At 70.1% G+C, this 55,695-nt stretch carries 53 protein-coding genes (1 of these 53 only partly in view); 20 read left to right on the forward strand and 33 right to left on the reverse strand.

Translation table 11 applies throughout. The annotated features are described in order from the left end of the window. Positions 1-321: 321 nt before the first annotated feature. Positions 322-1,701 (reverse strand): Nramp family divalent metal transporter, encoded by a 1,380-nt coding sequence (locus GGR04_RS06530; protein WP_183199052.1) that lies wholly within the window; start codon positions 1,699-1,701, stop codon positions 322-324. 280 nt (positions 1,702-1,981) lie between these two features. On the opposite strand from GGR04_RS06530, the gene GGR04_RS06535 reads away from it, so the two are divergent. After that, a complete protein-coding gene (locus GGR04_RS06535; protein WP_183199053.1) occupies positions 1,982-2,413 on the forward strand; it encodes a Fur family transcriptional regulator in 432 nt (143 codons plus the stop codon). A 98-nt stretch (positions 2,414-2,511) separates the two neighbouring features. On the opposite strand, the gene GGR04_RS06540 is transcribed toward GGR04_RS06535, so the two are convergent. Next, entirely contained in the window at positions 2,512-2,946 is a 435-nt protein-coding gene (locus GGR04_RS06540; protein ID WP_183199054.1) for an OsmC family protein, read from the reverse strand. Positions 2,947-3,166: 220 nt separating this feature from the next. Here GGR04_RS06540 and GGR04_RS06545 point away from each other — a divergent pair, with 220 nt between their 5' ends. Together GGR04_RS06545 and GGR04_RS06550 are read left to right on the forward strand one after the other, a co-directional pair. Continuing rightward, positions 3,167-4,114 carry a tyrosine recombinase XerC gene (locus GGR04_RS06545; RefSeq protein ID WP_183199055.1) on the forward strand — a complete coding sequence of 316 codons (948 nt, stop codon included), beginning with the start codon at positions 3,167-3,169 and terminating at the stop codon, positions 4,112-4,114. 99 nt (positions 4,115-4,213) lie between these two features. After that, the gene (locus tag GGR04_RS06550) at positions 4,214-5,305 is read left to right on the forward strand and encodes a TraB/GumN family protein (protein ID WP_246392872.1); all 1,092 of its coding nucleotides are present in this window, start codon (positions 4,214-4,216) and stop codon (positions 5,303-5,305) included. A gap of 8 nt (positions 5,306-5,313) precedes the next feature. Here the strand turns inward: GGR04_RS06550 and GGR04_RS24255 are convergent, their stop codons facing one another. The 4 genes from GGR04_RS24255 to GGR04_RS06570 all read right to left on the reverse strand — a co-directional run bounded on the left by GGR04_RS24255 (position 5,314) and on the right by GGR04_RS06570 (position 7,999). After that, positions 5,314-5,916, reverse strand: a complete 603-nt coding sequence (locus tag GGR04_RS24255) for a DUF1007 family protein (protein WP_183199056.1) — start codon at positions 5,914-5,916, stop codon at positions 5,314-5,316. Continuing rightward, a complete protein-coding gene (locus GGR04_RS24395; protein WP_183199057.1) occupies positions 5,906-6,634 on the reverse strand; it encodes a hypothetical protein in 729 nt (242 codons plus the stop codon). The genes GGR04_RS24255 and GGR04_RS24395 overlap by 11 nt, the downstream gene beginning before the upstream one ends. A 4-nt stretch (positions 6,635-6,638) precedes the next feature. After that, positions 6,639-7,253, reverse strand: a complete 615-nt coding sequence (locus GGR04_RS06565) for a HupE/UreJ family protein (RefSeq protein WP_183199058.1) — start codon at positions 7,251-7,253, stop codon at positions 6,639-6,641. Between the two features lie 176 nt (positions 7,254-7,429). Then, complete coding sequence (locus tag GGR04_RS06570; RefSeq protein ID WP_183199059.1) at positions 7,430-7,999, reverse strand: hypothetical protein; 570 nt, start codon at positions 7,997-7,999, stop codon at positions 7,430-7,432. A 492-nt stretch (positions 8,000-8,491) separates the two neighbouring features. Between GGR04_RS06570 and GGR04_RS06575 the strand changes: the two genes are divergently transcribed. Then, positions 8,492-8,773: a hypothetical protein gene (locus tag GGR04_RS06575; protein ID WP_183199060.1), complete on the forward strand. Its 282-nt coding sequence runs from the start codon at positions 8,492-8,494 to the stop codon at positions 8,771-8,773. 98 nt (positions 8,774-8,871) lie between these two features. After that, positions 8,872-9,102, forward strand: coding sequence for a hypothetical protein (locus tag GGR04_RS06580; protein ID WP_183199061.1), 231 nt, complete (start codon positions 8,872-8,874; stop codon positions 9,100-9,102). Between the two features lie 198 nt (positions 9,103-9,300). Here GGR04_RS06580 and lpdA read toward each other — a convergent pair whose 3' ends face one another. The 9 genes from lpdA to sucC all read right to left on the reverse strand — a co-directional run bounded on the left by lpdA (position 9,301) and on the right by sucC (position 19,737). Further along, a complete protein-coding gene (gene lpdA / locus GGR04_RS06585; protein ID WP_183199062.1) occupies positions 9,301-10,722 on the reverse strand; it encodes a dihydrolipoyl dehydrogenase in 1,422 nt (473 codons plus the stop codon). 31 nt (positions 10,723-10,753) lie between these two features. After that, positions 10,754-11,164, reverse strand: a complete 411-nt coding sequence (locus GGR04_RS06590) for an MAPEG family protein (protein ID WP_376769835.1) — start codon at positions 11,162-11,164, stop codon at positions 10,754-10,756. A 109-nt stretch (positions 11,165-11,273) separates the two neighbouring features. Then, the gene (locus tag GGR04_RS06595; RefSeq protein WP_183199064.1) at positions 11,274-12,035 is read right to left on the reverse strand and encodes an SDR family oxidoreductase; all 762 of its coding nucleotides are present in this window, start codon (positions 12,033-12,035) and stop codon (positions 11,274-11,276) included. Positions 12,036-12,182: 147 nt separating this feature from the next. Then, complete coding sequence (gene odhB, locus GGR04_RS06600) at positions 12,183-13,514, reverse strand: 2-oxoglutarate dehydrogenase complex dihydrolipoyllysine-residue succinyltransferase (RefSeq protein ID WP_183199065.1); 1,332 nt, start codon at positions 13,512-13,514, stop codon at positions 12,183-12,185. A 97-nt stretch (positions 13,515-13,611) separates the two neighbouring features. After that, positions 13,612-16,617 carry a 2-oxoglutarate dehydrogenase E1 component gene (locus GGR04_RS06605; RefSeq protein ID WP_183199379.1) on the reverse strand — a complete coding sequence of 1,002 codons (3,006 nt, stop codon included), beginning with the start codon at positions 16,615-16,617 and terminating at the stop codon, positions 13,612-13,614. 284 nt (positions 16,618-16,901) lie between these two features. Further along, complete coding sequence (sucD, locus tag GGR04_RS06610; protein WP_183199066.1) at positions 16,902-17,804, reverse strand: succinate--CoA ligase subunit alpha; 903 nt, start codon at positions 17,802-17,804, stop codon at positions 16,902-16,904. Further along, a complete protein-coding gene (locus tag GGR04_RS06615; protein ID WP_183199067.1) occupies positions 17,756-18,232 on the reverse strand; it encodes a PIN domain-containing protein in 477 nt (158 codons plus the stop codon). Before GGR04_RS06615 ends, sucD begins: the two co-directional genes overlap by 49 nt. Then, on the reverse strand, positions 18,186-18,485 hold the full coding sequence (locus tag GGR04_RS06620) for a hypothetical protein (RefSeq protein ID WP_183199068.1): 300 nt from the start codon (positions 18,483-18,485) through the stop codon (positions 18,186-18,188). Before GGR04_RS06620 ends, GGR04_RS06615 begins: the two co-directional genes overlap by 47 nt. Positions 18,486-18,546: 61 nt before the next feature. Continuing rightward, positions 18,547-19,737: an ADP-forming succinate--CoA ligase subunit beta gene (sucC, locus tag GGR04_RS06625; RefSeq protein ID WP_183199069.1), complete on the reverse strand. Its 1,191-nt coding sequence runs from the start codon at positions 19,735-19,737 to the stop codon at positions 18,547-18,549. Positions 19,738-20,199: 462 nt separating this feature from the next. Between sucC and GGR04_RS06630 the strand changes: the two genes are divergently transcribed. Next, on the forward strand, positions 20,200-21,375 hold the full coding sequence (locus GGR04_RS06630) for a GGDEF domain-containing protein (RefSeq protein WP_183199070.1): 1,176 nt from the start codon (positions 20,200-20,202) through the stop codon (positions 21,373-21,375). Here the strand turns inward: GGR04_RS06630 and zapE are convergent. From zapE to GGR04_RS06660, 6 genes are all read right to left on the reverse strand, one after another. Further along, positions 21,276-22,514: a cell division protein ZapE gene (gene zapE, locus GGR04_RS06635; protein WP_183199071.1), complete on the reverse strand. Its 1,239-nt coding sequence runs from the start codon at positions 22,512-22,514 to the stop codon at positions 21,276-21,278. The genes GGR04_RS06630 and zapE overlap by 100 nt on opposite strands. A 251-nt stretch (positions 22,515-22,765) precedes the next feature. Next, positions 22,766-23,353, reverse strand: coding sequence for a protease inhibitor Inh/omp19 family protein (locus GGR04_RS06640; protein ID WP_183199072.1), 588 nt, complete (start codon positions 23,351-23,353; stop codon positions 22,766-22,768). Positions 23,354-23,513: 160 nt separating this feature from the next. Beyond that, the gene (locus GGR04_RS06645; RefSeq protein WP_183199073.1) at positions 23,514-24,227 is read right to left on the reverse strand and encodes a carbonic anhydrase; all 714 of its coding nucleotides are present in this window, start codon (positions 24,225-24,227) and stop codon (positions 23,514-23,516) included. A 257-nt stretch (positions 24,228-24,484) separates the two neighbouring features. Continuing rightward, complete coding sequence (locus GGR04_RS06650; RefSeq protein ID WP_312857416.1) at positions 24,485-25,249, reverse strand: DUF429 domain-containing protein; 765 nt, start codon at positions 25,247-25,249, stop codon at positions 24,485-24,487. Then, complete coding sequence (gene pdxY, locus GGR04_RS06655) at positions 25,246-26,145, reverse strand: pyridoxal kinase PdxY (protein ID WP_376769829.1); 900 nt, start codon at positions 26,143-26,145, stop codon at positions 25,246-25,248. Before pdxY ends, GGR04_RS06650 begins: the two co-directional genes overlap by 4 nt. Before the next feature lie 57 nt (positions 26,146-26,202). Further along, a complete protein-coding gene (locus GGR04_RS06660; RefSeq protein ID WP_183199074.1) occupies positions 26,203-26,463 on the reverse strand; it encodes a hypothetical protein in 261 nt (86 codons plus the stop codon). 197 nt (positions 26,464-26,660) lie between these two features. On the opposite strand from GGR04_RS06660, the gene GGR04_RS06665 reads away from it, so the two are divergent. The 5 genes from GGR04_RS06665 to GGR04_RS06685 all read left to right on the forward strand — a co-directional run bounded on the left by GGR04_RS06665 (position 26,661) and on the right by GGR04_RS06685 (position 35,108). Next, entirely contained in the window at positions 26,661-27,290 is a 630-nt protein-coding gene (locus tag GGR04_RS06665) for a LemA family protein (RefSeq protein ID WP_183199075.1), read from the forward strand. Further along, entirely contained in the window at positions 27,287-28,171 is an 885-nt protein-coding gene (locus GGR04_RS06670) for a TPM domain-containing protein (protein ID WP_183199076.1), read from the forward strand. The genes GGR04_RS06665 and GGR04_RS06670 overlap by 4 nt, the downstream gene beginning before the upstream one ends. 10 nt (positions 28,172-28,181) lie before the next feature. Continuing rightward, positions 28,182-28,817, forward strand: a complete 636-nt coding sequence (locus GGR04_RS06675; RefSeq protein ID WP_183199077.1) for a TPM domain-containing protein — start codon at positions 28,182-28,184, stop codon at positions 28,815-28,817. A 113-nt stretch (positions 28,818-28,930) separates the two neighbouring features. Next, a complete protein-coding gene (locus GGR04_RS06680) occupies positions 28,931-33,790 on the forward strand; it encodes an NAD-glutamate dehydrogenase (protein ID WP_183199078.1) in 4,860 nt (1,619 codons plus the stop codon). A 73-nt stretch (positions 33,791-33,863) separates the two neighbouring features. Continuing rightward, the gene (locus GGR04_RS06685) at positions 33,864-35,108 is read left to right on the forward strand and encodes an aminotransferase-like domain-containing protein (protein WP_183199079.1); all 1,245 of its coding nucleotides are present in this window, start codon (positions 33,864-33,866) and stop codon (positions 35,106-35,108) included. A 160-nt stretch (positions 35,109-35,268) separates the two neighbouring features. Here GGR04_RS06685 and GGR04_RS24260 read toward each other — a convergent pair whose 3' ends face one another. Beyond that, positions 35,269-35,403, reverse strand: coding sequence for a hypothetical protein (locus GGR04_RS24260; protein WP_281383054.1), 135 nt, complete (start codon positions 35,401-35,403; stop codon positions 35,269-35,271). A gap of 222 nt (positions 35,404-35,625) precedes the next feature. On the opposite strand from GGR04_RS24260, the gene GGR04_RS06690 reads away from it, so the two are divergent. Together GGR04_RS06690 and GGR04_RS06695 are read left to right on the forward strand one after the other, a co-directional pair. Beyond that, on the forward strand, positions 35,626-35,871 hold the full coding sequence (locus GGR04_RS06690) for a type II toxin-antitoxin system Phd/YefM family antitoxin (RefSeq protein ID WP_183199080.1): 246 nt from the start codon (positions 35,626-35,628) through the stop codon (positions 35,869-35,871). Continuing rightward, on the forward strand, positions 35,861-36,142 hold the full coding sequence (locus GGR04_RS06695; RefSeq protein WP_183199081.1) for a type II toxin-antitoxin system RelE family toxin: 282 nt from the start codon (positions 35,861-35,863) through the stop codon (positions 36,140-36,142). Before GGR04_RS06690 ends, GGR04_RS06695 begins: the two co-directional genes overlap by 11 nt. Before the next feature lie 105 nt (positions 36,143-36,247). Here the strand turns inward: GGR04_RS06695 and purH are convergent, their stop codons facing one another. The 5 genes from purH to htpX form a co-directional block, all read right to left on the reverse strand. Further along, a complete protein-coding gene (purH, locus tag GGR04_RS06700; protein ID WP_183199082.1) occupies positions 36,248-37,861 on the reverse strand; it encodes a bifunctional phosphoribosylaminoimidazolecarboxamide formyltransferase/IMP cyclohydrolase in 1,614 nt (537 codons plus the stop codon). Positions 37,862-37,980: 119 nt separating this feature from the next. After that, positions 37,981-38,154: a hypothetical protein gene (locus GGR04_RS06705; protein WP_183199083.1), complete on the reverse strand. Its 174-nt coding sequence runs from the start codon at positions 38,152-38,154 to the stop codon at positions 37,981-37,983. Positions 38,155-38,484: 330 nt separating this feature from the next. Further along, entirely contained in the window at positions 38,485-40,179 is a 1,695-nt protein-coding gene (locus GGR04_RS06710; protein ID WP_183199084.1) for a heparinase II/III family protein, read from the reverse strand. A gap of 191 nt (positions 40,180-40,370) precedes the next feature. Continuing rightward, positions 40,371-41,768 (reverse strand): RsmB/NOP family class I SAM-dependent RNA methyltransferase, encoded by a 1,398-nt coding sequence (locus GGR04_RS06715; RefSeq protein ID WP_183199085.1) that lies wholly within the window; start codon positions 41,766-41,768, stop codon positions 40,371-40,373. Between the two features lie 219 nt (positions 41,769-41,987). Then, a complete protein-coding gene (htpX, locus tag GGR04_RS06720) occupies positions 41,988-42,890 on the reverse strand; it encodes a zinc metalloprotease HtpX (protein WP_183199086.1) in 903 nt (300 codons plus the stop codon). 179 nt (positions 42,891-43,069) lie between these two features. On the opposite strand from htpX, the gene GGR04_RS06725 reads away from it, so the two are divergent. The 5 genes from GGR04_RS06725 to GGR04_RS06745 all read left to right on the forward strand — a co-directional run bounded on the left by GGR04_RS06725 (position 43,070) and on the right by GGR04_RS06745 (position 46,530). Beyond that, positions 43,070-43,303, forward strand: a complete 234-nt coding sequence (locus GGR04_RS06725) for a DUF1674 domain-containing protein (protein ID WP_183199087.1) — start codon at positions 43,070-43,072, stop codon at positions 43,301-43,303. Positions 43,304-43,375: 72 nt separating this feature from the next. After that, on the forward strand, positions 43,376-43,834 hold the full coding sequence (locus tag GGR04_RS06730) for a hypothetical protein (protein WP_183199088.1): 459 nt from the start codon (positions 43,376-43,378) through the stop codon (positions 43,832-43,834). Between the two features lie 352 nt (positions 43,835-44,186). Next, positions 44,187-44,669: a thermonuclease family protein gene (locus GGR04_RS06735; RefSeq protein ID WP_183199089.1), complete on the forward strand. Its 483-nt coding sequence runs from the start codon at positions 44,187-44,189 to the stop codon at positions 44,667-44,669. A gap of 131 nt (positions 44,670-44,800) precedes the next feature. Beyond that, positions 44,801-45,115 carry a DMT family transporter gene (locus GGR04_RS06740; protein ID WP_183199090.1) on the forward strand — a complete coding sequence of 105 codons (315 nt, stop codon included), beginning with the start codon at positions 44,801-44,803 and terminating at the stop codon, positions 45,113-45,115. Positions 45,116-45,246: 131 nt separating this feature from the next. After that, the gene (locus GGR04_RS06745) at positions 45,247-46,530 is read left to right on the forward strand and encodes a class I SAM-dependent methyltransferase (protein WP_183199091.1); all 1,284 of its coding nucleotides are present in this window, start codon (positions 45,247-45,249) and stop codon (positions 46,528-46,530) included. Between the two features lie 73 nt (positions 46,531-46,603). Here GGR04_RS06745 and GGR04_RS06750 read toward each other — a convergent pair whose 3' ends face one another. From GGR04_RS06750 to GGR04_RS06770, 5 genes are all read right to left on the reverse strand, one after another. Then, the gene (locus GGR04_RS06750; RefSeq protein ID WP_183199092.1) at positions 46,604-47,407 is read right to left on the reverse strand and encodes a diguanylate cyclase domain-containing protein; all 804 of its coding nucleotides are present in this window, start codon (positions 47,405-47,407) and stop codon (positions 46,604-46,606) included. Between the two features lie 27 nt (positions 47,408-47,434). Next, entirely contained in the window at positions 47,435-47,821 is a 387-nt protein-coding gene (locus GGR04_RS06755) for a hypothetical protein (protein ID WP_183199093.1), read from the reverse strand. Between the two features lie 566 nt (positions 47,822-48,387). Then, positions 48,388-50,376, reverse strand: a complete 1,989-nt coding sequence (acs, locus tag GGR04_RS06760) for an acetate--CoA ligase (protein WP_183199094.1) — start codon at positions 50,374-50,376, stop codon at positions 48,388-48,390. A 123-nt stretch (positions 50,377-50,499) separates the two neighbouring features. After that, positions 50,500-51,579 carry an AI-2E family transporter gene (locus GGR04_RS06765; RefSeq protein WP_183199095.1) on the reverse strand — a complete coding sequence of 360 codons (1,080 nt, stop codon included), beginning with the start codon at positions 51,577-51,579 and terminating at the stop codon, positions 50,500-50,502. 143 nt (positions 51,580-51,722) lie between these two features. After that, positions 51,723-52,394, reverse strand: a complete 672-nt coding sequence (locus GGR04_RS06770) for a YggS family pyridoxal phosphate-dependent enzyme (RefSeq protein WP_183199096.1) — start codon at positions 52,392-52,394, stop codon at positions 51,723-51,725. Positions 52,395-52,576: 182 nt separating this feature from the next. On the opposite strand from GGR04_RS06770, the gene GGR04_RS06775 reads away from it, so the two are divergent. Continuing rightward, a complete protein-coding gene (locus tag GGR04_RS06775) occupies positions 52,577-53,557 on the forward strand; it encodes a Bug family tripartite tricarboxylate transporter substrate binding protein (protein WP_183199097.1) in 981 nt (326 codons plus the stop codon). An 85-nt stretch (positions 53,558-53,642) separates the two neighbouring features. On the opposite strand, the gene GGR04_RS06780 is transcribed toward GGR04_RS06775, so the two are convergent. Beyond that, a complete protein-coding gene (locus tag GGR04_RS06780) occupies positions 53,643-54,734 on the reverse strand; it encodes an HD-GYP domain-containing protein (RefSeq protein ID WP_183199098.1) in 1,092 nt (363 codons plus the stop codon). A 304-nt stretch (positions 54,735-55,038) separates the two neighbouring features. Here GGR04_RS06780 and leuS point away from each other — a divergent pair, with 304 nt between their 5' ends. Beyond that, positions 55,039-55,695, forward strand: partial view of a leucine--tRNA ligase gene (gene leuS / locus GGR04_RS06785; protein WP_183199099.1) — the 5' portion only. Its footprint extends 1,959 nt past the window's final position; 657 of the gene's 2,616 nt are visible here — the first part of the coding sequence; its start codon is at positions 55,039-55,041; its stop codon lies beyond the right edge, outside the window.

The raw sequence follows: 55,695 nt of genomic DNA on the forward strand, positions 1-55,695 counted from the left end.
ACACGGCAAAAACCCAAAAGCTCGCCGTTCGCCAAATCCCCCAAGGGAACCCAGCACAAAAGCATCTCGCGATACCCTCGTGAAATCTCGCCAACACCCGTTCGAAGCCGTACACTCTGGCTCCGACCCTTCGCGGGGCAACCGGTGGAACCGGCGGGCCGACGCCGTGTCGGTGGGCGGCTTATAGGCGGCGGCCTGCGACGACGTCAACGCCAAAAATTCATGCTCGCGTAAGTTTTCTCGTTTTCCGTTTCGTTGCAGTGGCTTGGCGGGTGCGCCGCCTGTCATGCTGAGGTCATGACAGGCGGTTCGGCACGTGTGTCAGAGGCCGCTACTGACGAAATCCACAACCAGTTTGACGTTGAGGACGACGATCAGCGTGGCGATGGCGACGGCGATCCCCATCAGCCAGCGCGGCGCCTTCAGCGCGCCCATGCGCGCGGCGTCACCCGACATCATCACCAGCGGCACCACGGCGAAGGGCAGCTGCAGCGAGAGGACGACCTGGCTGAACACCAGGAGGTCGTTGGCGCTGGACTCGCCGTAGAGGATGATGATGCCGGCCGCCGGCAGGATGGCGAGGCCGCGCGTCACCAGGCGTCGCACCACGAGCGAGAGCTTGAGGCGCAGGAACCCTTCCATCACGATCTGCCCGGCAAGCGTCGCGGTGACGGTGGAGGAGAGGCCGGAGGCGAGCAGCGCCACGGCGAAGAGGATGGGCGCCAGGGCCGAGCCGAGAAGCGGCGCGAGCAGGGAATGGGCCTCCTCGAGATCGCCCACCGTGCCGTGGCCGCTGGCGTGGAAGGCCGAAGCGGCGAGGATGAGGATGGAGGCGTTGACGAGGAGCGCCAGACCCAGCGCGATCGTCGAATCCATCGTCGCGAAGGTGGCGGCCTCGCGCTTCTCCGGGGCGCTCCGCCCGAAGGCGCGGGTGTGGACGATGCCGGTGTGGAGGTAGAGATTGTGCGGCATCACGGTGGCACCGAGGATGCCGAGCGCGAGATAGAGCTGACGCTCGTCCGTGACGATCGAAGAGGACGGCAGGAAGCCCGACATGACCGCGGCGACCGCGGGCTGGGCGAGGATCATCTGCGCCACGAAGCAGACGGCGATGACGAGGATCATCGTCGCGACGAAGGCCTCGACGCGCCGGAAGCCGCGCGACTGCAGCCAGAGGATCACGAAGACGTCGAGTGCGGTGACGACGACGCCGTATTCGAGCGGCAGGCCGAACAGGAGCTTCAAGGCGATGGCGGTGCCGATGACCTCGGCGAGGTCGGTGGCGACGATCGCGAGTTCGGCGAGGATCCAGAGGCCGAAGGAGACGGGGCGCGAATAGCTGTCGCGGCAGGCCTGCGCGAGGTCGCGGCCGGTGGCCACGGCAAAGCGCGCGCAGAGCGCCTGCAGCACGATCGCCATCACCGAGGAGAGCAGCACCGCGAAGAGCAGCGTGTAGCCGAACTCCGAACCGCCGGCGAGCGAGGTCGCCCAGTTGCCGGGATCCATGTAGCCGACGGCGACGAGATAGCCGGGGCCGAGAAAGGCCAGGAAGCGGCGCCAGAACGTGCCGTCGACGCGTGTCGCGACCGAGCCGAAGGACGCGCCGAGCGACCCCTCGCCGCGGGCCGTGCGAAACCCGTCTTCTGTGCCGGGCAGTGCGCCCGTTCCCGCGCCGCCGTCTTCGCCGAACTGCCGTGCCATGCCCCAAGTCCCCGCTCGCTGCCGGCCGTGCCGACGTCCGAGGCAAGCTAGGCGGCGGCCGAGAGATCGTCAATGCAATTGCGAACGATTTGCATTTGAGATCGGAGGGCGAGTATGAACGATGCCGGTGGAGCGAGGCGGTCCTTCGCTCCGCTTGCCCTCTCCCACGCGGCGCGACCCTCGTCACGCCCTGGCGACCGCCCTGTCCCGATGCATTTTGGTTCGAACGTCCTGCGCGGGTCCGTCGCATCCGGCCGCGAATTTCGCTAGAGGAGGAGGGATGACGATCCCGGACAGCCCCCTTCCCGACTACGAGACGCTGCTGCGCGCGAGCGGCGTGCGCATCACGCGGCCGCGGCGCACCATCCTGAAGATCCTCGGTGAGCACGGCGACCATCCGGACGCGCTGGAGATCTTCCGCCGCGCCTCCGCGATCGATCCCTCGATCTCGCTCTCCACCGTCTACCGGACGATGCGGCTGCTCGAGGAGAAGGGCGCGATCCATCGCCATGCGTTCGGCGGCGGCCCCTCGCGTTTCGAGCAGGCCGACAGCGGGCATCACGACCATCTGATCGACATGGACACGGGCGCGGTGGTGGAGTTCCGGTCGGAGGCGATCGAGGCGCTGCAGGACGAGATCGCCCGCGAGCTCGGCTACGAGATCGTCTTCCACCGGCTCGAACTCTACGCCCGCCAGCGACGCGAGGGCTGAAGGACATTCCGCCGGCAGGGTGCCCGGCGAGCCTGGTGTCGGCGAGGGCCGGAGCCGCGCCCGTCGCGCGGCCCCGGTGAGCGTCGAGAAGCCCCGCGTCAGACCAGCTTGGCGTCGAGCGACACCTCGATGGCGCCGAGCGCCTTCGAGATCGGGCAGCCTTCCTTGGCCTTCGTCGCCAGTTCCTGGAACTTGGCGTCGTCGATGCCGGGCACCTTGCCCTCCAGCGTGATGGCACTCGACTTCACCTCGAAGCCGCCGGCGGCCTGCTCGACGGAGACGACGGCGCGGGCCTTCAACTCGTGCGCCGGCGTGCCGTTCTCGGCCAGGAAATGCGAGAGCTGCATGGCGAAGCAGCCGGCATGGGCGGCGCCGAGAAGCTCTTCCGGGTTGGTGCCGGACTTGCCGCTCTCGTCCTCGAAGCGGGCCTTGAAGGAATAGCCGTGCTGGTCGAGGGCGCCCGACTGCGTGGTGATGGTGCCCTTGCCGTCGGCGAGCGCTCCGTTCCAGATGGCGGTGGCATGACGTTTCATCGGGTCTCTCCTGGATGGCGGCCCTCGCCTGGACGGCAGGGGCGGTTCGATCGAAGGGGCGCGCGGCGACCGCTTGTGTCGTCGAGCGCGTTCGTGCGGAAGCTAGGGCGGCGTGGGCCGCGCGCAACGGTTCGTTTACCGCTCGCGGCGCCAAGCTTTGGGGACGCAGCTTTCGGGGACGCCAACGCTGGGGCGCGCCCCGCGAACCGGAGGATCGCTCGTGAACACGCCCATCCTTCTCAGCGCCACGCGCCCGCTGCTCGACGCCAAGCGGGCCTGGCTGGAGCGGCTGGAAACCGAGCGCGGCGTCTCGGCCGAGACCCTGGAGGCCTACGAGCGCGACCTCCGGCAGTTCCTGGCCTTCCTCGCCGGCCACCATGCGCGCCCTGCTGGCATCGCCGACTGCGCGGACCTCAAACCCGCGGATCTGCGCGCCTTTCTCGCCGAGCGCCGGCGCGAGGGCCTCGGCGCGCGTTCGCTCGGGCGGGTGCTCTCGGGCGTGCGCTCCTTCGTGCGCCATCTCGAGCGCGAGGGGCTGGCCTCGGCGGCGGGCGTCGGGGCGATGCGCGCGCCGAAGGTGCCGAAGACCCTGCCGCGGCCCTTGAGCGTCGTCGACGCCCGGGCCGTGACAGAAGAGGGCGGCGCGATGGCGGCCGAGCCTTGGATCGCGGCGCGCAACGTCGCGGTGCTGACGCTGCTCTACGGCTGCGGCCTGCGCATTTCGGAGGCGCTCGGCCTGCCCGGCGACGCGCTCGCCGACGTCTCGGCCCGCTCCATGCGCATCCGCGGCAAGGGCGACAAGGAGCGCCTCGTGCCGCTGCTGCCGGCGGTGCTGGCGGCGGCCGCGCATTATCGGCGCCTCGTGCCCTACGCGCTCTCGCCCGACGCGCCGCTATTTCGCGGCGCGCGGGGCGGACCGCTGCGCCCGCAGATCATCCAGGGCGAGATGGCGCGGCTGCGCGGGCTGCTCGGCCTGCCCGAGACGGCGACGCCGCATGCGCTGCGCCATTCCTTCGCGACGCATCTCCTCGCCGGCGGCGGCGATCTGCGCACCATTCAGGACCTTCTCGGCCACGCCTCGCTCTCGACGACGCAAGGCTACACCGCGGTGGACGGATCGCGGCTGATGCAGGTCTACGAGAACGCCCATCCTCGCGCCCGGCGCTGAGCGTCGACCCTTTAAGCTTTCGTCCGCCTTCCCGCGCTAGGGTCGCGCCCGATCCGCCGACCGCCCCGGCGACGCCGCCCGCCGCCCGGAGACCCCGCCATGATCCGACGCCCCACGCTGCCCCGACTCCTCGCCTGTGCGATGGCGATGGCGGCGCATCTCTTCCCGCTGCTGCTCTGCGCACTGCTTCTCGCGGTCGCCGCGATCGGCACGGCGGATGCGCAGGAGCGGCCGGAGACGCCCGCCGCCGCGCCCGCCTGCGAGACCGGCACGAACGCGCTTCCCGCGCTGGAGCGCGACGGGCGGCTGGAGGCACTGCGGCATGAGGCCGCCGCGACGCCGAACGGCACGGGCCGGCTCTGGCGGGTTGAGCGCGCGGGCGTCGCGCCCTCCTTCCTCTTCGGCACGATGCATCTCTCCGACCCGCGCATCCTCGCCCTGCCCGCCCCGGCCGAAGCGGCGCTGGCGAGCGCGCGCCGGGTGGTGATCGAGACCACCGACGTGCTCGACCCCGCCGCGATGGCCGCCGCGCTCCTGTCGCGGCCGGACCTCACGACCCTGAAGCCCGGCGAGACGCTGGAGACGCTGCTCGGCTCGGACGAGCTGGCGCGCCTCGCGCCGCTGCTGGCAGAACGCTCGCTGCCGCTCGCGGCGATCCGCACGCTGCAGCCCTGGTTCGTGACGATGAGCCTGACCGTGCCGCCCTGCGAGGCCGCGCGCGTCGCCTCCGGCGCGGCGGTGCTCGACGTGGCGCTGGCGGCGCGCGCGAAGGCGGCGGGCCAGCCGGTGGCGGGCCTCGAGAGCGCGGTGGAGCAGATCACGGCGCTCGCCTCGCTGCCGCTCGACATGCAGGCCGACAATCTCGTTGCGAGCGCGGAGATGGCCGACCGGCTGCCCGATCTCTTCGAGACGATGATCGCGCTCTATCTTCGCGACGAGATCGCTCTCATCGAGCCCGCGACCACGGCAATGGAGCCCGCCGGCACCGACGACGCCGCCTCGATCGCCATCACCCAGCGCTTCGAGGAGACCGTGGTGCGCCAGCGCAACGGCGTGATGACGGAGCGCCTCGGGCCGCTGCTGACAGATGGCGGCCAGTTCGTCGCGGTCGGCGCGCTGCACCTGCCCGGCGAGACCGGCCTCGTGGAGGCGCTGCGCCGCGCGGGGTGGCAGGTGACGCGGGCCGACTGAGCAACCCCCTAGCTGCAGACGAGGCGGATCTCCTGCGGGATCACCGTGCCGTCGAAATAGGGGTTCTCGCGATCGTCGCGGATCGCCGCGCGGCAGTGCCCGCCCGCATCGCCGCGCAGGAGCGCCGGCTGGTCGCCGCTGAGCACCGCGTAGACCGCGAATTCCGGGTCCTTCAGCTCCACTCGCACGGGATAGAGCGCGGGGTCGAGCGGCTCGGGCAGCTTGATGCCGAAGGCGAAGGTGACGAGGCCGCCCTCCTGCCGGGCGCGGAAGCCGAAGGGCTTGAGGTCGGCCTGCTCGCGGTCGGCGATCGTCAGGAACGTGTAGTAGTGGATCCCCGCGAGATTGCCGAAGACCTCGCGCTCCATGGCGCCGGATTCGACGTCGTCGAACGTGCCGTCGTGATCCTCGTCGTAGTCGGCGACGAGCTGCTCGGAAAAGGCGGCGTCGAAGGTCCAGGCCTCGCCGAGCCCGGTGAGCTTGCCCGACTCGAAGTTGAAGAGGACGCGGCATTCCATCGTGATGTCGGGATGCGCCGCGGCCGGGCCGCTCGCGAGCACGAGCGCAAGCCCCGAGGCGAACACCCGGCGGAGTTTCACGTCAGGGCGCACGGCCGAACTCCGGAAACAGCGTCTCGTCGAACCGCGCGCCCGGCAGGCTGGGCGGCGGCGGCGGGAGGGCAGCGCCGCGGGTCGCCAGCGTCGCGCCGCCGGTGAGGCAGGCGATCGCCAGCACCCAGGAGCCGAGGATGCGCAGCGCCACGTCGCGCGCGCGGTGGCGCACGGCGCCGACGAGGCAGGCGGCGGCGAGCATGGAGGAAAGACCGGCGAGCCCTGCGATCCACGGCACATGGGGATCGCGCAGGCTGGGATCGGCGAGCTTCACCGCCACCGCCAGCATGGCCCCCACGGCCAGCGCCGCCGGCCCGAGCAGGAGCGGGCGCAGCGCACGCGGCGCGAGCAGCAGGAGGCCCGCCGCGACGCCCGCGATGGGGCCGACGAGAAAGGCGTGCGAGGCGACGTTCGGCAGGCTCGCCATCGCTTCGAGAAAGGCATGACGCCAGGCCAGACCCGCCGCCGCGCCGGCGGCGAGCGCGGCCAGGCCGAGCGCGAAGCCCCCCTCCCCCATCGCGCCGAGCGCCGCGCCGAAGCCGGCGAGCGGCAGCAGCATGTCGGTGGCGAGGCGCGCCAGCAGCCGGCCCCAGGGCACGCCGTGCCCGCCGCCGAGCGCGTCCACCCCGACCGTGACGGCCAGCGCGGCGAGCGCCAGCCCGAGCATCGCCGGGCGAAGGCCGGGCCGGTGCCGGGCGGGAAGCGGGATGGCGCTCACCCGCTCACGCCACGAGATAGGCGACGCCCGCCGCCGCGATCGCGGCGCCGAGCCCCTGCGCCAGACGCCCGCGCATGGGGCGCAGCAGAACGAGGCCGACGCCGATGCCGAGCACGTGAATGCAGCCGGTGGCGACGACGAAGCCCACCGCATAGGCGGCCGGGTCGGTCGCCAGCGGCAGTTCCACGCCGTGCGCATAGCCGTGGAACACAGCGAAGACCGAGATCGCGAGGAGCGCGAGGGCCTCGGGCACCCGCAGCCGCAGCGCGATGGCAAGGCCGAGCGCCAGGATCGACAGCGCGATGCCGGTCTCGACATGGGTGAGCACCAGCCCGCTCATGCCCGCGAGGCCCGCCGCGGCCATGATCAGCGGGAAGGTCACCGGCAGGGTCCAGACCGAGCGCCCGCCCATCTGCGCGCCCCAGATGCCCACCGCGAACATCGCGAGGAAATGGTCGGCGCCGGTCATCGGATGCGCGAAGCCGCTGGCGAACCCGCCGGCCGAGGAGAGGATGTGCGCCGAGGCCGGCCCGGCACCGGCGACCAGCGCGGTGGTGAGCGTGGCAGGTCCGGCCCAACGGGCGAGCCGGACAGGCGGGAGGCGGACGAGGGCCGGCATGGCGATGTTCCTTCCTGGCGGGCACGGAAAAGGCCCGAAGGCGGCGCGGGGATACGCTGTCGTGTTCGCCAGCAGCGTCTACTGCTTCGTAAAAGGTGACCGGCGTAAGACCAATTCCCGCAGGATGTGAGCGACCTTACGGCCGCATCGTCAGGGCGTGAAGATCGACCCAGCTTTTATGGGAAACGCTCTAAATGGTGAGTGGGGCTGCACGTCGCCTTTTCCTCCGACGCGCTACGATCGATCCTTCGAGCCAACGCATCGAATTCGGGCAACACCCCTTCTCTAACCGCACTGTTGATACAGTGGTGACGATTTTCGGAATCTCTCATGCATTCAAGCGTCGGTTTGTAGTGATGAAGCTCTCTGCCCGGCAATGCCGTCGTGTCGAGAAAGGGCCGGAAATACCACAGATCATGGACCATTCCATACATCAGTATATCGATCATTGATTTCCTGTAAGAGGTTTCGTTCATGCGAGACAAGGGCGGAATCAAACCGTTGTAGGTCACGGATAGCGCAAGATCGTGACGTGCGGTCCAATTGCCCGTCTTCGACCACGTCCACAGCAACTCCCATAGATCAGCACATTTGCTTGCTTTACTGAGAGCTACGGCTTTCTCCCTATCATAAGTCCAGGACGATCGAGCAGTGGCCGGGCCAGTGGAAAACACTGCAGGTAGCATGACAAGCAGGCAAAGCACCGGAACGACTGCGCATGTGCGCAGGCACTTTTTCATCGACATGCCCGTTCTCGATTGGCCCCTCTATCGAGCGGTGATGATACCGGATACCCGAGGATCCGGCATCTGCCGATCTCATCTCTGATGACGACCGTCATGCCAAGGAGTCTGGCAGGCAACGCCATTGCAAACAGATGATCTGATCTCGATGCCCCACGGAGGCACGATGGTCCGCCACATCCGCGGGAAGCTGAACCTTCGCGGCCTCGATGTCTCGCCGATCTCATCCTGGCATTCACCGATACGGTGCCGGACGGGACGGCCGTGACAGCGCCGCGTGGCTGAAGAACGGCGGGCGCGGGGTCGCTACTCGACCGCGCCAGTTCATCGCAAGGTCGGGCGAGCGACAAGACCTTCGCCCTCGGCCTCGCCATCCCGCCTCCGCCGCGCGGTAACCAATTTCCACCGCCGGCGTTGAAGAGACATCGGTGCGAGATGAGCGGCGCGTCGACCGGCTTGCCTTGCGCACCCCTTCCCGCCTCGGAGCTTCTCTCGATGCGCTTGCCCTCCCTGTCCCTCGCCCTTCTCGCCGCCGCGACCCTCACGGGTTGCGCCGCGGGCGACGCCCGTCCGCCGACGCTCGGCCTCGCACCCGATTCCTACCGTCCGCCGGTGACGCGGTCCTGCGACAACTATGCCGACCAAACGGCGCGCAACACCTACGAGAACCTCTCCGACGCCGAAGACTCCTTCGGCGCCTCCGCTTTCAACCGGCAGCGCGCCGAACGTGACGGCCGCGACGCCTACCAGCGCTGCCGCGCCGGCCGCCTGAACTGACCCACCCCCGCCGGATGACGCGCAATTCACGAAGAGGCCTCGTGACAAGGCGATGACATCGGTCCACTCTCCCCCGGGTCAGTTTGGGAGAAATGACGATGTCACGATATCGGATCGAAACCGGCACGGTCAGGGGCGAGGACTGGGTGCCCGGCGCCTTCCACGACGCGATCAACGCGCCGTCGGATCGCGAGGCCGTGGGCGCGGTGCGCCAGACCCTTGCCGAGTCCGGCTTCGCGGAAGGCTGGGGCGACTATGCGCGCGTGCTCGACGCCGAGCGCCGCGAGATCGCCCGCCTCGCGCTCGACCGGCACTTCTGGGAGCACTAGGTCCCGCGCGACTTCAGAGCTCGTGCACGCCAGTGATCCGGCGTGCACGAGGCCGGCCGGCCCCGCACCGCCAAGTTCGACAGGCCCGCCGCCGGGCAGGATCCCAGCACCCGCCTAAAGGCCAAGCTTCTGCCGGAGCACCAGTCCCGTGCTGGTAGGCGAAAAGGCCGGCGCCATGAGCGCCGACCTCCCATGTCGTCAGATGTGGATGGGCTTGGCGAAGGCCGCGAAGGCGGCCTCGCGCACGGCTTCCGACATGGTCGGATGGGCGTGCGAGGTGCGGGCGAGATCCTCCGACGAGCCGCCGAACTCCATGAGCACGCCCGCTTCCGCGATCATGTCGCCGGCGCCGAAGCCGAGAATGTGGACCCCGAGCACGCGGTCGGTCTTGGCGTCGGCCAGCACCTTCACGAAGCCGTCGGTGTGCAGCATGGCGCGGCCGCGCCCGTTCGCCATGAAGGGGAACTTGCCGACCTTGTAGGCGACGCCGTCCTTCTTCAGCTCGTCCTCGGTGTGGCCGATCGAGGCGATCTCGGGCGAGGTGTAGACCACCGAAGGGATCACGCCGTAGTTCACGTGGCCGGCCTGACCGGCGAGGATCTCGGCGAGCGCGATGCCCTCGTCCTCGGCCTTGTGCGCGAGCATCGGGCCCTTCACCACGTCGCCGATGGCGTAGATGCCCTCGACATTGGTGCGGTAATGCGCGTCGATCTCGACCCGGCCGGCCTTGTCCATCGCGACGCCCGCCTCGGCCAAGCCCAGCCCCTCGGTGAAGGGCTTGCGGCCGGTCGCCACCAGCACGACCTCCGCCTCCAGCGTCTCGGCCGCGCCGCCCGCCACCGGCTCGAAGGTGACGCTTGCCCCGGTCTCGGTCTTCGTGACCGCCGTCACCTTGGCGCCGAGCTTGAAGTGGAAGCCCTCCTTCACCAGCAGCTTCTGGAAGGCGACGGAGACCTCGGTGTCCATCGGCCCGAGGATCTTGTCGAGATATTCGACCACGGTGACGCGCGCGCCGAGCCGCGACCAGACCGAGCCGAGCTCCAGCCCGATGACGCCGCCGCCGACCACCACCATCGTCGCCGGCACCTTCTGGAGCGCGATCGCATCGTCCGACGAGACGATCGTGTCGCGGTCGAAGGCGACGTCGAGGCCGGGAATGCCGGCCACGGCCGATCCGGTGGCGATGCAGATCGCCTTGGTCTTCAGCGTGCGCGCCGCGCCGTCCTCTCCGGTCACCTCGACCTCGCCGACGGCCTTGACGCGGCCGGTGCCGGTGACGCCCTCGATCTTGTTCTTCTTGAACAGGAAGGCGACGCCGTCGACATTGGCCTTCACCGTCTTGTCCTTGTGGCCGAGCATGGTCGGCAGGTCGAGCTCGGGCGTCACCTTGACGCCGAGATCGGCGAAGGAGTGCGAGGCTTCGGCGAACATCTCGGAGGCGTGCAGCAGGGCCTTCGACGGGATGCAGCCGACGTTGAGGCAGGTGCCGCCATAGGTGCGGCGCTTCTCGACCACGGCGACCTTGAGGCCGAGCTGCGCGGCCTTGATCGCGCAGACGTAGCCGCCGGGGCCGGAGCCGATGACGACGAGGTCGAAGACGAGGTCGGAAGTGTCAGCCATGGGTCTACTTTTTTCTCAAAGGGTGGAGGGATCAGAGGAAGCGCACGAGCATCATCACCAGCCCGGCCGCCGAGGCGAGCCAGACGAGCGAGCGCAGGTAGGGCACGCCGAAGAGGTAGAGCGGCACGTAGGCGACGCGCGCGGCGAGCCACAGCGCGGCGCCAGCCGCGCCGATGCCGCCGGTGCGATCCGCCACGGCGAGGCCCAGCGCCAGCGCCGCGAAGGCCGGAAAGGTCTCCTGATAGTTCTTCAACGCGCGCTCGGCGCGGCCGGCGAACTTGCCGAGCGGCTGCGCCGCGCCGTCGCGCGGGCCGGCGTTCCAGCCGGTGCCGCGCTCGCGCGTCGCGAGCTGGCCCTGCAGGGCGATGTGGACGAAGAGCAGCACCACGGACCAGCCGAGCACCACGAGTTCGAGGGGAAGCGAGGTTTCCATGGGGGTCAGGTCTCCGCGGCGGCGCGCCGTGCGCCGCCCTTTGGCGGAAAGATAGGCTTGCGCCGGCGCATCACCATGGCGGGTGTCGGCGTCGGCCGGCGAGGGCGCGCGCCGGCGATCATGGCAGGATCGCCCGCGCGCCGGAGACGTCGAGGATCGCGCCGGTGGAGTAGCCGGCCTCATCCGACAGGAGCCAGAGGATCGCCTGCGCCACCTCCTCGGCCGTGCCGGCGCGACCCATCGGCAGGGAGGCGCCGACCTCGGCGACGCGCGTCGCCCAACCGCCGGCCGCATGGATCTCGGTGTCGATGATGCCGGGGCGCACCGCACAGACGCGAATGCCGGCGGGGGCGAGTTCCCGGGCGAGCCCCACCGTCATCGTGTCGATCCCGCCCTTGGCGGCGGCATAGTCGACATAGGTGCCGGCGCCGCCGAGCTTGGCGGCGGCGGAGGAGACGTTGACGATCGCCCCGCCCGCGCCGCCGCGCTCTCGCGACAGGCGGCGGATGACCTCTCGGGCGCAGAGGAACGGCCCCGTCAGGTTGATGCGGAACATGCGCTCCAGCCGCTCGAGGCTCATGTCCTCGACGCGAGCGGCAGTGTCGACCACGCCGGCATTGTTGACGAGCCCGGCGAGCCGCCCGAGCCGGTCGGCGGCCTCGAACAGCGCGAGAACGTCCGGCTCCCGTCCGACATCGGCGCGAACGGCCAGGGCCCGCCCGCCCGCGGCCTCGATCTCTTCGACGAGCGCCTCGGCGGCCGCTTCGCTGGCGGCGTAGTTGACGACCACCGCATAGCCGCGCGCGGCGGCGAGACGACAGGTCGCCGCGCCGATGCCACGCGAGCCGCCGGTGACGACGAGAACGCCGCGCTCGCTCATCGAAGCTGCGTTCCGCTTGCCGCCGCCGTTCGCATCGGACGTGAGATCATCTGTGTCCCGTTCGTGTTTCGGGGCCGGGGCCCTGCCTGCGCCGCCGCACGCGATGGACGGGGCCGCGATCGCGTGCCGCCCCGTCCCGCCACGAGGTCAGAGGTCGAGCACGAGGCGCTCGGGATCCTCCAGGCTGTCCTTCACGCGCACGAGGAAGGTCACGGCTTCCTTGCCGTCGACGATCCGGTGATCGTAGGAGAGCGCCAGATACATCATCGGCCGGATCTCGACCTTGCCGGCGATCGCCACCGGACGCTCCTGGATCTTGTGCATGCCGAGGATGCCCGACTGCGGCGCGTTGAGGATCGGCGTCGACATCAGCGAGCCGTAGACGCCGCCGTTCGAGATCGTGAACGTGCCGCCCTGCATGTCGGAGACGCCGAGCTTGCCGTCACGGGCGAGGAGGCCGAGACGCCCGATCTCCTTCTCGATCTCGGCGATGGTCATCTGGTCGGCATCGCGCACCACCGGCACCACGAGGCCCTTCTCGGTGCCCACGGCCACGCCGATATGGGCGTAGTTCTTGTAGATGAGGTCGGTGCCGTCGATCTCGGCGTTGACCGCCGGGATCTCCTTCAGCGCGTGGCAGACCGCCTTGGTGAAGAAGCCCATGAAGCCGAGCTTCACCTTGTGCTTCTTCTCGAAGAGATCCTTGTAGCGCGTGCGCAGCGCCATCACCGCCGACATGTCCACCTCGTTGAAGGTGGTCAGCATGGCCGCGGTGTCCTGCGCGTCCTTCAGGCGCCGCGCGATGGTCTGGCGCAGGCGCGTCATCTTCACGCGCTCTTCGCGCACCTCGTCGGCCTGGCCGGAGGCGACGCGGGGCGCCGCGGGCGCCTTCGCCGCGGGGGCGGGGGCGCCGGAGGGCGCACCGCGCGCGATCGCCTCGAGCACGTCGCCCTTCAGCACCTGGCCGCGCTTGCCCGAGCCCTCGACGTCGGAGGCGCCGAGACCCTTCTCGGTCATCAGCTTCTGGGCAGACGGGGCGGCCGGCATGTCGTTGGAGCCGGTGCCCGACGGGCTCGGCAGCGAGGTGTCGGAGCCCGACCCCACGCTGTCGGGACCGGTGGAGGCCGGTGCAGTCGAGGCGTTGCCATAGCCCTCGGTCGCGCCGGATGCGGCCTGTTTCTCGCCGCCGCCGTCGGCAACCGGCTTCTCGGTCGCCGCCTTGGGGGCGGCAGCCTTCCCGTCGCCTGCGCCGATCATGGCGATGAGCGCGCCGACGCCGACCGTCTCGCCTTCTTGGGCGACGATCTCCTCGAGGATGCCGGCGGCGGGCGAGGGCACCTCCACCGTCACCTTGTCGGTCTCGAGCTCGGCGATCGTCTCGTCCTGCTCGACGCGGTCGCCCGCCTTCTTGAACCACTGGCCGATCGTGGCCTCGGTGACGGATTCTCCCAGCGTCGGGACTTTGACTTCGGTGCTCATCGCTTGGCTCGTTCTCGAAAGGTCAGGGAAATGGGGTGGGGACGGCGAAGGGGGACGAGGACCGGCCGGCACGAAGCCCGCCGGTCCGCGGCTTCGGTCAGGCCGCCGTGTCGCCGAGCGCGTCCTCGAGGAACGCCGCCAGCTGCGAGAGGTGCTTCGACATGGTGCCCACCGCCGGCGAGGCCGCGGCCTGGCGCCCCGTGTAGCGCACGCGCCGCTTCTCGGTGCCGATGCGGTCGAGCACCCATTCCAGGTAGGGCTCGATGAAGCTCCAGGCGCCCATGTTCTTGGGCTCCTCCTGGCACCACACCATCTCGGCCTGCCGGAAGCGCGACAGCTCGTTGATCAGCGCCTTGGCCGGAAACGGATAGAGCTGCTCGACGCGCAGGAGATAGACGTCGTCGATGCCCCGCTTCTCGCGCTCCTCCAGAAGGTCGTAATAGACCTTACCGGTGCACAGCACGACGCGGCGGATGTCCTTGTCCTTCACCAGCTTGATGGTGGTCGCGTCCTTCTTCATCTCCGCGTCGTCCCAGAGGAGGCGGTGGAAGGACGTGTCACCGGCCAGCTCCGAGAGGTCGGAGACGGCCCGCTTGTGGCGCAGCAGCGACTTCGGCGTCATCAGGATCAGCGGCTTGCGGAAGTCGCGCTTCATCTGCCGGCGCAGGATGTGGAAGTAGTTCGCCGGCGTCGTGACGTTGGCGACCTGCATGTTGTCCTGCGCGCACTGCTGCAGGAAGCGCTCGAGGCGCGCCGAGGAGTGCTCGGGGCCCTGTCCCTCGTAGCCGTGCGGCAGCAGCATCACGAGGCCGGACATGCGCAGCCACTTGGCCTCGCCCGACGAGATGAACTGGTCGATCACGACCTGCGCGCCGTTCACGAAGTCGCCGAACTGCGCTTCCCAGAGGGTGAGGGCGTTCGGCTCGGCGAGGCTGTAGCCGTACTCGAAGCCGAGCACCGCCTCCTCCGAGAGCATCGAGTTGATGACCTCGTAGGCCGCCTGACCCTTGGCGAGGTTCTGCAGCGGGATGTAGCGATCCTCGCTGCGCTGGTCGTAGAGCACGGAGTGGCGTTGGCTGAAGGTGCCGCGCTCGGAATCCTGGCCGGACAGGCGCACCGGCGAGCCGTCGGCGAGCAGCGTCGCGAAGGCCAGCGCCTCGCCCGTCGCCCAGTCCAGCGCCTCGCCGGTCTCGATCGCCTTGGCGCGGTTGTCGAGGAAGCGCTGGATGGTCTTGTGGACCTCGAAGTCGCCGGGGATCTCGGTGAGCTTGCGGCCGAGATCCTTCAGCGTCTTGATCGGCACCCCGGTGATGCCGCGACGCGACTCGTCCTCGTCGTCGGCGCGGCGCATGCCCGACCAGGCGCCGTCCAGCCAGTCGGCCTTATTGGGCTGGTAGGCCTGCCCCGCCTCGTGCTCGGCCTCCAGCTCGGAGCGCCATTCGGCCTTGCGGGCGTCGACGTCCTCCTGCGTGAGGATGCCCTCGCCGACGAGCTTCTTGGCATAGATCTCCAGCGTCGAGGCGTGGTCGCGGATGGTGCGGTACATGATGGGCTGCGTGAAGCCCGGCTCGTCGCCCTCGTTGTGGCCGAAGCGGCGGTAGCAGAACATGTCGATCACCACCGGCTTGTGGAAGGTCTGCCGGAACTCGGTGGCGATCTTGGCGGCGAAGACCACGGCCTCCGGGTCGTCGCCGTTGACGTGGAAGATCGGCGCCTCGACGATCTTGGCGACGTCGGAGGGATAGGGCGAGGAGCGCGAGAAGCGCGGATTGGTGGTGAAGCCGATCTGGTTGTTGATGATGACGTGCAGCGTGCCGCCGACGCGGTGGCCCTTGAGGCCCGACAGGCCGAAGCACTCAGCGACGACGCCCTGGCCGGCGAAGGCCGCGTCGCCGTGGATCAGCAGCGGCAGCACCTGGTTGCGGATTTCCGGCGCCACGGATTCGGTGCGCGTGCGCCCGCCGCCGAGTTGGTCCTGCTTGGCGCGCGCCTTGCCCATCACCACGGGGTTGACGATCTCGAGATGCGAGGGGTTCGCCGTCAGCGAGAGATGGACCTTGTTCTGGTCGAACTCGCGGTCGGAGGAGGCGCCGAGATGGTACTTCACGTCGCCGGAGCCCTCGACGTCCTCGGGCTTGTAGGAGCCGCCCTTGAACTCGTGGAAGATGGCGCGCTTGGGCTTGGCCATCACCTGCGCCAGCACGTTCAGCCGGCCGCGATGGGCCATGCCGAAGACGATCTCCTTCACACCGAGCTGGCCGCCGCGCTTGATGATCTGCTCGAGCGCGGGGATCAGCGCCTCGCCGCCGTCGAGGCCGAAGCGCTTGGTGCCCTTGTACTTGACGTCGATGAACTTCTCGAAGCCCTCGGCCTCGATCAGCTTGTTGAGGATGGCGCGCTTGCCCTGCTCGGTGAAGGCGATGCCCTTGTCCGGCCCCTCGATGCGCTCCTGGATCCAGCGCTTCTCGTCGGGGTTGGAGATGTGCATGAACTCGACGCCGAGCGTCGAGCAGTAGGTGCGCGTCAGGATGTCGACCATCTGCGGGATGGTGGCGAACTCCATGCCGAGCACGTTGTCGATGTAGATGCGGCGGTCGTAGTCGGCCTCGGTGAAGCCGTAGGCCTTCGGCGAGAGCTCGTTGTAGTCCTCTTCCGGCTTGGCGATGCCGAGCGGGTCGAGCTGGGCATGAAGATGTCCGCGCACGCGGAAGGCGCGGATGAGCATGAGGGCGCGCACCGAATCGCGCGTCGCCTGCAGGATGTCGGCGTCGGAGACCTTCGCGGCGGGCGCGGCCGCGGCGGCCTTGTCGCGCAGCTTCTTCTCGACGCGGATCTCGGCGGCGCCCCAGTCGCCGTCGAGCGCCGAGACGAGTTCGCCATTGGCCGCCACCGGCCAGTTGGCCTTGGCCCAGGAGGCCCCCTCCGCCGACTTCACCACGCTCGCCCGGTCGTCCTGCAGCGCGCCGAAGAAGTCGCGCCATTCGCCGGCGACGGAGCTGGGGTCCGCCTCGTAGGCGGCGTGGAGTTCCTCGATGTAGTCGGCGTTGCCGCCGTAGAGGAAGGAGGTCTGCGCGAAGGTTTCGTTCGCCGGATTGCGTGCCATGATGGTGATCAACGCGGCTCCCGCTTTGCCGGGCGCCGTCTCCTTGGGTTCTACTGCGGGGTGCCGGGCACGGGCCGCCGGGGCTCCGTGCCTGACCGTTCACTCGAACGCGTGCCCGGCCTGCGGGTCCGAAGACCATAGAGGCCCGGTCGGATGACCGGGCGGACGTATGGGCCGGGCGGTCCATGCGCCGTCTGTTTCATGTCGATCGGGCCAAAACGGGGCGAACCCCGCAGGGGCCGGGCCGCGAACGGCGGAAAAACCACCGATCGCCGCGGGCCGGCTCAGCCCTTGAGAACGTCGACCAGCGTCTTGCCGAGGCGCGCCGGCGAGGGCGAGACGCGGATGCCCGCGGCCTCCATCGCCGCGATCTTCGATTCCGCGTCGCCCTTGCCGCCCGAGACCACGGCGCCGGCATGGCCCATCGTGCGGCCCTTGGGCGCCGTGCGGCCGGCGATGAAGCCCGCCATCGGCTTGGAGCGGCCCTTCTTGGCCTCGTCGATGAGGAACTGCGCCGCGTCCTCCTCGGCCGAGCCGCCGATCTCGCCGATCATGATGATCGACTTCGTCTCGTCGTCCGCCAGGAACATCTCAAGCACGTCGATGAACTCGGTGCCCTTCACCGGATCGCCGCCGATGCCGACCGCCGTCGTCTGGCCGAGGCCCTCGTTGGTGGTCTGGAACACCGCTTCGTAGGTCAACGTGCCCGAGCGCGAAACGATGCCGACATTGCCCTTCTTGAAGATCGAGCCCGGCATGATGCCGATCTTGCACTCGTCGGGGGTCATGATGCCCGGGCAGTTGGGGCCGAGGAGGCGCGACTTCGAGCCTTCCAGCCGGCGCTTGACGCGCACCATGTCGAGCACCGGAATGCCCTCGGTGATGCAGGTGATGAACGGCACCTCGGCGTCGATCGCCTCGATGATGGCGTCGGCCGCGCCGCTAGGGGGCACGTAGATCACCGAGGCGTTGGCGCCGGTGCGCTCCTTCGCCTCCGCGACGGTGGCAAAGATCGGCAGGCTCTCGCCCTTCGCGCCCGTCCAGGTCTCCCCGCCCTTCTTGGGGTGGATGCCGGCGACCATCTGCGTGCCGTGATAGGCCAGCGCCTGCTCGGTGTGGAACGTGCCGGTCTTGCCGGTCAGGCCCTGCACGATGATCTTGGTGTTCTTGTCGACGAGAATGGACATGGGGTTCCTACGAGATTTCGTGGGGTCGGGGACCCATAGCGAAACGGATTGAGGACTTGGACCGACCCGTAAGTCTGCCCGTGATTGAGGTCTTCGGAATAGAAGATCGGCGCGCCGAGGCGCTCGGCCGCGGCAAGGAGCGCGGCGTCGCAATATTGGATCCGGTAGCGCCGACTGAGCCAGTGACCGCGTCGGACGATGGCCGCATCCAGAACCGTGAACGGCATGCCGGACAAGAATTCGATCCAACGATCGACCTCGGCTGCGGGAAGCGGCTTGCGGCCGCCGGTCGCCACGTTGACGAATTCGGCGATGCTCTGCGCCGAGACGCCGAAGACCTGGTCGAGAACGAGGTCTCGAGCGATGGCCGACTTGCGGTCGTCATTCGGTTTGCGCTCCGCCGCGACCACCAGGATGTTCGTGTCCATGAAGCTCGTTGGCGCCGTTCTCGGCATGTCGGCGGCTCAGTTCCTTGACGTTGACGCCCGGTTCGATTTCCAGCGTCGATTCCTCGATCAACTGCCGAATTCCCGCGCGCGCCCAGGCGATCCGGTCCTCCTGCTCGACCTCGTGGGCGAGCAGAGACCGCATCAGCGCGTTGAGCGACGTCTGGCGACGCTCCGCCAGAGCGCGAGCGCGCTCCAGAAGCGTTTCGTCGATCGCGAGGGTGACGTTCTTCATCGAACCGATCTCCACGGGATCACACAGGGCGAATATGTGATCCCGTGTTGCGCAACAAGCTTCAGCCGACCGCCGCGACGATCTTCTTGGCGGCGTCGTCGAGGTCGTCGGCGGCGGTGATGGCAAGACCCGACTCGTTCAGGATCTTCTTGCCGAGTTCGACATTCGTGCCTTCGAGACGGACGACCAACGGAACCTTGAGGCCGACCTCCTTCACCGCGGCGACGACGCCCTCGGCGATGACGTCGCACTTCATGATGCCGCCGAAGATGTTGACGAGGATGCCCTGCACCGCAGGATCGGCGGTGATGATCTTGAAGGCCGCCGCGACCTTCTCCTTGTTGGCGCCGCCGCCGACGTCGCAGAAGTTCGCGGGCTCCTTGCCGTAGAGCTTGATGATGTCCATCGTCGCCATGGCGAGGCCGGCGCCGTTGACCATGCAGCCGATGTTGCCGTCGAGGGCGACATAGGCGAGGTCCCACTTCGAGGCCTCGATCTCCTTGGCGTCTTCCTCGGTCTCGTCGCGCAGCGCCTTCATGTCGTCGTGGCGGAACAGCGCGTTGCCGTCGAACGAGCACTTGGCGTCGAGAACGCGCAGGTGCCCGTCGGTCATGACGATCAGCGGGTTCACCTCGAGCAGCGCCATGTCCTTCTCGGTGAAGGCCTTGTAGAGCGCCGGGAACAGCGACTTGCCGTCCTCCACCGCGACGCCTTCGAGGTCGTAGGCCTGCGTGATCGCAGCCACGTCGGCATCGGTGACGCCCGCCTGCGGGTCGATCGCGACGGTGATGATCTTCTCGGGCGTGTCGTGCGCCACCGCCTCGATGTCCATGCCGCCCTCGGTGGAGACGACGAACGCGACGCGCCCGACCGAGCGGTCGACGAGGAGCGAGAGGTAGAGTTCGCGCGCGATGTCGGCGCCGTCCTCGATGTAGAGGCGGTTCACCTGCTTGCCGGCGTCGCCCGTCTGAGCGGTGACGAGCGTGTTGCCGAGCATCTCCTTCGAGTGCGCGACGGCCTCCTCGACGGATTTCGCGAGGCGCACGCCGCCCTTGGCCTCGGCGCCGAGCTCCTTGAACTTGCCCTTGCCGCGCCCGCCGGCGTGGATCTGCGACTTCACGACGTAGAGCGGGCCGGGCAGCTGCTTCGCCGCGGCCTCGGCCTCGCTCGCGCTGGTGATCGCGACGCCGGAGGCGACGGGGGCGCCGAAGCCCTTGAGAACCTGCTTGGCCTGGTATTCGTGAATGTTCATCGGGTCATCTCGTTGGAAGCGGGATCGGAGGGAAGGGCGATGCGACGCGCTGCGGACACGATGCATCCGGTCTTGAGGCAGGTCCCGGTCAAGGCGGTCCTCCGCGTGCGTTCGAGCCCGTAGCGATCGCTCGCCGATCGCCACCTGAAGCTGCCGGACGCCCCGAACGGTGCGCGATGCACCGTCCGCACGTGCCGACCTTGGCGCCGGGCATACCCGTCCTCGTGCGTCGATTCAATTCCAGATTTACGACAATAATGGTTTCAAACGGTTAGACAGTCCGGGGCTTACGTAAACGTCATTTGCAAACGAACGTCGGTTCAAAGGGTCAGCGGTCCCGAGGGCTCGACGAGATTTTTCTCGCGCCCAAGCCGCGACGAGGCAGCCCCTTTCGGTCGTCGACCCCAGCGATGGCGTCCGGCCGGCAAGGAAGCGTTTACGGACACATCCTAAGTTGCACTGATGGCAACCCTACTCTCTCTTTCGGTCATGCTCGTCGACGGCATCGGGCAGATGGCGATCATCGCCGTCGTGTTCGGCGTGCTGCAGCGCCGGCGCGCCGCGCCGATCCTGCGCGCCGGCTGGCTTTCGCTGCTCTTCGCCGCCGCCGGGCTTCTGGCGATGGCGCGCCCGGTCGAGGTCGTGCCCGGGGCCTTCGTCGACATGCGCGGCGTCGTGGTGGGCCTGGCCGGCGCCTTCGGCGGCTGGCCGGCGGCGCTCGTGTCGGCCGCGGCCACCGCGGCGTATCGCGTCGTGCTCGGCGGCCACTACGTCGGCGGCGTCCTGTCGATCCTCCTGGCGATGACGGCGGGCCTCGTCTGGCGCTACGGTCTGATGCGCAACCGGCGCGTGGCGGGAAACCGGCATCTGCTGCTGCTCGGCCTGATGATCGCGTGTCAGAGCCTGCTGGCGGTCGTCGTGGCGCCGGCCGTCAGCCCCACGATGCTGCTGATCATGCTGACCCTTGCCATCGCCTCGGTTCTCGGCTCGCTCGCCTTCGGCCGGATGATCCAGCGCGAGCTGCGCCTGATCGCCGAGGAGCGGATGCTCGCCGACGAGGCGCTGCAGGACCCGCTCACCGGCCTTGCCAACCGGCGCGGCTTCGAGCGGGCCTTCCTCGACGCCCGCGCCCTCGATCTCGACGCGCCGCTGGCGCTGCTGCTGATCGACGTCGACTTCTTCAAGCGGGTCAACGACACGCATGGCCACGGCGTCGGCGACGAGGTGCTCGTGGCGGTGGCGGCGCGGGTGCGGGCCAGCCTGCGCGCGTTCGACCAGGCCTCGCGCCACGGCGGCGAGGAGTTCGCCGTGCTGCTGCCGCGCTCGGGGTCCGGCTGCGCCTGGGAACGGGCCGAGACGCTGCGTCGCTCGATCGCGGAGCGGCCGATCGAGGTCGCCTCGGGCGAGCCCATCGCGGTGACTGTCAGCATCGGCGTCGGGGTCTGCGGCGACGGCGAGAGTTCGCTGAAGGGCCTGTTCGAGCGGGCCGACGCCCGGCTCTACGCCGCCAAGTCGAACGGCCGGAACCGGACGGAGATTCAGAGCGCGGCCGAACCCGCCTCCGCGGCGTCGGCGGTCGCGCCCGTGTCCGCTCCGCCTCCGGTGCCGCTGCGCAGCCTCGCCGCCTCCGCCAGATAGTCGCCCGAGCGCATCTCGACGAGGCGCGACACCGTGCGGTCGAACTCGAAGGCCTCGGTGCCGGAGCGCCCGCGATAGAGCTCATGGGCCGGCACCGCCGCCGAGACGGCCAGCCGCCGATGCGCGTCGTAGAGCGTGTCGACGAGCAGGATGAACCGCTTGGCCTCGTTGCGCTCGCCCTCCGCCATGACCGGCACGCCGTCGAGCAGCACCGTGTCGTAGCGCCGGGCGATCTCCAGATAGTCGCCGGCGCCGAGCGGGCGCTGCATCAGATCGGCGAAGGCGAAGCGCGCCGCGCCGTTGCCGGCACGCGGCACGCCGACAAGCCGGCCCGCCACGGGAATCTCGCCCGGCGCCTCGGGCTGGCCGGCGAGCACCGCGCTCCAGATCGCGTCCATGCGCCGGGCGGCCTCGGGGCCGAGCGGCGTCACGTAGAGCCCCTCCCCCTCCACGGTCTGCGAGCGGTAGTCGGTCGGCGCGTCGAGGAAGAGAATGTCGGTGTGCGCCTTCAGCGTGGTGACGAAGGGCAGGAAGAGCGGCCGGTTCAACCCGTCGCGATAGAGATCGTCGGGCGCGACGTTGGAGGTCGCGACCAGCACCAGCCCTTGCGCGAACAGCGCGTCGAACAAGCGCGACAGGATCATCGCGTCGGCGATGTCGGTGACGGTGAACTCGTCGAAGCACAGAAGCCGCGTCTCGGCCGCGATGGCGGCGGCGACCGGCGGGATCGGATCGTCGCCGCTGGCCTCGCCCGCCTTCACCAGGGCGCGGTGCGCGTTGATGCGGGCCTGCGCCTCGCGCATGAACTCGTGGAAGTGCAGCCGGCGCTTGCGCCGCTCGGGCGAGAGCTTGAAGAACAGGTCCATCAGCATGGACTTGCCGCGCCCCACCCCCCCGTGGATGTAGACGCCGCGCGGCGCGGCCGGGCGCTCGCGGCGCCCGAACAGCCAGCCGAGCGCCGAGCTCTTGGAGACGAGCGCGGTGTCGGCGAGATCGCGCCCCAGCCGGTCGAGCCGGTCGGCGACGCCCGCCTGCACCGGATCGGCCCGCAATTCGCCCACCCGCACGCGCCGCTCGACATCGCTGCGAACGGGCCCGCGTGCCGTGCCGAGCGTTCCGTAGCCGTGGCTCTGGGGCATCGCGGAGATCCTGCGTGGCGTGTCGGTCGAGATCGGCCCGGCGCGGCATGTCGCGGAGCCGAAGCGGGCGAACGGGGGAAACGGCGCTCGCGACGGAGGTGCCGGGGTGCGCCGGACTCGATGAAGTGCCGCCGAGGGGCAGCAGAGCTTCGGCTGGCGAAGGCTCGCCTGCGCGACGGCGAGCGGCCCACTTGCGCGACGCGCCGCGACCGGAGGCGGGCGAGCCCTGCGCGGCCCGCCGCCGTTTCGGCTCAGCGGTAGAGGCTGACCGACTGACCGCCCGAGGTGGTGCCCTCGTAGCGGGTGCCGCCGGTGTTGTTGAGGGTCGCGACGGTGGAGCCGCCGGAATCCTTCAGGACCACCTGGTTGCCCGCGACGTCCCAGGCGGAGACGTCTGCGACCTGGCCGGGGCAGCCACGCGAGGCCGCGCGATAGCCGCCGGTCCACTGCGTCAGCGCCATGAAGATCTGGCAGTTGCCGCCGCCCGAGGTGACGCGCCACGCGCCGACCAACCCCTCGCGGGTCACCGGCGAGGCGGAGGCCGTCTGCACCGGGGCGGATGTCGCGGGCGTTGCGCCGGCGGCGTCCACCGGCGGCGTCACCGGCGTCTGCACCACGGGGGCGGCCGGCGGCGGGGGCGGAGGCGGCAGCTGGTTGGCGTAGACCTGGCCGGTGGGCGCGGCGCGCAGCGGCGCGACGCCGCCGCCACCAAAGCTGCCGCCGCCCGTCGGCATGGTCTGGTTGCAGCCCGCCAGCGCCAGCGTCGCCGCTATCGCGCAGGCCAGCGTCAGCCGTCGTGCCGTGCCGCCGTTCGCCGCCGCGTTCTCGTCCAATGTCATCGCGCCCGTTCCTCGTTCCACCGCCGCCCCGCCGCGTTCCGGACGTCGGGCTTTTTCATCTCTTTTTAAAGAGGACGTCCGCGTCGATCCGCAAGCCGCCCGCGTGCATTTCCCGATTGCCGAGGGGGAATGTGACCGCGCGGACACGACGCGTGATCGCTCAGCCCGCGCTTTGGAGCACGGCCTCGCCCGGCGCTTCGGCCCCGTCCGGCGCGCTCGCCCCTTCGTCCACGTCGACGAGCGGGCGCTGGAAGTCGCCGGTCTCGGCGTCCATCGCCCAGAGCTCGGCGGTGGAGATGTCGAACCAGGCGCCGTGCAGCGTCAGATCCCCGGCCGCCTCGCGCGCCGCGACATAGGGAAAGGAGCGCAGGTTCGCGATCGAGGTGCGGATCGAGATGCGCTCCAGCGCCGTCTGCCGCTCGGCCGAGGTCATCAGCTCGTTGCCCGCGATGCTCCGCGCCACCGGCTCGACGATGCTCATCCACTTGCCGATGAAGTCGCCGGGCGAGAGCGGCGCGGCCTCGGTGTCGAGCGCCGCCTTGATGCCGCCGCAGCGCCCGTGGCCCATCACCACGATGTGCCGCACGCGCAGCGCCTGCACGGCGAATTCGAGCGCCGCGGAGGTGCCGTGGAAGTCGCCGTCGGGATGGTAGGGCGGCACGAGATTGGCGACGTTGCGCACCACGAAGAGCTCGCCCGCCCCGGCGCCGAAGATCGTCTCGGGCGCGGCGCGCGAATCGCAGCAGGCGATGACCATGGTCTCCGGGCTCTGCCCGTCGCGTGCCAGCGCCCGGTAGCGCTGCGTCTCGGCGAGATAGCGGCCTTCGACGAACTGGCGGTAGCCTGCGAGGAGATGATCGGGAAGAAGGGTCATCGGGGTCTCCTGTCAGCGAAGTGGAACCCTTCTAGCCGGTTTCCTTCGCATCTGCACAGGCGGGCGCCCACACCCCCGCGCCGTGGGGTCTGGCGGGTGCAACGAAGATCGCCGCGACCCGGTCGGCGGCGGTCGGCAAACGAGCGTCTGAGAACGGAAGGGCCATCGGCGTGCCCAGACCCGAGGCCGAGCCGTAGGACCCTTCGCAAACCTTTCCACCCGGAGGATCATCCCCTCCCGCGGGCCAGCGGCGATCCTCAGGCCCGGATCGCGATCGGCAGACCGAACCGGTCGCGCTCGGGCGGATCGGGAAAGGACAGCGCAACCCCGGCCGCGACGCGGCGGGCGACGAGAAGCAGGACACAGGCGTCGAGCCAGTCGTCCTCGGCAGCCGGGCGTGGCAGGGCGGCTGCCAAAAGCTCAGGCCCGATCCCGTGCCGAACGAGCAGGTCGTGCCGCTCCGCCAAACCCGCCGGGTTCGTCTTGGCAAACTCCATCTCCGCGCCGTCGTTCAGCACGGCGAAGGCCAGTTCGGGATGCCCTTCGAACACCCGTCCGGCCAAGTCGCGATCGACGCGCAGTAGCGCATCGATCTCCGCGACGTAGGGCAGCAGTCCGAAACCTTGGATCGAGATTCCCCTCGGCGGATCCGACAAGGTCCGAGCCAGCTGGCCCGCCCGCACGAATGCCTCCGCGATCGAGAGGCGCGTCCTCATCCGAATGCCATGGGCTTCCACGACCGCACGGCCAGGCATGGAGAAAACGCTGGACCGCCGGTTTCTCAGCACGTTTCGCGTCGCCTGCTCGGCGGCGCGGCCGGTTCCCACGATCCGGTCCGGCAAGCCGATCGGCATGTCCACCACGATCAGCGAACCACCGGGCAACCGATCCGTCAGGTCGCGAAAGGCCGATATGAGCCGCAGTTCCGCCCGGCCGTCCGGATGTTCGATCGCAGCGATCCAATGCCCCTTCGCGACGTCGACGCCCGCAAGGGTTCGCTCGCCGAGCCCGATCGCCGTCACGCCCGCCGGTTGCCGCCGGGCGCGGCCAGACGGCGCATCTGCACCATGGCCATCGGCGACTTCAGGCTCTCGGCGTCGGTCTCCAGCGTCAGCTCGTCCTTGCCCCGCTTGGTGGTGCGCGCCAGGATCTCGAACACCGCGGCGGTGGTGGACTGCAGCGCCTTCTCGCCGGAAACGCCGGCCAGCGTGCGCGCGAGGAACACCGCGCCGGTGAGGTCGCCGAGCCCGTTGGGCACCGCCTCGATGCGCCGGTGCTCGGCGAGCATCGCGCGCCCGTCCTCGACGAGGAGGTTGCCGATGCCGCCGCGCAGCAGCGGAAAGGCCGAGGTCACCACCACGCGCGCCGGCCCGAGCGCGCTCGCACCCTCCACCAGTTGGGCGTTGTCGGAAAACTCCAGCCCGGTGAGGAACTCCAGCTCGAAGCGGTTGGGCACGGCGATGTCGGCGCGCCCGATCAGATGGTCGCGGATCGCCTCCAGGAGCGCGGCCGGCTGGTAGAGCCGCCCGCCCGCCTCGCCGCCGTCGCCGAGCACGGGGTCGCAGAGATAGACCGCGCGCGGGTTGGCGCGCTTCACGGCGTCGATCAGCCCAGCGGCGGCCTTGACCTGCGCGGGCGCGCCGAAATAGCCGGTGATGATCCCGCCGACCTCGCCCAGCCACGGCGCGCGGGCGAGGTCGGCGCAGAAGGCGGCGAAGGCGGCGTCGTCCGGCACGATGCGCGTCGAGGGCCCGTGGCCGGGGTGCCAGGGCAGCGTCACCGTCGGCACCGACCAGACGGGATAGCCGAGCGATTCCAGCGCGAAGACCACGGCGCGGTTGCCCACCGTGCCGCGCGCCACATGCGACGAGATCGAGATCACCGCGGGCTTGTCGGCGGGGGGCGTGGACAGGGACATGACGGGGCTCGATCGCTCGCCTTCGGGGGCCGGACGGGTGGGAAGGCCAAGGCGGCGTCAGGGCCCGCCGAGCTGGCGCAGCAGCATCACGGCGAGGACGACGAAGACCACGAGCCCGGCCAGCCGGCCGATGCGCATGCCCCAGACCTCCATCCGGTCGTTCGGGTCGGCGTCGCCGCCCCAGAAATGCGAGCGCGCGCCGAGGACGATGCGCTCCACCGACGCCCCGGTCTGGGGATCGGTTTCCTGGCGCACGCGGCGCAGGATGTCGTCGGCCTCGCGCCGTCGGGCCTCGTCGTCGGATGGATGGGTCGTCATGGCTGCGAAGCGTGACCGAAAAGCCTTCCGAGGGCAAGCGGCGCAGAGGCCGCCCGCCGGCGGTGAGCGCGGATCATCCAAAGGCATTTCGCTCGCCCGCCGATCGCTCACGCGCGAGCGAAAGCGCGAGGCGCGACAGATGCTTGCGGGGCCGCTATGGTCAGGGCTCCCGTCCCTTGCGTGAGACCGTCGCCCGCATGATCGCCTCCGTCCTTTCGCCGCGCGCCGGCGCCCCCCGCGCCCGCCCCGCGCTTCTCGCCCTCCTGCTGCTCGTGCCGCTTCTCGCCGCCTGCGGCGTCAACAACGTGCCGACCCTCGAGGAGAAGGCCAAGGCGAGCTGGGCCGAGGTGCAGAACCAGTACCAGCGCCGCGCAGACCTCATTCCCAATCTGGTGGAGACCGTGAAGGGCTTTGCGGCGCAGGAGCGCGACGTGCTCACCGCCGTGGTGGAGGCGCGCGCCAAGGCCACGCAGACCACGATCAACGCCGACCAGCTGTCGGACCCCGCCGCCGTGCAGCGCTTCCAGGCCGCGCAGGACGAGCTCTCGGGCACGCTCTCGCGCCTCCTCGTGACGGTGGAGCGCTATCCCGACCTGAAGTCCAACGCCAACTTCCTGGCGCTGCAGAGCCAGCTGGAGGGCACCGAGAACCGCATCGCCGTGTCGCGCCGCGACTATATCGAGGCGGTGCAAGCCTACAACACGGAGCTGCGCACCATTCCCGGCCGCTGGATCGCGGGTGTCCTCTACCCGGAGGCCAAGCCCATGCAGGTCTTCGAGGCGAGCGTCGGCTCGGCCACCCCGCCGCCGGTCTCCTTCGCCAAATGAGCGAGGCCCTCGGCAACGGGGCGCTTCGGCAGGGGACGGCTGCCGAGTCGGTTCGGCGGCGCTTCGCCGGCCTCGCCGCGGCGCTCGCGCTCGCCGTCGCGGCGATGGTCGCCGCCCTGCCCGCCGGGGCACAGGCGCCCGCCTTCCCCGCCCTCACCGGCCGCGTGGTCGACGCCGCCGGGCTGCTCGATGCCACGACGCGCGCGGCGCTCGAGGCCAAGCTCGCCGCCCACGAGCAGCTCTCTTCCGACCAGCTGGTGGTGGCCACCGTCCCCGATCTCGGCGGGCTGGAGATCGCCGACTACGGCACGCGGCTCGGCCGCGCCTGGCGCATCGGGCGAACGGGAGAGGACAATGGCGCGATCCTCCTCGTCTCGAAGGGCGACCGCCGAGTGCGCATCGAGGTCGGCTACGGGCTGGAAGGCACGCTCACCGACGCGCTGTCGCGCGTCGTCATCGAGACCGACATCCTGCCGCGCTTCCGCACCGGTGACGTTTCCGGCGGCATCGTGGCCGGCACCGACGCGATCCTCGAAATCATTGAGGGCGACGCCGCGGCGGTGGAGGCGCGCGCCCGGCGCAACGCCGGCTGGCAGGAGGCCGGCGAAAGCGACGTCGCGGGCAGGCTGGTGGTCGTCTTCATCCTCCTCGTGGCGGTCGGGCCGATGATCCTCGCGCTTCTCGGCCGGCTCACCGGGCGCCGCCCCGGCCCCGCGCGGCGCCGCCGCTCGCCCTTCGGCGGAGGCTTCGGTCCCGGGTTCGGCGGGGGCTTCGGATCCGGCATGGGCGGCGGCTTCGGCGGCAGCAGCGGGTCGGGCGGCGGCGGCTTCTCGGGCGGCGGCGGATCCTTCGGAGGGGGCGGTGCCTCCGGCAGCTGGTAGGAGACGCGCCGTGCCGCTTCGCTTCACGCCTGACGATCATGCCCGCGTGGCCGGCGCCATCCGCGCCGCCGAGGCCGGCACCGCCGGCGAGATCTACGCCGTCTTCGCGCGCCGCGCCGACGACTATCGCTTCGTCGCCGCCGCCGTGGCGCTCGCCGCGTCGATGGCGTCGGGCCTCGCCGTCTCGCTCGCCGCGGCCGCGCTCGGCGTGCCGCTGCCGGCGCTGGCGGTGGAGGGTGCGCAGGTGCTCGGCACGCTCGCGCTCTTCGTGGGGCTCACCCTCGCCCCCGGCCTCCTCATGCTCTTCGTGCCGGCGGCGGTGGCGCGCGGCCGCGCGGCGGCGCTCGCCCGCGCCCAGTTCCTCGCCCACAATCTCCATGCCACGGCGGAGCGCACCGGCATCCTCGTCTTCGTGTCGGAGGCCGAACGCCATGCCGAGGTGATCGCCGATGCCGGCATCGCCGCCCGCGTGCCGCAGGCGGAATGGGACGCGATCGTCACTGAACTGACCGAAGCGGCGAAGGGCGACCGGCTGGCGGAGGGCTTCGTGCGCGCGGTGGAGCGCAGCGGCGCGCTTCTCGCCGAGGCCTTTCCGCCTCGCCCCGGCGATCGCAACGAGATCCCCGACCGGCTCGTGGAAATCTGACCGTCCGACCTTAACTTTCTGCGATCTCAGTGAGCGTCCCGTCATGCGGACGTGCCACAAACGAGCGGCGAACCCGATCGCGGACCCCGCCTGCGAACCGAAGGACCGAGCCCATGTCGCCCGTCACCGCCCTGCCCGACAAGGATTCGCTCCTCCAGGCCGCGCGCGAGGCCCTTGCCCCGGGATCGCAGGCTGCGCTCCTGACGCCGCTCCTCTTCGCGCGGCCCCCGGCCGAGGATCTCGCCGCGCTCGGGCCCGCGCGCCTCGCCGCCATGGCCGAGGCTGCAGCCACGCTGCTCGCCCGCCACCGCGCCGGCGAGGCGCTGGTCGAGATCCGCCGCCTCGCCTCCGATGCCGAAGCCGGCTCGCTCGCCGGGCCGCTGGCGGTGCTGACGATCGTCCAGGACGACATGCCCTTCCTGTTCGACAGCGTCGCGGCCGAGGTCGCCGACCGCTCGGCCGCCGTCCATGCCGTGTCACATCCGATTCTGCAGGTGCGCCGCGACGCGGCCGGCGCGCAAGACGGCGAGCGCGTCTCGCTCATCCAGATCGCCTTCGAGCCGCTGCTGCGGACCGACGCCGACGCCGTGCTCACGCAAAGCCTGCGCCAGATCCTCGGCGAGGTCTCGGCCGCCACGGGCGACTTCCACGCCATGCGCGAGCGCGTGCGCGAGGCGTCCGCGGCGCTGCGGGCCCGCGCTACGGAGGCCGATCCGGCGCAGGCCGCAGCCGAGCGCGAGGGCGCGGCGCTCCTCGACTGGCTCTGCGACGACAATTTCATCTTCCTCGGCCTTCGCGAGTTCCGCTACTTCCCCGACGGCGAGGCGCTGCGCCGCATCGAGGGCGGGGAACTCGGCATCCTCAGGGATCCCGCCGTCCGCGTGCTGCGCCGCGAGGGCGGCGAGAGCGCCACCAGCCCGGAGATCCGCGCCTTCCTCGAAGAGCCCGCGCCCCTCATCGTCGCCAAGGCCAACGCCCGCTCGCGGGTCCACCGCCGCGTCTACATGGACTATGTCGGCATCAAGCTGCGCGACGCCGCCGGCGGCCTCGTCGGCGAGCTACGCGTCGTCGGCCTCTTCTCCTCCGCCGCCTACACGCGCCCCGTCCTTTCCATTCCCTATCTGCGCCAGAAGGCCGAGACGGTGATCGCCCGCTTCGGCTTCGCGCCGCGCTCGCATTCCGGCAAGGCGCTGGCCGTGGCGCTCGAGACCTATTCGCGCGACGAGATGTTCCAGATCGACGTCGATCTCCTCGAACGCTTCATCGGCATCGTCACCGAACTCGGCGAGCGGCCGCGCATCCGCGTGCTGCCGCGCATCGACCGGTTCGACCGCTTCGTCTCGGTGCTCGTCTTCGTGCCGCGCGATCGCACCGACGCGCGGCTGCGCGATGCGATCGGCCAGCTTCTTGCCGAGCGCTACGAGGGCCACGTCTCCGCCTGGTATCCCGCCTTCCCGGAAGGGCCGCTGGCCTCCATCCACTTCATCATCGGGCGCAGCGGCGGCCCGACGCCCCGGCCGGACTCCACCGCGCTCGAAGCCGAGATCGCCGAGATCGCCCGCGACTGGACGCTGGCGCTGGAGCGCGCCATCGCCGGCACCGGGCGCCATGCCGACCTGATGGCGCTCGCGCCGGGCCTGCCGGCGGGCTACCGCGACGTCGTCTCGCCGACTGAAGCGGTGACGGACGGCTGGCGCATCCTGGCGCTCGGCCCCCACGATCCGCTCGAGGTCGATTTCCACCGGCGCGCCGACGATGCCGCCACCGTGCTGCGCTTCAAGATCTACCATCTCGGCGCGCCGCTGGCGCTCTCGCGCCGGGTGCCGATCCTCGAACACATGGGCTTCTCGGCAGTGGCCGAGCGCACCTTCGAGATCGCCCGGCCCGACGGCACGCTCGTCTTCCTGCACGACATGGAGCTGGTGCGCCGCGCCGGGGGCGACATCGTCCTCTCCGACGGCGGCGCAGCGCTGGAGCGGTGCTTCGTGGCGGTGGCCGACGGGCGGATCGAGAGCGACGGCTTCAACGGCCTCGTCCATGCCGCCGGCCTCTCGTGGCGCGAGGCCAACGTCCTGCGCGCCTATGCACGGTATCTCCGCCAGACGGGCTTCGCCCCCACCACCGACCTGATGGCCGAGGTGCTGGAGCGCCAGGCGCCGATCGCGCGCGGGCTGTTCGAGCTCTTCGCCGGCGCCTTCGATCCCGAGCGCCCTCGCCAGTCCGAGCCCCTGCCGGCCGAGCTCGCGGGCGACGCCGAGGCCGAGGCGGCGGCCGCGCGCGGCACGCTGCAGCCGCTTCTGGCCGTGCGCGCCGGGCTGGAGGCGATCACCAGCCTCGACGAGGACCGTGTCGTCCGGCGCTTCCTCTCGGTGATCTCCGCGACGCTGCGCACCAACTACTACGCCGTGCCCGAGGTCTCCGCGGCGGAAGGCTCGACGCCGCGGGCGGTGGCCCCGGCGCTCGCCTTCAAGCTCGATCCGCACCGCATCGAGGGCGTGCCGGCGCCGGTGCCCTTCCGCGAGATCTTCGTGTTCGACGCGCGCGTCGAAGGCGTGCATCTGCGCTTCGGCCCGGTGGCGCGCGGCGGCCTGCGCTGGTCCGACCGGCGCGAGGACTACCGCACCGAGGTGCTCGGCCTCGTGAAGGCGCAGCAGGTGAAGAACGCCGTGATCGTGCCGGTGGGCTCGAAGGGCGGCTTCTATCCCAAGCGCCTGCCCGACGCGGCGCAGCGCGATCTCTGGTTCGAGGCGGGGCGCTCGGCCTACATCGTCTTCATCGCCTCGCTCCTCTCGCTCACCGACGATCTCGATGCCGCCGGCGAGGCGGTGACGCCGGCCGCGGTCGTTCGATACGACGATCTCGACCCCTATTTCGTGGTGGCCGCCGACAAGGGCACCGCCACCTTCTCCGACACCGCCAACGCGGTGGCCGAGGCGCGCGGCTTCTGGCTCGGCGACGCCTTCGCCTCCGGCGGCTCGGCGGGCTACGACCACAAGGCGATGGGCATCACCGCGCGCGGCGCCTGGGAGGCCGTGAAGCGGCACTTCCGCGAGATGGGCCGTGACGGAAGGGCCTGGGACATCCAGTCCGAGCCCTTCACCGTGGCGGGCTGCGGCGACATGTCGGGCGACGTCTTCGGCAACGGCATGCTGCTCTCGCGTGAGATCCGGCTGGTCGCCGCCTTCGACCATCGCGACATCTTCATCGACCCCGCGCCGGATGCCGCGCGCACGCTGGAGGAGCGCCGGCGCCTCTTCGCCCTGCCCCGCTCGTCCTGGGCCGATTTCGACAAGGCAGCGATCTCGGCGGGCGGCGGCGTCTTCTCGCGGCGCGAGAAGGTGATCCGTCTCTCCGAGGCGGCGGCCGATGCCATCGGCTGGGACAAGCGCTCGGGCACCCCGGCCGAGATCATCGCCGCGATCCTGCGCGCGCCGGTGGACCTTCTCTGGTTCGGCGGCATCGGCACCTATGTACGCGCCACGACGGAAGCGAACGCCGACGTCGGCGACCGCGCCAACGACGCGGTGCGCGTCACCGCGCGGGATCTGCGCGCCAAGGTGATCGGCGAGGGCGCCAATCTCGGGCTGACGCAGGCCGGCCGCATCCAGGCGGCGCGTGCCGGCGTTCGGCTCAACACCGATGCGATCGACAATTCGGCGGGCGTCAACACCTCCGACGTCGAGGTCAACATCAAGATCGCGCTGCGCGGGGCGCTCGCCGACGGCAGCCTCGCACGCACCGACCGCGACACGCTCCTCGCCTCGATGACGCCCGAGGTCGCCGCGCTCGTGCTCCACAACAACGAGGAGCAGACGCTGGCGATCTCGCTGGAGGAGCGCGCCGGCCCGGGCCGCCTCGCCCTGCAGACCCGTCTCATGCAGGCGCTGGGCGAGACGGGAGCGCTCGACCGCGAGGTGGAGACGCTGCCCTCCGACGCCGCGGTCGCGGATCTTCGCGCCCGCGGCCTCGGCCTGACGCGGCCCGAGATCGCCGTCCTCCTCGCCTATGGCAAGATCGACCTGTTCAACGCGATCGTCACGGGACCGCTCACCAAAGACCCCTATTTCGAGAGCCGGCTTCGCTCCTATTTCCCGAAGGCGATGACCGAGCGCTTTCCCCAGGCGATCGCCACGCATCGCCTGCGCCGCGAGATCGTCGCGACGCGGCTCGCCAACGACCTGATCGACTGGACCGGGCCGTCCTTCCCGACCGTGGTGCGCGATGCCACCGGCCGGGGCGCCGCGGCGATCACCGCCGTGTTCGTCGCCGCCTTCGACGGGTTCGCGGTGGCCGATCTCCTCGCCCGGATCGACGCGCTCGACGCGGCGCTGCCCGGCGACACGCAGACCGACCTCTACGCCGCCGTGCAGCTTTTCCTTCAGGCCAGCGTCGTGCGTCTCGTGCGCCAGCCCGCCGCCGAACTCGGCGAGACCGTCGCGATGCTCCGCGCGCGCTTCAGCGAGCTGAAGCCGCGGCTGGTGGATCTCGCCAGCGAGCGGGCGCGCGACGAGTTCCGCACCCGCGAGGCCGGCTGGCGCGAGCGCGGCGTGCCCGACGATCTCGCCGCCGACATCGCGCTCCTGCCGCTCCTCGGCCTCATTCCCGATCTCGACGCCGTTTCACGTGAAACCGGCGCGCCGATCGAGCGCACCGTCGCGGCCTATTTCGCGATGACGCATGCGCTCCACATCGGCCGCCTGGAATCGGCGATCTCGACGCTGCGCCCGAGCGACTATTACGAGACGCTGGCGCTGGAGCGTGCCGCCAGCCAGATCGCCAGGGAACGCCGCCGCCTGACCGCGCTCGCCCTTCAGGAGGGGTTGGGCGAGGATCCCGTGGCCGAATGGGCCGCGCGCGAGGGCGAGGCGCTGGCCAGCACCGCCGAGCAGATGCGGCGCCTGGCGGGCACCGGCGAGACCTCGGTCTCGCGCCTGACGCTGGCCGCGGGGCTCCTGCAGGATCTCGCTCACTGACCGCCGAGAAAGGTCAGCATGGTTGACATATCTTCCCGCCGCGTGGAAAGGAGGCGGCGGGAGGAGACCCACCATGATGAACCTGACGGACCTGTTCGCCACGCGTGCCGACCGGATGCGCGCCTCCGAGATCCGCGAGCTCCTGAAGCTGCTCGACCAGCCCGACATCATCTCGTTCGCCGGCGGCATTCCAGATCCCGCGCTGTTTCCACGCGAGGCTTTTGCCGACGCCTATGCCGATCTCCTCGGCGGCGCGGGGGCGAACGCCGCGCTCCAGTATCAGGTGAGCGAGGGCTATCGCCCGCTGCGCACCTGGCTCGCCGCCGAGATGGGCCGCATGGGCGTCGCGTGCGACGAGGGCAACCTCTTCATCACCTCGGGCTCGCAGCAGGGGCTCGACTATCTCGGCAAGCTCTTCCTCTCGCCCGGTGACACCGCGCTCGTGACTTGGCCGACCTATCTCGGCGCGCTGCAGGCCTTCAACGCCTACGAGCCGCGCTACGACCGGTTGACGCCTGCGGGCGGCAACATGACGCCGGCCGCCTATCGCGACGCAGCGCGCGCGACCAAGAGCGATGGCGCGACCGGGGGCGAAGCGAAGTTCGCCTATCTCGTGCCGGATTTCGCCAACCCGACCGGCGAGACGCTGGACCGGGCGGGCCGCGAGGGGGTGCTCGATCTCGCCGCCGACCTCGGCATCGCCGTGATCGAGGACGCCGCCTACCGCTCGCTGCGCTTCGAGGGCGAGGACGTGCCCTCGATCCTGGCGCTCGACTGCGCGCGCTCCGGCGGCATCGAGAAGGCCCGCACCCTCTTCTGCGGCTCGTTCTCGAAGATCCTGGCACCCGGCCTTCGCGTCGGCTGGATCTGCGCGCCGCGCGCGATCGTCGACAAGCTCGTGCTCCTCAAGCAGGCCGGCGACCTGCACAGCCCCTCGATCAACCAGATGGCGATCCACCGCGTCGCCGAGACCGTCTACGGCGCGCAGGTCGAGCGTCTCAAGGCCGCCTACGGCGCCCGGCGCGACGCGCTGCTCGCCGCGCTCGAGGCCCACATGCCGCAAGGCGTCTCCTGGAGCCGGCCGGAGGGCGGCATGTTCGTCTGGGTGACCCTGCCCGAGACGCTCGACGCCGCGGCCCTCCTGGCGGAGGCCGTGCGCGAGGCGCGCGTCGCCTTCGTGCCGGGCGCCGCCTTCCACCCCGACGGCACCGGCCGCAACACGCTGCGCCTCTCCTTCACGCTCGCTGACGAGCGCGCGGTGACGCAGGGCATTCCCCGCCTCGCCGCGCTGGTCCGCAAGGCGATCGCCGCAGCCTGAGGCGCCACGGCTCCGCCGGGTTACATCGGGGACGCGCGCAGCCGATCGGCACGGCGAGGCCCATAGCGCGCCGCGAAACGGCGGTTCTCGGTGGTGACCTGAAAACGACGAAGCCCCGCGGAAAGGGCGGGGCTTCGGAGGCGAGGCGAGACGCCGGGCCTTACTTCTTGCCCGAGTCCTTCTGCGGCGAGGCGAACTTGCCGGGCACCGTCATCGCGGCCGCGTCCACCTTGGCCTTCTTGTCGGCCTTCGGCTTACGCGTTTCCTTGTTGCTCTTCACCTGACCCTTGGCCATCTCAAATCTCCCGCCGACCGCCGCCGGCGGTCTTTCCGCCGACCCGCCGCGATCCGGCTGCTGTCATCGCGCGTTTTGCGGGAGCGGGCAAGATTGACGATACGGCAGCGGTTGCGAACGCCCTGCCAGCCCGTTTCGTCACCCGGCCATGCGCAAACTGAGGACAACTTGCTCCCCCTCGTTTTTCGTACGATATTCGGTACGAAAATTCGGGAGACAGAGATGCAGCGCGTCGAAGCCACGCTCGCGGTCAGCGTATCCGACCTCAAGAAAAGCCCCACCGCCGTCATGAGCGAGGCCAAGGGGGAGACGGTGGCCGTGCTCAACCACAACCGCGTCATGGCCTACATGGTGCCGGCCGGCCTCTACGAGGCGCTCCTCGAACGGCTGGACGATCAGGCGCTCGTGGATCTCGCCCGCGAGAGGCTGGACGAGGTCGGGCACCCCGTCGACATCGATGCCCTATAGCCTCGCCTTCCTGCCCTCGGCCGACAAGGAGTGGCACAAGCTCGGCGCCACGGTGCGCGCGCAATTCGTGCGCAAGCTTCGCGAGCGTCTGGAGCATCCGCGCGTGGAAGCCGACGCGCTGCGAGGCCTTCCCGATCACTACAAGATCAAGCTGCGGCAGGCTGGTTACCGGCTCGTCTACCGCATCGGCGATCGCGTGGTGACGGTCACGGTCGTGGCGGTCGGAAAGCGCGAGCGCTCGGAGGTCTACGAGGCCGCGCGCCGTCGCTGACCGGACCCGAGGGAGCGATGTCGCGCCCTCGGGTCCGGTCATGCCGAGGAGAAGGGAAGGCCCCTTCGTCCCGTCGCTCGTCGGCCCCGCGCCGCAAGGTCCCCCTCAATGGCGGAAGTGGCGCATGCCCGTGAAGACCATGGCGATGTCGTGCTCGTCGGCGGCGGCGATGACCTCGGCGTCGCGCATCGAGCCGCCGGGCTGGATCACCGCCGTGGCGCCGGCCGCCACCGCCGAGAGCAGACCGTCGGCGAAGGGGAAGAAGGCGTCGGAGGCGACGGCCGAGCCCTTGGTCAGGATCGGGCCGCCCGCGGCCTGTGCCGCGTCCTCGGCCTTGCGGGCGGCGATGCGGGCCGAATCCACCCGGCTCATCTGCCCCGCGCCGATGCCGACCGTCGCAAGACCCTTGGCATAGACGATGGCGTTGGACTTCACGTGCTTGGCGACGCGGAAGGCGAAGCGCAGGTCCGCCATTTCGGCCTCGGACGGCGCGCGCTTCGTCACAACCTTGAGGTCGAGCCGGTCCACCAGCCCGTCGTCGCGCGACTGCACGAGAAGGCCGCCCGCCACCGACTTCACGGTGAGGCCGGGGGCGCCGGCGTCCGGCAGGCCGCCGGTGAGGAGGAGGCGCAGGTTCTTCTTGGCGGCGACGAGGGCGATCGCCTCCTCGTCGGCTTCTGGCGCGATGATCACCTCGGTGAAGACCTTGACGATCTCGGCGGCCGACGCGGCGTCGAGCCGCCGGTTGAGCGCGACGATGCCGCCGAAGGCCGAGACGGGGTCGCAGGCGAGCGCCCGCGCGTAGGCCTCGGCGAGCGTCGCGCCCTCCGCCACACCGCAGGGGTTGGCGTGCTTGATGATGGCGACGGCGGCCGTGCGCGCGGGATCGAACTCGGCGACGAGTTCAAAGGCGGCGTCGGTGTCGTTGATGTTGTTGTAGGAGAGTTCCTTGCCCTGCACCTGACGGGCCGTGGCGACGCCCGCGCGCTTCGAGCCGTCGTGGTAGAAGGCGGCGCTCTGGTGCGGGTTCTCGCCGTAGCGCAGCGTCGAGGCGAGTTCGCCGGCAAAGCTTTGGCGTGCCGGCGCGGTTTCACCGGTGGCGCCGGCAAACCACGTAGAGACCGCCGCGTCGTAGGCCGCCGTCAGCCCGTAGGCCTTGCCGGCCAGACGGCGGCGATGCTCCAGCTCGGTCTCGCCGTTGCCCGTCCCCAGCGCTTCGAGGAAGGCGGAATAGTCGGCGGGATCGGTGAGGACGGCGACGAAGGCGTGGTTCTTGGCGCCGGCGCGGATCATCGCGGGGCCGCCGATGTCGATGTTCTCGATGATCGCCGCGGGCTCGGCGCCGGACGCCACCGTCTCGGCGAAGGGGTAGAGATTGACCACGAGGAGATCGATCCCCGCGATGCCGTGCGCCTGCATGGCCTTGGCATGGGCGGGGTCGGCACGCATGCCGAGCAGCCCGCCATGGACGCCGGGATGCAGCGTCTTCACCCGCCCGTCCATGATCTCGGGAAAGCCGGTGAGCTCGGAGACGTCGCGAACGGGAAGGCCGGCTGCCTCCAGCGCGGCGCGCGAGCCCCCGGTGGAGACGAGCTCGACGCCGCGCGCGCTCAAGCCCTTCGCGAGGTCCACCAGCCCGGTCTTGTCGAAGACCGAGAGCAGCGCGCGGCGCACGGGGTGGCGGTCGGGGGCGGGATAGCGGTTGGCGGCGACGGCCATGGAACACCTCGAGGCTCGGCGAGCGCGCGGCATCCGCGCCCGGATCGCCTCCCTTAAGGCCCGCCGCCGCATGAGACAACGTGCGGCCGTCGGTTTCGCGCTGGCCGCGATCGAAGCGGTCAGCGCGGCCGGGCGGCGAGCGCGTCGTCGCCGGGCTGGCGGGGCGTGCGCAGAGGCTCCGTGTCGGCGGCGAGATTGTCGAGCGTGTTCGGCAGCACCGTCACGGCGCGGTTCATGCCGCCGCAGCCGGCGAGCGCGGAGAGGAGAAGCGCGGAAAGGAGGAGGCGTCGCATGGGAACCCTTCGGCTGCGCCGGCGGCCGATCCTCCGACGAAAGGAGATGTAGGGCCGCTCGCGCACGCTGTCAGCGACAAGCCGGCGCGAGACCTCGCGCCACGGCGCGCGATAGTCCATGGCCCGACACCCATCCGCACCGGCCTACCCACCGGCCGCGATCCGACGGCTCCAATGATCGACGCGATGCCCGTACCGCTCCTGCGGACGAGCGTCGCGGTTCAAGTCGAGGCGCGACGCTCGGCGAGCGTTCGAGATACCCCCTCCCCGCTCCGCTCGTCGCCGCCAATACGCACCAAAAGCCCGGCGCGGAACCACCGGGCCGCCCCCTCAGCCCTCGCGCTCGAAGCGCCAGCCGAGTTCGCGATATTCGAGGCAGTCGAAGGCGACCGTGATCTGGCGCGTGCGGCGCGCGCCGGCGCCGTCGGCGAAGAAGATGGAATCCTCCAGCTTCGCCTCGCCCTCCGAGCCGAACCACCAGACCTCGTCGCCATGCTGCAGGCGGATGCCGTCGCCGGTGTCGCGCGCCGAGACGTCGGGATGGAGGTGGAAGCGGAGCATGCCCATCGGCTCCTCGCTGGCGAGGCGCTGCGAGCGCCCGGCGGCGTGGAACAGCCGGTCGACGCCGTCGATGCGCCCGCCGTCGCGCGACAGGAAGAGCTGGCGCTCGTGCACGAAGCCGAAGCCCTGGCGGTAGCCGTCATGGGCGGCGGTGAGGATCTGCCCCTCGCCGATCTCCTCGCGCGTGGTGGGCACGCGCGTCGGCCCCGGCATCAGCGGACCGCCGAGAAAGCGGTCGAGCCGCTCGGAGCGCGAGAAGCGCGAGGAGGAATGGTCGTTCAGCGTCAGCGTCGAATGGGCGGCGGTGGCGCGCGAGAGCCGGCGCCAGCCGGCGTCGAGCCGCGCCGGCGCGCCGCAATTGACGATCATCCGCCGCCCGCCGGCCGAGAACTCGAAGGCGAGCGTGCCGGCATGGGCGTCGCTCGACACTTCCGGGGCCGGCGGCAGGCCGGTATCGGTGATGAGGATGGTGCGCCCGGCCGCCAGCCGCTGGTAGCCGGACTGGCGCATCTGGCTGATCGGCTCGCCCAGCGTCTCGTCGTAGCGCAGGAGCGCCGCGGTGAGATGATGGTCGGGCACGCCCGCGCCGTTGAACAGCGCCAGTGCGCCGTCGCCGTGGCGGAAGAAGCGCAGCGCCGGCAGCATGCGGTCGATGGCGCCGAACACGGCGCGCGGCACCGGCTTGTTCTGGTTGGCGAAGAACTGGCGCAACGGCAGCAGGTCGGCGAGCACGGCGACGAGCGTCGCCGGGTTGCGCGAGATGTGGCCGCCGTCGGGGTGGATCTGTCGGTCGAGCTCTTCGCCGAGCGCGCGCGCCGCGGCCCGCGCGCCGCAGGTGCGGCCGGGCTGGGCGACGGCCGCGAAGGCCACCGCCATGCGCACGCGCAGGCGCGGCAGCCCGTCCGGCGCGGCGTTGGCGGTGCGCTTCAGGCGCCGCACCTCGTCGTCGAGGGCGCGGGCGAAGCGGCGGGCGAAGGCCTCGTCGGCCCGCTGCAGCAGGATCGGCGCGTGCGAATACCAGGCGATGACGCGCCGCGCGGCGACGTCGTGGTCGAAGGCGAGGCGCGGCAGCTGCCGACGCTTGAGGCGCAGCCAATCGGCCACCAGCGTGCGCGCGTGCTCGGAGGAGAGCGCGTCGCCGCTCTCGGTGAAATGGCGCAGCCACTCGAAGCTGTTGAGTTCGGCGATCCAGGCGTCGGGCGCATCGGTGACGAGGAAGGGCGACTGGCCGCCCAGATGCACGAGATGGTTGGCGAGCCAGAGATGGCCGACATAGAAGGCGCGCGCCGCCGCCGCGTCGGCGCGGCGGAGGTCGGCGGGCACGGCCACCGGCTCGGGAACGCCGGCCGGCAGCAGCCGCAGGCTCGGCCAGGCGGCGGCGCGCAGGGCCGAGCGCATCCGCCGCCCGGTCTCGCGCAGCATCAGCCCCGCCAGACGCGGCTCGTCGACAAATCCTGCGGTCATGGCCCGTTCTCCCCGGCCCGGCCCGAAGGCCTCGCCGTTGTCGCGATCGTCGTGCCGCACGCCGGACGGTTTCCCGGCTTGAGGCTCGATCTTGAAGGAGAAGTTTTGCCGATCAGGGTTAACGCCGGCTTAAGGGCCGCGCCGGCGAGCCGCGAGGCTTGCGCGGGGCCGACGCTCGCACGCCGCGCGCTTCAGACAGTCCGGCGCAGCCGCGCGGCGAAGAACCCGTCGAGGCCGGAGCTTTCGGGTGTGTCGCGCACCAGCATGGCCGGCGTCGTGCGCAGATACCCTTCCGGCGACACGGCTTCGGCGAGGCCCGGCACCTCCTCGGCGCGCACGGGATCGAGCGCGAACTCGGCATGGTCGGCAAGGAAGGCCGCGACCACGTCCTCGCCCTCCTCCCGGTCGAGCGAGCAGTTGGAGAAGACCAGCAGCCCGCCGGGCTTCACGATCACGGCGGCCTCGCGCAAGAGCCGCGCCTGCACCTGCGCCAGCTTGGCGATCTCGGCGGCGTCCTTGGTGTAGGCGACGTCGGGATGCCGGCGGATCGTGCCCGTGGAGGAACAGGGCGCGTCGAGCAGCACGGCGTCGAAGGGCTCGGGCGGCGTGAAGGCGCCGAGATCGGTGACGACGAACTCCGCCTCCAGCCCGAGCCGCCCGAGGTTCTCGCGCAGCCGCCGCATGCGCGAGGCCGAGATGTCGAGCGCCGTGACACGGGCGCCCGCCGCCGCCAGCTGCGCCGTCTTGCCGCCGGGCGCCGCGCAGGCATCCACCACGCGCTTGTCCCGGATGTCGCCGAAGAGCCGCGCCGGCAGCGAGGCGGCGGCATCCTGCACCCACCAGTCGCCCTCCCCGAAGCCCGGCAGCTCCGACACCGCGCCCTCGCCGCCGGCGAGCCGCACCGTGCCGAAGGGCAGCACCGTGCCGCCGAGCGCCTCGGCCACGCCTTGCGGATCGCCCTTCGCCGTGACGTCGAGCGGCGCCGGCAGCCGGTGCATCTGCGCGATCGCCAGCGCGTTCGTCTCGCCGTGGTCGGCCACCAGCCGGCGGAAGAGCCAGGGCGGACAGTCGAGCTCGGGATCGTCGAAGCGGCCGAGCAGCGCCTCCTTCTCGCGGCCGATGCGCCGCAGGATGGCGTTCACCAGCGAGGCGAAGCGCTCGGTGCGCGAATCCGACGCGGCCTGCGCCACCGCCAGATCCACCGCCGCCGAATCCGGCACGTCGAGAAACAGCACCTGCGCCGCGCCCGTGTGCAGGATGTGGCGCAGCGACGCCGCCTTGCCCGGCAGCGGCCGCTCGAGGCAGGCTTCGACGATCGCGGAGATCGTGCCGCGATGGCGCAGGCTGGTGAGGAGGATCGCCTTCACCAGCCCCTGGTCGCGCGCGTCGAGCTTCAGAAAATCGGCATGGCCGTGGCGCCGGTCCGTCAGCCCGTCGGCCGAGGTCTGCGTGTCCACCACCGCCGCGAGAAGTCGCGTCGCCGCACGCCGCGCCGCCAGACCCGGCCGGTCCGGCTCGGCGTCCGGCCGATGATGACGGGGCTTCGATCCGGCGGGGCCGGACCGGCGAGACGTGCGCGGCGGTTCCATCACCGAGCTATGGGCTGCGGGAGGGCGCCTGCGCAAGAGGCTGGGGGAGAGGCGGGGCTGCCGCCCCGGTCCCCGCCCGGGGCCTGACGCCCCGGAGCCCCCGCTTTCTTTTGATCGATGGTCGGGGAGGGCCTGCGGTCCTCCCCGACCATCGAAGGAAGGAATGGGGATCCAAGGGCTTCCAAGCCCTTGGCGGGTCCGAGGACAGAGCGCTCGTCTTCACCCCCACGGCCCCGAACGCCGCCGCACCGCCGGCACCGAGCGGCCGAGGGGAGCGGCCACGGCACGCTCGGCGGCCATGGCTTCGAGGGCGGCGATGCGGTCGGCGGTGGCGGGATGGGTGGAGAAGAGGCCGTCGAGGCGGCGGCCCAAGAGCGGATTGACGATGAAGAGATGGGCGGTGGCGGGGTTGCGCTCGGCGTCGGGGTTGAGAGTGTGGGTGCCGGCGATCTTGGACAGCGCCGAGGCGAGGCTCAGCGGCCGGCCGCTGATCTCGGCGCCGCGCCGGTCGGCGGCGTATTCGCGGGTGCGCGAGATCGCCATCTGCACGATGCCGGCGGCGAGCGGCGCGACGAGAACGGCCAGCAGCGTACCGAACGGGTTGCCGCCGCCGTTGGCGCCGCGATGGCCGCCGAAGAGAAAGGCGAAATTGCCGAGGGTCGAGACGGCGCCGGCGAGCGTCGCGGTGATCGTCATCAGCAGCGTGTCGCGGTTTTCGATATGGGCGAGCTCGTGCGCCACCACGCCGGCGAGTTCGTCGGGCGTCAGGCGGAGCAGCAGGCCAGTGGTGACGGCGACCGCGGCGTTGGCGGGATTGCGGCCGGTGGCAAAAGCGTTGGGCTGGTCGGCGTCGATCAGATAGGCGCGAGGCATGGGCAGTCCGGCGCGGGCCGCCAGATCGGCGACGATGCGGTGATAGTCCGGCGCGGTGCGCGCGTCGACCTCGCGCGCGCCGTGGAGGCGCAGCACCATCCGGTCGGCGTTCCACCAGGAGACGAGGTTCGTCACCGCGGCGAGGCCGAGCGCCGCCATCGCGCCGAGGCGCCCACCGAGAAGCAGACCGACGCCGACGAAGAGCGCGGTCATCGCGGCGACGAGGACGGCCGTGCGGGTGCGGTTCATGGATGGGCTCCTCTTACGACGGCGCGTCGATGGGTCTCTTGCGAAGCGCCGGCGAACGTCCGATCTGACGCTGTGAATTTGGGCGCGAACGCCGGCGTCTTCAACGAAGGATCGGCCGTGCGCGCGTCCGCGAGCGGTCGCGATGGCGTGAACGCGGGCGAGCGGAGGAGGAAGGGCCGATGAGCGAGACCGAAACGAGCGCACAGACCGGCGATGCCGAGCCGACGCCGCGCGCCGACCTTCCGCCGGCGGCGCAACGCGCGCTGGCCGAGGCCGCGGCGCGCCGGGCGGCCCGCGAGACCGAGCCCTTTCCCGCCACGGAGCGCCCGCCCGAGATCGACGGGCGCAAGAGCGGCGTCGAGCCGGTGCGCTACGGCGACTGGGAGAAGAACGGCCTGATCTCGGATTTCTGAGGGCGATCGACGATCCGGATGCTATGGGAGATCGGGCCCGTCCTGGCGCCCTACCCTCCCAGGAGCCGATCGATGCAGACCCTCCCTCGAATGGTGCTCGCCTTGGTATTCCTGATGCCCTGCGTCCAGGCGCAGGCCAGCTCCGCCAACATCGCCATTCTCGAGGGGATGGGGATCCTCGACCAATGTTCGCGATCGTCGCCACCAGCGGGCAACGGCATCTGGACCCCCACATCGGCCGATATCGCGGCGCTCGAAGCTCTGCTGCCGGATGCGATCGGCGAGACGTGGGAAGGACACGGCCTCGACGTCTCTCAGCTGCAGAACCAGTATCATAGGCAATATGTCGGGATCGTGCGGGACGGAAAACGGTATCTTTACGGAAACGTCTTTCCTCTTGGCAGTGAAGAAGGTCTGTTTGACTGGCATCGCCGAGCCATGATCGTTTGCGACGGGGGCCCAGCCCACTTCGGGGTCGAGATGGATGTTGAAAGCGGCGTCATCACGTCTTTGTCTTTCAACGGCCGCTAGAGCTTTTCCCGAGAGATGCTGCGCCGGCTTTCACGCTGGGAGAAGGCGCTGACATATCAATTAAGCCCTTCCAAACGCTCTCGTCGCCGCCGCTCTTTGTTGCCGGGACAGACCCAACGACATTCGCGGTCCGTCGGGGCTGTATGAACGCTTCGTTCCTCAGGCAGCGGTGGCCAGTCGGAACGGCCTTCTTCAGCCGAACTCGAACGTCGCCAAATTCATCCAGACGACATAGGATTACAATCCCTGATCGTGGTCTGTATGAACGAGGGCGGTGATCTCCTGATTGACTTCCAGCGATTTCGGCGAGATCGCTATAGGAATTTAGTCTTTTGCCGACTATATCTCCTCCATGCTTCGTCTCGCCCCGCTTCTCCTTCTTCTCACCTTCGCCCCCGCGCTTGCCGACGATCTGCCGCCGCGCGAGATCGCGGGGCCGGTGACGGCGCGGGTGGTGAAGGTGCGCGACGGCGACACGGTGGAGGTGGAGGCGTATATCTGGCCGCTGCAGACGGTGTCGGTGGCGGTGCGCCTGCGCGGCGTCGATGCGCCGGAGCTGAAGGGCAAATGCGCCGCCGAAGAGGCCGCCGCGCGCGATGCGCGGGACCGGCTCACGGAGCTCGTCGGCGAGGGTCCGGTGCAGCTGACGAAGATTTCCGGCGACAAGTATTTCGGCCGGGTGCTCGCCGACATGGCGAGTGCGGGCGAGCCCGATCTCGGGCGTCGCCTTCTCGGCGAGGGGCTGGTGGACGCCTATGACGGCGGGCGGCGGCGAGACTGGTGCGCCGCTCTCGGCTTCCGCTCCGGCGACGGCGACACGCCCTCGCGCGGCTGATCGCGGGCCTCAAGTTCGGCAACGGCAGGCTTGACGCGGCGCGGTCCCGATCCGATCTAGGGGGGAGCACGGGGACGACCCCGCGCCATGCGGTATTACCGGGACGACCCGATCCAACGAACGGGTGTGTCATGCCCTATCTCCTCGTCGTCGTCGCCGGTCTTCTCGAAGTCGGCTGGGCCTTCTCGATGAAGCAGTCCGCCGGCTTCACGCGCCTCGGGCCGAGCCTCCTCACCTTCGTGCTGATGGCGGCAAGCTTCGCGCTCCTCTCCTTCGCCATGCGCTCCCTTCCGCTCGGCACGGCCTACGCCATCTGGACCGGCATCGGCGCGCTCGGCGCCTTCGCTGTCGGCATCCTCGTGCTAGGCGAACCCGCTTCCTCGACGCGCCTTCTCGCTGCTGCGCTGATCGGGGGCGGCATCGTGCTGATGAAGGTCGGATCTTGAGACCTTCTGGATTGCGCGTCTGCGATCCGTCGTCGGCACATCAAGACGCGGCAACCAAGACGGTCGCGCGCTAGCCATTGGATGCGCGTCCCGGTAGAACCCGAGTTTCACGTGAAACCCGGACGCCGCCCATGCCCGCTCTATCCACCGAAGCCCGCCTCGCCACCCTGGTTCGCGATGCCGTCGCGACCTTCCAGCCGGGCTTCGCCGTGCGGCTCTGGACGGGCGAGCGGCTGGGGCCGGCGACCGGGCCGGTGGTGGTGGTGCGCGAGGCGGGCGCGCTGTCGCGCCTCGCCTTCCGGCCGCGCATCGACACGCTGGTCGAACTCTGGATGGACAAGACGATCGACGTCGAGGACGGCTCGATCTTCGACATCGCCGCGGCCACGACGGGCGCGGTGCGCTCGAAGGACGGGCTGAAGCGCCTGCCGAAATGGCGAATGGCGCGCGCCCTGCCCGCGCTGTTCCGCCTGCGGCGCGCCGCCAAGAAGGCGGATGCTGCGGAAGTCGGCGCGGATGCCGGCGCCAGCGGCTCGACCAAGGCCGCGATCCAGTTTCACTACGACGTGTCCAATGCCTTCTACGCCACCTTCCTCGACGAGCGCATGGTCTATTCCTGCGCCTATTTCGACGGCTGGCACGACGACATCGCCAAAGCCCAGCGCGACAAGCTCGACATGATCTGCCGCAAGCTGCGCCTGCAGCCCGGCGAGCGTTTCCTCGACATCGGCTGCGGCTGGGGCGCGCTCCTCATCCACGCCGCCACCCACTACGGCGTGAGCGGGCACGGTGTGACGCTGAGCCAGGCGCAGTTCGACCTCGCCACCGCGCGGGTGCGCGAGGCCGGGCTCGAAGACCGGGTGACGATCGAGCTCAAACCCTTCCAGGCGCTCGCCGGCACGTTCGACAAGATCGCCTCGATAGGCATGTTCGAGCATGTCGGCTTCGCCCATCACGACGAATATTTCACCGCGGTGAAGCGCCTCCTGCGACCGCGCGGGCTCTACCTCCATCACACGATCGCCCGCCCCGCCAAGGCGACGCTGAAGCGCTTCCTCAAGGGTTCGCGCGAGTATCGCGCGCTGACGCGCTACATCTTTCCCGGCGGCGAGCTCGACTATATCGGCCACTCCCTGCAGAAGCTCGAGGCCAACCGGTTCGAGGTGCACGACGTCGAGAACTGGCGCGAGCACTATGGGCGCACCTGCCGGCTCTGGGCCGAGCGGCTGCGCGAGAACTTCCCCGCCGCGGTGGCCGAGGTCGGCGAGCCCCGCGCCCGGCTCTGGCTGCTCTATCTCGCGGGCTGTGCGCTGGCCTTCGAGCGCGGCACGGTGATGATCAACCAGACGCTCGCCTCGAAGCGCGACAAGGGCCCTTCCGGCCTGCCGCCGACGCGGGCCGACCTCTACCGCTAGCGGCGCGAAGGCCGATACCCGACCGGCGGGCGAGCATGGGTGTCCGTCGCCGGCTTCGGCCATAGACACGCGCTCAAGGCGCCGGTGCCGCCCCGTCGACATCGGGAGAATGGGGGGTCGCCGTCGCCGGAGCGCCGCAGACGCGATTGCGTCCGAGGCGCTTGGCTTCGTAGAGGGCGGCGTCGGCCGCCGCGAGCAGGGCGTCGAGGCCGCCGGCATTCGGATCGACGGCGACCGCGGTGCCGACGCTGATTGTGACGATGCCCGCCGGGCCGGGGCCGGGATGCGGCAGGCCCAGCGCCTTGATGGCGTGCCGCACGCCCTTGCCGAGAGTCTGCGTCGCCACCGGCGTGGCGCCGGGCAGGAGCACCAGAAACTCCTCGCCGCCGAAGCGGAAGGCGGCCGCATTCGGGCAGCCCTCGCGCAGCGCAGCGCGGATCGCATCGCTGACGAGGCGAATGCAGCGGTCGCCTTCGAGATGCCCCTGCGTGTCGTTGAAATGCTTGAAATGGTCGATGTCGAGAAGCAAAGCGCCGATCGGGTACGGCCCGTCACGACCCGCCAGCATCGCCCCCATCACCGCCAGATACCGCCGGTTGAACAGTCCCGTCAGGTGGTCGAGGCGGGCATTGTCCTCGATCTCCGCGCGCAGCAGATCTCCCCTCAGCCGCAGGAGAAAGCTGGAACGCTCGCCGCGCTCGAGCAGGAACGACGCCATGAGCAGCAGCGCCGAGGCGGTGAGGAAGAAGGTGACGACCGACTGGTAGCTGTCCACCGCGATGGTCGGCATGAAGGCCGTCGCCGTGAACTGCACCGCGAGCGCCGCGAGGATGCCAGCGAGGGCGAAGTGGACCCGCACGCGCTGGATGACCGTCATGTACATCATCGGCAGCAGCGAGCCGAACTAATAGGCGAGCGCGTGTTCGGTGCGGCTGAAGACGAGCACGACCGTGGGCAGGAAGACGCTCAGGACGGTGCCGCCTGCGATCAGCGCGTCGAACTGCCAGTCGCGGCGCGCCCGACGCAGGCACCAGAGCGCCGCGAGTACGACCGGCGTGAAGACCGCCAGCCGGGCGACCACCATCCACGCGAAGACGTCGGGGACCACCACCCAGTCGGTAACGAGGTAGAGATCGAACAGGATCATGGCGAGAACCAGCGTGATGCTGCCGACCTGGATCCGACCGGGCAGGCTTTCGGCCTCGAACCGCGCCTCCACGGCGGGTGTGAACTTCAGGCGGGAGAGGGCGGCGAGTTCGCGTTCGACGGCAGCGAGATCGATCGAGGTCATGGATGAGGGCCAATCGGCTACACGGATCACAGCCTTAGCCCGCGCCGCGTTTCCGGCGGCTTAAGGTTTCGAGCGAAGATGTCGGGATGGTTGATGCGCTGGCCCGTGGGCGAACGCAAAAGGCCACCTTCCATTCCTGGAAGGCGGCCCCGTGAAGTCTGTCACGCCGGAGGTCGTCGAGACCGTTCCCGGATCGACATATCGCTTACGCGTGGGAAGGAGACTGCTCCATCGAACCCGCGAGATACAAAGACCCAACCGGCATTTGGAAATCACTCGACATTGGATCACCTCCTTTCACGACGTTGAACACGAGAGGAATATGAGACGATCGTTTCCCCCTCGCAAGTCCTCTGATGCCGTTTTGGTCAGATTGCCGCAGGGCTCGAAATTTCGTCATGTTTCCGCTCCGCGTTCGCCATTTCCGTTCGGCCAGGGCAACGGCTTCGAACGGTCGTGGAGGCCCGCGGCCGTTCGATGGGCGTGATGCGGCGGGCGCGAGGGGATCTCGCAAAGCAAAGGGGCGCAGCGCCCCGGCCCTGTTTCCCTGCTCCTATCCCCCGGCCCTATCCCTTGCGGTTCTGCCGGTTGTCGACGAGATCCTCGACGACGCCGGGGTCGGCGAGGGTCGACGTGTCGCCGAGCGCGCCGAAATCGTCCTCGGCGATCTTGCGCAGGATGCGGCGCATGATCTTGCCCGAGCGCGTCTTCGGCAGGCCCGGCGAGAACTGGATCTTGTCGGGCGAGGCGATCGGACCGATCTCGTTGCGCACGTGGGCGACGAGCTCCTTCTTGAGTTCGTCCGAGGGCTCCTGCCCCTCCATCAGCGTGACGTAGCAGTAGATCCCCTGCCCCTTCACGTCGTGGGGATAGCCGACCACCGCCGCCTCCGAGACCTTCGGATGCGAGACGAGCGCCGACTCCACCTCGGCCGTGCCCATGCGATGGCCGGAAACGTTGATGACGTCGTCGACGCGGCCGGTGATCCACCAGTAGCCGTCCGCGTCGCGCCGGGCGCCGTCGCCGGTGAAGTACTTGCCGGGATAGGTCGAGAAATAGGTCTGCTCGAAGCGCTCGTGGTCGCCGTAGACGGTGCGCATCTGGCCGGGCCAACTGTCGGTGATGCAGAGATTGCCCTCGGTGGCGCCCTCCAGCACCGTGCCCTCGTTGTCGACGAGCTGCGGCTGCACGCCGAAGAACGGCGTCGTCGCCGAGCCGGGTTTCAAATCGGTCACGGCCGGCAGCGGCGAGATCAGGATGCCGCCGGTCTCGGTCTGCCACCAGGTGTCGACGATGGCGCAGCGCTCCTCGCCCACCACGTGATAGTACCAGTTCCAGGCTTCCGGGTTGATGGGCTCGCCGACCGAGCCGAGAAGGCGGATCGAGCGGCGCGAGGATTTCGCGACGAACGCGTCGCCGGCGCCCATCAGCGCGCGGATGGCGGTGGGCGCGGTGTAGAAGATGTTGACCTGGTGCTTGTCCACCACCTGCCACATGCGCCCGGCGTCGGGATAGTTGGGCACGCCCTCGAACATCAGCGTCGTGCCGCCGTTGGCGAGCGGCCCGTAGACGGAATAGGAATGGCCGGTGACCCAGCCGACGTCGGCGGTGCACCAGAAGACCTCGCCGGGGCGGTAGTCGAAGACGTATTGATGCGTCAGCGAGGCCCAGACGAGATAGCCGCCCGTGGTGTGCAGCACGCCCTTCGGCTTGCCGGTGGAGCCGGACGTGTAGAGGATGAAGAGCGGATCCTCGGCGCTCATCTCCTCCGGCGGGCAGTCGGGCGAGACGGTTTCGCGCAGCGAATGCCACCAGTGGTCGCGGCCCTCGCGCATCGCGACCTCGGCCCCGGTGCGGCGGATCACGAGCATCGCCTCCACCGCGTGGCCGGCTTTCGCCGCGATCTCCATCGCCTTGTCGGCATTGGCCTTGAGCGGCACCTTGCGCCCGGCGCGCAAGCCTTCGTCGGCGGTGATCAGCAGCTTCGTCGCCGAGCCCTCCATGCGCCCGCCGAGCGCATCGGGCGAGAAGCCGCCGAACACCACGGAGTGGATGGCGCCGATGCGCGCGCAGGCGAGCATCGCCACCGCCGCCTCGGGGATCATCGGCATGTAGATCGAGACGCGGTCGCCGCGGGCGACGCCGAGATCCTTCAGGACGTTGGCCATGCGGCAGACGTCCTCGTGCAACTCGCGATAGGAGATGCGGCGCGAATCCTGCGGGTCGTCGCCCTCCCAGATGATCGCGGTCTGGTCGCCCTTGTCGGCGAGATGCCGGTCGAGGCAGTTGGCGGAGAGGTTGAGCGTGCCGTCCTCGAACCATTGGATGGAGACGGCGCCCGGGGCAAACGAGGTGTTCTTCACCTTCGTGTAGGGCTTGATCCAGTCGAGCCGCTGGCCGTGCTCGCGCCAGAAGCCGTCGGGATCCTCCACCGAGCGCTCGTACCAGGCCTCGTAGTCGGCCTTCGTCAGAAGTGCCCCGACCTTCCACTCGTCCTTGACGGGAACGAGGGGCTTGACGGGCACGACGGGCTTGACGGCGACAACGGAACTCATCGGCTGGTATCCTCCCGGATGGATGCGACGGCGGCCCGGCTTGCCCGCCGGTTTCCGCCTTTCGACGCAGACTAGAGCGGCCCCGCCCTCCTGAAAACCCAAGCCGGCGCGCTTTCTGCGTGCTTACTCGGCGCTTTCGACGGGGCCACCGAGAACGTCCACCACGTAGAGTTCGCGCACCAGCGTCACCAGCACGGCGACGAAGGGCACGGCGAGCACGAAGCCCAAAAGCCCGAAGAGCAGGCCGAAAATGATCTGGACGCTGAGCGTCAGCGCCGGCGGCAGCGCCGAGGTGAAGCGCTGCGCCACCGGCTGGGCGACGTTGCTCTCGACGCCCTGGATCACGACGTAGACGCCGAGCGCCCAGAGCGCCATGTCGACGCCCTGCGCCAGCCCTGCCAGCACGATCACGACGCCCGCCACGAACGGCCCGAGCGTCGGGATGAAGGCGAGAAGTCCGGCCTGCAGCGCCAGCAGGAAGGCGTTGTCCATCCCGATCGCCCAGAGGCCGACCCAGGAGATCGAGAAGATCATCGCCATCGAGATGGCGTCGCCCGCCACCCACATGATCAGCGAGTGCGCGCTCTGTTCGAGAACGTCGGCGATGCGCGCGCGCTTCTCCTTGGGAAACAGCGACACCAGCCCGTCGCGGTAGAGGCCGGGCTGCCAGGCGATGAAGATGGCGAGGAAGAGCAGCACGAAGAAGTTGCCGAGCCCGCCGAGCGCCGAGAACACCGCCTTTCCGGCCGAGGAGACGAGGCCTGAGGGGTTGGGCAGCATGCTTTCCAGATCGTTGGCGGTGGTGTCGGGGCTGACGGGCAGGCCGAGATCGGCCAGCGACTTCAGGAGCGTGTTGGCCTGGTCGCGCACACCCGACAGGAGCTGGCTGAACTGCTGCACCACCGCCAGCCCGCCCCAGAGCACGGGCACGATGATGAGCGCCAGCGTCACGAGGAACACCGTCAGCATCGCCGCCCAGCGCGGCAGGCCGGTGCGCTGCAGGAGGCGCCCGAGGCCGCAGAAGATCGCGGCCAGCAGAAGGCTGCCGAAGATCAGGAAGAAGGCCGAGGCGGCGGCCGTGAAGATCACCACCAGCAGCACCATGGCGAGCACGATCGCGGCGGCCGTCACGGTGCGATAGGCGAAATTGGCGGTGGGCGGGGTTTCCGCGGGCGGCACCGGCACGGCGACGGGAAGGGACAAGGCGGGGGCTCCTCTCGCGGCCCCTCCGAAAGGGATGCCGGTTCGAGCCTCGCAGATAGCGGCCCGTCGCCCGGCGGGAAGGACGGCACGCCCGAGGACGGCGGCGCGCTGCCGCCCTGCCCTTCCGGCGCGGTGGCCCTCGGTCAGTCGCGCGTGCCGAAGATCGCCGAGCCGACGCGCACGCTCGTCGCGCCGAAGGGCACGGCGCGTTCGAAATCGCCGGACATGCCCATCGACAGGCGCTCCACCCCCGCCTCGCGCCCGAGCTTTTCGAGCAGCGCGAAATAGGGGCCGGGCGCCTGGTCGGCGGGGGGAATGGCCATCAGCCCCTCGATCGCCAGCCCGTGCTCGTCGCGGCAGCGGGCGACGAAGGCCACCGCCTCGCGCGGAGGGATGCCGGCCTTCTGCAGCTCCTCGCCGACATTCACCTGCACGTAGAGCCGCACCGCCCGGCCCTGGGCTGCCATCTCCTTGGCGAGTTCGCGGGCGATCTTCTCACGGTCCACGGTCTCGATCACGTCGAACAGCGCCACCGCGTCGGCGGCCTTGTTGGACTGCAGCGGGCCGATGAGATGCAATTCCACGCCTTCGTAGCGCTCGCGAAGCGCGGGCCATTTGCCCTGCGATTCCTGCACGCGGTTCTCGCCGAAGACGCGCTGGCCGGCCTCCAGCACCGGAACGACCTCGGCGGCGTCGAAGGTCTTCGACACCGCCACGAGCGCCACCGAACCGGGCGCGCGTCCGGCCTCGTCTTCCGCCGCGCGGATGCGGGCGCGAACCGCCTCGAGGCGCGTGGTGGAGGTCTCGTCGCTCATGGGGCTCTCGCGAAACGGAACAGGGGGCGGGTCGCTCCGACATATCGCACGGGGCCGCCGGGAAGAAAGGGCCGCGCGCGGCGCGGACGCCGCCTGCCGGCCTCGCCCTGCCCCCCGCCCGCTTGGCGACGCCGCCGGGTTGTGAAAAAACCACGGCAGCAATCCTCGGGAGGAAGAGCGCCATGCCCATCGACCGCCGCCGCTTCAACCGATCGCTCGCCGCCCTGGCCGGGGGCGCCTTCGTGCCGGGTCTCGGCGCCCGCACCGCGTGGGCCGCGACGCCCGAGGAGCTCACCATCATCGCCGCGGCGAGCACCGGCGGGGGCTACGACACGCTGGCGCGCACCGTGCAGCAGATCCTGGAGAGCGGCGACGTCGTGGGCAATGTCGAGGTGCTCAACGTGCCGGGCGCCGGCGGCACGGTGGGCCTCGCGCAGCTGGTGGGCTCGGGCACGCCCTCGACGCTGCTGACCACCGGTCTCGGCATGGTCGGCGCGGTGCTGATCAACAAGTCGGCGGTGACGCTGAGCGAGGCGACGCCGGTGGCGCGGCTGCAGGGCGAGTACCAGCCGCTCGTGGTGGCCGCCGCCTCGCCGATCCGCACGCTGGACGATCTCGCGGCCGCCTTCAACGCCGATCCCGGCGCCGTGTCCTGGGGCGGGTTCGGCATCGGCAGCCCCGACCATCTCCTCAGCGCGCAGGTGGTCAAGGCGATCGGCGGCGACGTGAAACGGATGAACTACATCGTGGTGGGCGCGGGCTCCGAGATGCTGCCGCTCGTCCTCTCCAACCAGATCACCGTGGCGACCGGCGGCTATGCCGAGTTCGGCGACCTCATCAAGAGCGGCGCGCTGCGGGCGCTCGCCATCTCCTCGCCCGAGCGCCTGCCGGGCATCGACGTGCCGACCTTGCGCGAGCAGGGCGTCGACACCGAACTCGTCAACTGGCGCGGCCTGATGGGCGCGCCCGGCCTGTCCGCCGACCAGCTCGCCGGGCTCGACGAGGCGCTCGGACGGCTGGCGAAGAGCGAAGCCTGGGCCGAGACCTGCACCCGGCGAGGCTGGCAGAACCTCCACATGCCCTCGGCCGAGTTCAAGACCTTCCTCGAGGCGGAGGATCGGCGCGTCACGGCGCTCATCGGCGAACTCGGCATCGCCGGCTGAGCGGACGCGAGCCGACGCCGAGGAGATCGCGCGTCGCTCGGGCCGACTGTCGTTGAAGGGGCGGAAAAGCCCTCCCGCGCCGGAGTCAGAAGCGGCGGGCCTCGCCTCGCAGGTCGCCCGAAGGATCGGAGAAGCCGTTCTCGACGAAGGGCAATGGCACCCCGCCCGCATCGAGGATCGGCCGCGTCTCCTCCCCCTGTTCGAGAAAGTCGATGAAGGCGTCGAGGAGGTCGCGGTCGAAATGCCCCTCCCACTGCGTCATCTGCGCCAGCGCCTCAGCCGACGACCAGGCGCGCTTGTAGGGCCGCAGCGTGGTGACGGCGTCGTAGACGTCGCAGATCGCGCCGATGCGCGCGGCGAGGCTGATCTCCTCGCCGGCCAGCCGCTCGGGATAGCCGCTCCCGTCGATCCGCTCGTGGTGGTGCATCGTGACGTCGAGGACGAGGTCGGAGAAGCCGCTGGCCTCGACGATCTCGTGGCCGTGCCGGGGATGGGTGCGGATGATCGCGATCTCGTCGGCGTCGAGCGATCCCGTCTTCGTGAGGATCACCGGCGGAAGCCTCACCTTGCCGATGTCGTGCATCAGTCCGGCGACGCCCATCTCGTGGACGGTTTCGCTGGCCATTCCCAGATGCCGGCCGAACGACACCATGAAGCCGCTCACCGCCACGGAATGGACATAGGTGTAGGCGTCGATCGACTTCAGCCGCGTCAGCTTGACCATGGCGACGGGGTTGTCGTCGATGGAGCGGACGATCTCGGTGACGATGCGCGACGAGCGGCCGGGATCGATCGACCGGCCGTTGCGAGCATCCGCGAACATCTGGTGCGTCGCCTTGCGGAAGCGCCCGACCACCTCGTCGCCGGGCACGCCGGATGCCGGCGCCGCGCCCTGCGTCGCCGCCCGAAGCGGCGATCGGGGGGACGGCCTCGGGAAAGGCGCCGTCTCCGCGAGGTCGGCGGCGCGCGGCGCATCCGGCACGGGCGGGCCCGCGCGCGTTCCGCGGCTTTCGTCGATCACCACGACGTCGATCTCGCTGCGGAACAGCCGGGCGAGATCGTCGGGATCGGTCAGCAGGAAGCGACGTCGCCAGAACGGATTGTCGAGCCAGCGCCCCTCCACTCGCTCGATGAACATGCCGAGGCGCAACTGGTTTCGGCCGATCCGTCTGAGCATGGGTGGGAATGGCTTTTCGGAAAGGCATGAGATGCGACGGTCATTTGATACCTTGCGCGTTCCTTTGTCACGCGTACCAATTGTATTCGTGTGATAATCGATCGTATTCCAGCTATTTTCGTTCGTGCGAGACAGATGGGCGCCGCGGACCCGCCAAGATCGGCGCCCTCCGCCGGGTTTGAGCATCCGGCATCCGCCGCCTCCGGCGAATCGCGCCCGTCGCCATTTTTCCCGTGCCCTCGCGCCGAGAAATCCATATGGATCGACGCAACCGACCCGACCCAGCACGAGACCCGCCGCCGCAATGCCCATCGAACGCTACAATCCCCGCGCCGCCGAACCCCGCTGGCAGGAGCGCTGGGCGCAGGATCGTCTCTTCGAGACCCGCACCGACGCGCCCGGGGAAAAGTACTACGTGCTGGAAATGTTCCCCTATCCGTCGGGGCGCATCCACATGGGCCATGTTCGCAACTACGCGATGGGCGACGTGGTGGCCCGCTACAAGCGGGCCAAGGGCTTGAACGTGCTGCATCCGATGGGCTGGGACGCCTTCGGCATGCCCGCCGAGAACGCCGCGATGCAGAACAAGGTGCACCCGGCGGAGTGGACCTATCAGAACATCGCGACGATGCGCGCGCAGCTGAAATCGATGGGCCTGTCGCTCGACTGGTCGCGCGAGTTCGCGACCTGCGACGTCGAGTACTACCATCGCCAGCAGATGCTCTTCCTCGATCTCCTCGACAAGGGCCTCGCCTATCGCCGCAAGTCGAAGGTGAACTGGGATCCCGTCGACAACACCGTGCTCGCCAACGAGCAGGTGATCGACGGGCGCGGCTGGCGCTCGGGCGCCGAGGTCGAGCAGCGCGAGCTGACGCAGTGGTTCTTCCGCATCACCGCCTTCGCCGAAGAGCTTCTCGCCGCGCTCGACCACCTGCCCGGCTGGCCCGAGAAGGTGCGCCTG

Origin of the sequence: Aureimonas pseudogalii (assembly GCF_014196835.1) — a bacterium.
In the GTDB taxonomy this organism is placed as follows: Bacteria; Pseudomonadota; Alphaproteobacteria; order Rhizobiales; family Rhizobiaceae; genus Aureimonas; species Aureimonas pseudogalii.

Coding starts and splice junctions, on each gene's coding strand:
- GGR04_RS06740 (WP_183199090.1), top strand. CDS start 44,801: ATGCCCTATCTCCTCGTCGTCGTCGCCGGTCTTCTCGAAGTCGGCTGG.
- GGR04_RS06580 (WP_183199061.1), top strand. CDS start 8,872: ATGTCACGATATCGGATCGAAACCGGCACGGTCAGGGGCGAGGACTGG.
- GGR04_RS06615 (WP_183199067.1), bottom strand. CDS start 18,232: ATGGACACGAACATCCTGGTGGTCGCGGCGGAGCGCAAACCGAATGAC.
- GGR04_RS06710 (WP_183199084.1), bottom strand. CDS start 40,179: ATGACCGCAGGATTTGTCGACGAGCCGCGTCTGGCGGGGCTGATGCTG.
- GGR04_RS06715 (WP_183199085.1), bottom strand. CDS start 41,768: ATGGAACCGCCGCGCACGTCTCGCCGGTCCGGCCCCGCCGGATCGAAG.
- GGR04_RS06575 (WP_183199060.1), top strand. CDS start 8,492: ATGCGCTTGCCCTCCCTGTCCCTCGCCCTTCTCGCCGCCGCGACCCTC.
- sucD (WP_183199066.1), bottom strand. CDS start 17,804: ATGTCCATTCTCGTCGACAAGAACACCAAGATCATCGTGCAGGGCCTG.
- GGR04_RS06540 (WP_183199054.1), bottom strand. CDS start 2,946: ATGAAACGTCATGCCACCGCCATCTGGAACGGAGCGCTCGCCGACGGC.
- lpdA (WP_183199062.1), bottom strand. CDS start 10,722: ATGGCTGACACTTCCGACCTCGTCTTCGACCTCGTCGTCATCGGCTCC.
- GGR04_RS06770 (WP_183199096.1), bottom strand. CDS start 52,394: ATGAGCGACGAGACCTCCACCACGCGCCTCGAGGCGGTTCGCGCCCGC.
- GGR04_RS06605 (WP_183199379.1), bottom strand. CDS start 16,617: ATGGCACGCAATCCGGCGAACGAAACCTTCGCGCAGACCTCCTTCCTC.
- htpX (WP_183199086.1), bottom strand. CDS start 42,890: ATGAACCGCACCCGCACGGCCGTCCTCGTCGCCGCGATGACCGCGCTC.
- GGR04_RS06775 (WP_183199097.1), top strand. CDS start 52,577: ATGCCCATCGACCGCCGCCGCTTCAACCGATCGCTCGCCGCCCTGGCC.
- GGR04_RS06745 (WP_183199091.1), top strand. CDS start 45,247: ATGCCCGCTCTATCCACCGAAGCCCGCCTCGCCACCCTGGTTCGCGAT.
- GGR04_RS06640 (WP_183199072.1), bottom strand. CDS start 23,353: ATGACATTGGACGAGAACGCGGCGGCGAACGGCGGCACGGCACGACGG.
- GGR04_RS06630 (WP_183199070.1), top strand. CDS start 20,200: ATGGCAACCCTACTCTCTCTTTCGGTCATGCTCGTCGACGGCATCGGG.
- GGR04_RS06570 (WP_183199059.1), bottom strand. CDS start 7,999: ATGTCGATGAAAAAGTGCCTGCGCACATGCGCAGTCGTTCCGGTGCTT.
- GGR04_RS06565 (WP_183199058.1), bottom strand. CDS start 7,253: ATGCCGGCCCTCGTCCGCCTCCCGCCTGTCCGGCTCGCCCGTTGGGCC.
- GGR04_RS06725 (WP_183199087.1), top strand. CDS start 43,070: ATGAGCGAGACCGAAACGAGCGCACAGACCGGCGATGCCGAGCCGACG.
- GGR04_RS06755 (WP_183199093.1), bottom strand. CDS start 47,821: ATGACCTCGATCGATCTCGCTGCCGTCGAACGCGAACTCGCCGCCCTC.
- GGR04_RS06690 (WP_183199080.1), top strand. CDS start 35,626: ATGCAGCGCGTCGAAGCCACGCTCGCGGTCAGCGTATCCGACCTCAAG.
- GGR04_RS06645 (WP_183199073.1), bottom strand. CDS start 24,227: ATGACCCTTCTTCCCGATCATCTCCTCGCAGGCTACCGCCAGTTCGTC.
- GGR04_RS06735 (WP_183199089.1), top strand. CDS start 44,187: ATGCTTCGTCTCGCCCCGCTTCTCCTTCTTCTCACCTTCGCCCCCGCG.
- sucC (WP_183199069.1), bottom strand. CDS start 19,737: ATGAACATTCACGAATACCAGGCCAAGCAGGTTCTCAAGGGCTTCGGC.
- pdxY (WP_376769829.1), bottom strand. CDS start 26,145: ATGTCCCTGTCCACGCCCCCCGCCGACAAGCCCGCGGTGATCTCGATC.
- GGR04_RS06685 (WP_183199079.1), top strand. CDS start 33,864: ATGATGAACCTGACGGACCTGTTCGCCACGCGTGCCGACCGGATGCGC.
- GGR04_RS06730 (WP_183199088.1), top strand. CDS start 43,376: ATGCAGACCCTCCCTCGAATGGTGCTCGCCTTGGTATTCCTGATGCCC.
- GGR04_RS06680 (WP_183199078.1), top strand. CDS start 28,931: ATGTCGCCCGTCACCGCCCTGCCCGACAAGGATTCGCTCCTCCAGGCC.
- GGR04_RS06705 (WP_183199083.1), bottom strand. CDS start 38,154: ATGCGACGCCTCCTCCTTTCCGCGCTTCTCCTCTCCGCGCTCGCCGGC.
- GGR04_RS06695 (WP_183199081.1), top strand. CDS start 35,861: ATGCCCTATAGCCTCGCCTTCCTGCCCTCGGCCGACAAGGAGTGGCAC.
- GGR04_RS06550 (WP_246392872.1), top strand. CDS start 4,214: ATGATCCGACGCCCCACGCTGCCCCGACTCCTCGCCTGTGCGATGGCG.
- GGR04_RS06750 (WP_183199092.1), bottom strand. CDS start 47,407: ATGACGGTCATCCAGCGCGTGCGGGTCCACTTCGCCCTCGCTGGCATC.
- GGR04_RS06535 (WP_183199053.1), top strand. CDS start 1,982: ATGACGATCCCGGACAGCCCCCTTCCCGACTACGAGACGCTGCTGCGC.
- GGR04_RS06530 (WP_183199052.1), bottom strand. CDS start 1,701: ATGGCACGGCAGTTCGGCGAAGACGGCGGCGCGGGAACGGGCGCACTG.
- purH (WP_183199082.1), bottom strand. CDS start 37,861: ATGGCCGTCGCCGCCAACCGCTATCCCGCCCCCGACCGCCACCCCGTG.
- zapE (WP_183199071.1), bottom strand. CDS start 22,514: ATGCCCCAGAGCCACGGCTACGGAACGCTCGGCACGGCACGCGGGCCC.
- GGR04_RS06660 (WP_183199074.1), bottom strand. CDS start 26,463: ATGACGACCCATCCATCCGACGACGAGGCCCGACGGCGCGAGGCCGAC.
- GGR04_RS06595 (WP_183199064.1), bottom strand. CDS start 12,035: ATGAGCGAGCGCGGCGTTCTCGTCGTCACCGGCGGCTCGCGTGGCATC.
- odhB (WP_183199065.1), bottom strand. CDS start 13,514: ATGAGCACCGAAGTCAAAGTCCCGACGCTGGGAGAATCCGTCACCGAG.
- GGR04_RS06670 (WP_183199076.1), top strand. CDS start 27,287: ATGAGCGAGGCCCTCGGCAACGGGGCGCTTCGGCAGGGGACGGCTGCC.
- GGR04_RS06620 (WP_183199068.1), bottom strand. CDS start 18,485: ATGAAGAACGTCACCCTCGCGATCGACGAAACGCTTCTGGAGCGCGCT.
- GGR04_RS24260 (WP_281383054.1), bottom strand. CDS start 35,403: ATGGCCAAGGGTCAGGTGAAGAGCAACAAGGAAACGCGTAAGCCGAAG.
- acs (WP_183199094.1), bottom strand. CDS start 50,376: ATGAGTTCCGTTGTCGCCGTCAAGCCCGTCGTGCCCGTCAAGCCCCTC.
- GGR04_RS06780 (WP_183199098.1), bottom strand. CDS start 54,734: ATGCTCAGACGGATCGGCCGAAACCAGTTGCGCCTCGGCATGTTCATC.
- GGR04_RS06665 (WP_183199075.1), top strand. CDS start 26,661: ATGATCGCCTCCGTCCTTTCGCCGCGCGCCGGCGCCCCCCGCGCCCGC.